At 39.5% G+C, this 57,671-nt stretch carries 46 protein-coding genes (1 of these 46 running past the window's edge); 15 read left to right on the forward strand and 31 right to left on the reverse strand.

What is annotated here, in order from left to right; translation table 11 throughout:
• Positions 1-74: 74 nt before the first annotated feature.
• From WA338_RS05075 to WA338_RS05100, 6 genes are all read right to left on the reverse strand, one after another.
• Positions 75-416 carry a cupin domain-containing protein gene (locus tag WA338_RS05075; protein WP_009779325.1) on the reverse strand — a complete coding sequence of 114 codons (342 nt, stop codon included), beginning with the start codon at positions 414-416 and terminating at the stop codon, positions 75-77.
• A 4-nt stretch (positions 417-420) separates the two neighbouring features.
• Positions 421-1,590, reverse strand: a complete 1,170-nt coding sequence (gene uxuA / locus WA338_RS05080; RefSeq protein ID WP_009779324.1) for a mannonate dehydratase — start codon at positions 1,588-1,590, stop codon at positions 421-423.
• Positions 1,591-1,605: 15 nt separating this feature from the next.
• On the reverse strand, positions 1,606-2,421 hold the full coding sequence (locus tag WA338_RS05085; RefSeq protein ID WP_009779323.1) for an SDR family oxidoreductase: 816 nt from the start codon (positions 2,419-2,421) through the stop codon (positions 1,606-1,608).
• A 23-nt stretch (positions 2,422-2,444) separates the two neighbouring features.
• Positions 2,445-3,230 (reverse strand): rhamnogalacturonan acetylesterase, encoded by a 786-nt coding sequence (locus tag WA338_RS05090; RefSeq protein ID WP_009779322.1) that lies wholly within the window; start codon positions 3,228-3,230, stop codon positions 2,445-2,447.
• A 92-nt stretch (positions 3,231-3,322) separates the two neighbouring features.
• The gene (locus tag WA338_RS05095; RefSeq protein ID WP_009779321.1) at positions 3,323-4,279 is read right to left on the reverse strand and encodes an alpha/beta hydrolase; all 957 of its coding nucleotides are present in this window, start codon (positions 4,277-4,279) and stop codon (positions 3,323-3,325) included.
• A gap of 103 nt (positions 4,280-4,382) precedes the next feature.
• Positions 4,383-5,834 (reverse strand): glycoside hydrolase family 28 protein, encoded by a 1,452-nt coding sequence (locus tag WA338_RS05100; RefSeq protein WP_009779320.1) that lies wholly within the window; start codon positions 5,832-5,834, stop codon positions 4,383-4,385.
• A 271-nt stretch (positions 5,835-6,105) separates the two neighbouring features.
• Between WA338_RS05100 and WA338_RS05105 the strand changes: the two genes are divergently transcribed.
• On the forward strand, positions 6,106-7,140 hold the full coding sequence (locus WA338_RS05105) for a LacI family DNA-binding transcriptional regulator (protein WP_009779319.1): 1,035 nt from the start codon (positions 6,106-6,108) through the stop codon (positions 7,138-7,140).
• Between the two features lie 42 nt (positions 7,141-7,182).
• Here the strand turns inward: WA338_RS05105 and WA338_RS05110 are convergent, their stop codons facing one another.
• The 12 genes from WA338_RS05110 to WA338_RS05165 form a co-directional block, all read right to left on the reverse strand.
• The gene (locus tag WA338_RS05110) at positions 7,183-8,799 is read right to left on the reverse strand and encodes a UxaA family hydrolase (protein ID WP_009779318.1); all 1,617 of its coding nucleotides are present in this window, start codon (positions 8,797-8,799) and stop codon (positions 7,183-7,185) included.
• Between the two features lie 23 nt (positions 8,800-8,822).
• On the reverse strand, positions 8,823-10,262 hold the full coding sequence (locus tag WA338_RS05115; protein ID WP_009779317.1) for a tagaturonate reductase: 1,440 nt from the start codon (positions 10,260-10,262) through the stop codon (positions 8,823-8,825).
• A gap of 29 nt (positions 10,263-10,291) precedes the next feature.
• On the reverse strand, positions 10,292-11,578 hold the full coding sequence (locus tag WA338_RS05120; protein WP_009779316.1) for a TRAP transporter large permease: 1,287 nt from the start codon (positions 11,576-11,578) through the stop codon (positions 10,292-10,294).
• Positions 11,578-12,045: a TRAP transporter small permease gene (locus tag WA338_RS05125; protein ID WP_009779315.1), complete on the reverse strand. Its 468-nt coding sequence runs from the start codon at positions 12,043-12,045 to the stop codon at positions 11,578-11,580. The genes WA338_RS05120 and WA338_RS05125 overlap by 1 nt, the downstream gene beginning before the upstream one ends.
• A 1-nt stretch (position 12,046) precedes the next feature.
• A complete protein-coding gene (locus WA338_RS05130) occupies positions 12,047-13,039 on the reverse strand; it encodes a TRAP transporter substrate-binding protein (RefSeq protein ID WP_009779314.1) in 993 nt (330 codons plus the stop codon).
• Positions 13,036-13,707 (reverse strand): bifunctional 4-hydroxy-2-oxoglutarate aldolase/2-dehydro-3-deoxy-phosphogluconate aldolase, encoded by a 672-nt coding sequence (locus WA338_RS05135; protein ID WP_009779313.1) that lies wholly within the window; start codon positions 13,705-13,707, stop codon positions 13,036-13,038. The genes WA338_RS05130 and WA338_RS05135 overlap by 4 nt, the downstream gene beginning before the upstream one ends.
• Positions 13,708-13,718: 11 nt before the next feature.
• A complete protein-coding gene (locus tag WA338_RS05140; protein WP_009779312.1) occupies positions 13,719-14,732 on the reverse strand; it encodes a sugar kinase in 1,014 nt (337 codons plus the stop codon).
• A gap of 6 nt (positions 14,733-14,738) precedes the next feature.
• The gene (gene uxaC, locus WA338_RS05145; protein WP_009779311.1) at positions 14,739-16,166 is read right to left on the reverse strand and encodes a glucuronate isomerase; all 1,428 of its coding nucleotides are present in this window, start codon (positions 16,164-16,166) and stop codon (positions 14,739-14,741) included.
• A gap of 21 nt (positions 16,167-16,187) precedes the next feature.
• Entirely contained in the window at positions 16,188-16,949 is a 762-nt protein-coding gene (locus tag WA338_RS05150) for an SDR family NAD(P)-dependent oxidoreductase (protein WP_009779310.1), read from the reverse strand.
• A gap of 7 nt (positions 16,950-16,956) precedes the next feature.
• Positions 16,957-17,790 (reverse strand): 5-dehydro-4-deoxy-D-glucuronate isomerase, encoded by an 834-nt coding sequence (gene kduI, locus WA338_RS05155; RefSeq protein WP_009779309.1) that lies wholly within the window; start codon positions 17,788-17,790, stop codon positions 16,957-16,959.
• A gap of 243 nt (positions 17,791-18,033) precedes the next feature.
• Positions 18,034-19,038 carry a DUF4861 family protein gene (locus WA338_RS05160; protein WP_009779308.1) on the reverse strand — a complete coding sequence of 335 codons (1,005 nt, stop codon included), beginning with the start codon at positions 19,036-19,038 and terminating at the stop codon, positions 18,034-18,036.
• Positions 19,039-19,059: 21 nt separating this feature from the next.
• Positions 19,060-20,286, reverse strand: coding sequence for a glycoside hydrolase family 88/105 protein (locus WA338_RS05165; protein WP_009779307.1), 1,227 nt, complete (start codon positions 20,284-20,286; stop codon positions 19,060-19,062).
• 482 nt (positions 20,287-20,768) lie between these two features.
• Here WA338_RS05165 and WA338_RS05170 point away from each other — a divergent pair, with 482 nt between their 5' ends.
• From WA338_RS05170 to rhaM, 10 genes are all read left to right on the forward strand, one after another.
• A complete protein-coding gene (locus WA338_RS05170; RefSeq protein WP_009779306.1) occupies positions 20,769-23,003 on the forward strand; it encodes a fasciclin domain-containing protein in 2,235 nt (744 codons plus the stop codon).
• Between the two features lies 1 nt (position 23,004).
• Complete coding sequence (locus tag WA338_RS05175) at positions 23,005-26,283, forward strand: SusC/RagA family TonB-linked outer membrane protein (protein ID WP_009779305.1); 3,279 nt, start codon at positions 23,005-23,007, stop codon at positions 26,281-26,283.
• Between the two features lie 17 nt (positions 26,284-26,300).
• Positions 26,301-27,794 carry a RagB/SusD family nutrient uptake outer membrane protein gene (locus WA338_RS05180; protein ID WP_009779304.1) on the forward strand — a complete coding sequence of 498 codons (1,494 nt, stop codon included), beginning with the start codon at positions 26,301-26,303 and terminating at the stop codon, positions 27,792-27,794.
• Positions 27,795-27,800: 6 nt separating this feature from the next.
• Complete coding sequence (locus WA338_RS05185; protein ID WP_009779303.1) at positions 27,801-29,489, forward strand: fasciclin domain-containing protein; 1,689 nt, start codon at positions 27,801-27,803, stop codon at positions 29,487-29,489.
• 36 nt (positions 29,490-29,525) lie between these two features.
• A complete protein-coding gene (locus tag WA338_RS05190) occupies positions 29,526-30,980 on the forward strand; it encodes a fasciclin domain-containing protein (RefSeq protein WP_273016647.1) in 1,455 nt (484 codons plus the stop codon).
• Between the two features lie 20 nt (positions 30,981-31,000).
• Positions 31,001-34,192, forward strand: a complete 3,192-nt coding sequence (locus WA338_RS05195; protein ID WP_272984648.1) for a SusC/RagA family TonB-linked outer membrane protein — start codon at positions 31,001-31,003, stop codon at positions 34,190-34,192.
• Positions 34,193-34,213: 21 nt separating this feature from the next.
• Positions 34,214-35,965 carry a RagB/SusD family nutrient uptake outer membrane protein gene (locus WA338_RS05200; protein ID WP_272984647.1) on the forward strand — a complete coding sequence of 584 codons (1,752 nt, stop codon included), beginning with the start codon at positions 34,214-34,216 and terminating at the stop codon, positions 35,963-35,965.
• A 213-nt stretch (positions 35,966-36,178) separates the two neighbouring features.
• A complete protein-coding gene (locus tag WA338_RS05205) occupies positions 36,179-37,564 on the forward strand; it encodes a sulfatase-like hydrolase/transferase (RefSeq protein ID WP_009779299.1) in 1,386 nt (461 codons plus the stop codon).
• A 41-nt stretch (positions 37,565-37,605) separates the two neighbouring features.
• Positions 37,606-38,898 (forward strand): DUF4861 family protein, encoded by a 1,293-nt coding sequence (locus WA338_RS05210; RefSeq protein WP_009779298.1) that lies wholly within the window; start codon positions 37,606-37,608, stop codon positions 38,896-38,898.
• 1 nt (position 38,899) lies between these two features.
• Complete coding sequence (gene rhaM, locus WA338_RS05215) at positions 38,900-39,223, forward strand: L-rhamnose mutarotase (protein ID WP_009779297.1); 324 nt, start codon at positions 38,900-38,902, stop codon at positions 39,221-39,223.
• A gap of 122 nt (positions 39,224-39,345) precedes the next feature.
• Here rhaM and WA338_RS05220 read toward each other — a convergent pair whose 3' ends face one another.
• From WA338_RS05220 to WA338_RS05270, 11 genes are all read right to left on the reverse strand, one after another.
• A complete protein-coding gene (locus WA338_RS05220) occupies positions 39,346-39,873 on the reverse strand; it encodes a hypothetical protein (RefSeq protein ID WP_009779296.1) in 528 nt (175 codons plus the stop codon).
• A 69-nt stretch (positions 39,874-39,942) separates the two neighbouring features.
• A complete protein-coding gene (locus WA338_RS05225; RefSeq protein ID WP_009779295.1) occupies positions 39,943-40,683 on the reverse strand; it encodes a hypothetical protein in 741 nt (246 codons plus the stop codon).
• Between the two features lie 85 nt (positions 40,684-40,768).
• Entirely contained in the window at positions 40,769-41,767 is a 999-nt protein-coding gene (locus WA338_RS05230) for a DUF3078 domain-containing protein (protein ID WP_336092428.1), read from the reverse strand.
• Positions 41,768-41,791: 24 nt separating this feature from the next.
• Entirely contained in the window at positions 41,792-42,970 is a 1,179-nt protein-coding gene (locus tag WA338_RS05235) for an AIR synthase related protein (RefSeq protein ID WP_336092431.1), read from the reverse strand.
• A 78-nt stretch (positions 42,971-43,048) separates the two neighbouring features.
• Entirely contained in the window at positions 43,049-44,542 is a 1,494-nt protein-coding gene (locus WA338_RS05240) for a carboxypeptidase-like regulatory domain-containing protein (protein ID WP_009779292.1), read from the reverse strand.
• 20 nt (positions 44,543-44,562) lie between these two features.
• Complete coding sequence (locus WA338_RS05245) at positions 44,563-45,975, reverse strand: CsgG/HfaB family protein (protein WP_009779291.1); 1,413 nt, start codon at positions 45,973-45,975, stop codon at positions 44,563-44,565.
• 7 nt (positions 45,976-45,982) lie between these two features.
• On the reverse strand, positions 45,983-46,384 hold the full coding sequence (locus WA338_RS05250; RefSeq protein ID WP_009779290.1) for a curli production assembly/transport component CsgF: 402 nt from the start codon (positions 46,382-46,384) through the stop codon (positions 45,983-45,985).
• A 4-nt stretch (positions 46,385-46,388) separates the two neighbouring features.
• Positions 46,389-47,162 carry a CsgE family curli-type amyloid fiber assembly protein gene (locus WA338_RS05255; RefSeq protein WP_336092437.1) on the reverse strand — a complete coding sequence of 258 codons (774 nt, stop codon included), beginning with the start codon at positions 47,160-47,162 and terminating at the stop codon, positions 46,389-46,391.
• A gap of 5 nt (positions 47,163-47,167) precedes the next feature.
• A complete protein-coding gene (locus tag WA338_RS05260) occupies positions 47,168-47,638 on the reverse strand; it encodes a hypothetical protein (protein ID WP_336092439.1) in 471 nt (156 codons plus the stop codon).
• Between the two features lie 85 nt (positions 47,639-47,723).
• Entirely contained in the window at positions 47,724-48,752 is a 1,029-nt protein-coding gene (locus WA338_RS05265; protein ID WP_009779287.1) for a hypothetical protein, read from the reverse strand.
• A gap of 400 nt (positions 48,753-49,152) precedes the next feature.
• A complete protein-coding gene (locus tag WA338_RS05270) occupies positions 49,153-51,336 on the reverse strand; it encodes a glutamine synthetase III family protein (RefSeq protein ID WP_009779286.1) in 2,184 nt (727 codons plus the stop codon).
• A gap of 201 nt (positions 51,337-51,537) precedes the next feature.
• Here WA338_RS05270 and WA338_RS05275 point away from each other — a divergent pair, with 201 nt between their 5' ends.
• A complete protein-coding gene (locus WA338_RS05275) occupies positions 51,538-52,554 on the forward strand; it encodes a glutamine synthetase beta-grasp domain-containing protein (RefSeq protein ID WP_009779285.1) in 1,017 nt (338 codons plus the stop codon).
• Positions 52,555-52,622: 68 nt separating this feature from the next.
• Here WA338_RS05275 and WA338_RS05280 read toward each other — a convergent pair whose 3' ends face one another.
• The gene (locus tag WA338_RS05280; RefSeq protein WP_272984646.1) at positions 52,623-53,573 is read right to left on the reverse strand and encodes a calcium/sodium antiporter; all 951 of its coding nucleotides are present in this window, start codon (positions 53,571-53,573) and stop codon (positions 52,623-52,625) included.
• Positions 53,574-53,626: 53 nt separating this feature from the next.
• Positions 53,627-54,463 carry a dihydropteroate synthase gene (gene folP, locus WA338_RS05285; RefSeq protein WP_009779283.1) on the reverse strand — a complete coding sequence of 279 codons (837 nt, stop codon included), beginning with the start codon at positions 54,461-54,463 and terminating at the stop codon, positions 53,627-53,629.
• Between the two features lie 137 nt (positions 54,464-54,600).
• Here folP and WA338_RS05290 point away from each other — a divergent pair, with 137 nt between their 5' ends.
• The 3 genes in view from WA338_RS05290 to WA338_RS05300 are tightly spaced (at most 2 nt apart) and all read left to right on the forward strand, a layout consistent with a single transcriptional unit that may run on beyond the window.
• Complete coding sequence (locus WA338_RS05290; protein WP_009779282.1) at positions 54,601-55,155, forward strand: DUF1599 domain-containing protein; 555 nt, start codon at positions 54,601-54,603, stop codon at positions 55,153-55,155.
• A gap of 2 nt (positions 55,156-55,157) precedes the next feature.
• A complete protein-coding gene (locus WA338_RS05295) occupies positions 55,158-56,870 on the forward strand; it encodes a BT_3928 family protein (RefSeq protein ID WP_336092448.1) in 1,713 nt (570 codons plus the stop codon).
• Positions 56,867-57,671: the 5' portion of an ABC transporter permease gene (locus tag WA338_RS05300; RefSeq protein ID WP_336092768.1), read on the forward strand. 272 nt of this gene lie beyond the right edge of the window; only the first 805 of its 1,077 coding nucleotides appear in the window; its start codon is at positions 56,867-56,869; its stop codon lies beyond the right edge, outside the window. Before WA338_RS05295 ends, WA338_RS05300 begins: the two co-directional genes overlap by 4 nt.

The raw sequence follows: 57,671 nt of genomic DNA on the forward strand, positions 1-57,671 counted from the left end.
CAAAAAATCCGGTGAAGCTAGCTTCACCGGATTGATTTAAACTTTTAAAAACTGTCAACCTATTTTAGGACGACTCAAAAATCTTCTCTAGCCGGATTAAACGAATCGATCAATATCCCTGCTTCCAGACATTTTGCTCCGTGAGGTGCGTTCGGCGGAACATAAAATCCGTCGCCTGCTTCTAGAATTTCACTTTTACCGTTAATTGTAATTTCAAACTTACCCGAAACCACATAGCTTCCTTGGGTATGTATATGATCGTGAACCGTACCTATAGCGCCTTTTTCAAACTTGACACTCACCACCATTAAATCACTATTGTGAGCGACGATCTGTCTTGTAATTCCCGTATCGGCCTGCTCCCACGCAGTTTCTTTCGTTTTAAAAAACACGTCGCTTTCCGTTTTTGTACTCATAGTTTTAGTTCTTGTCTTGCATAAATTCTATTCCGGCAATTACCCCACGCAATTCTGCCAGGCCTTTTAGGCGACCTATCGCAGTATAGCCGGGATGTGCCAAAGGTTTTTTAAGATCGTCAAGCATCTGGTGACCGTGATCAGGTCGCATAGGCAATTGCTTTCCTCTACTCTTTTCTACTTCTAATAGCGCGTGTACAACAGCCGGCATCGGCACATCGCCCTCGAGGTGATTGTCTTCAAAAAAGTTGCCTGTAGCATCTCTTTTGGTACTTCGTAAATGAATGAAATGAATATGGCTTCCGTAATCGTTGATCATTTGAACCAAATCATTATCTGCACGTGCTCCAAAAGAACCTGTACAAAACGTAACACCATTAAACGCACTCGCATTATCCTCTAATAATCGCTTTATATCTGAAGCTTTGCTCATAATACGCGGCAGTCCAAAAAATGGATGCGGCGGATCATCTGGATGAATGGCCATCGCAATTCCGGCGGTTTCTGCAACCGGTATTATTTCATTCAAAAATAATTTTAAATGCTCCTGCGCCTGAATCTCGTCTATTGCTGCATATTTATCTATAGCAGTTTGTAAGCCTTGAAGATCGTATCCTTCTTCTGCTCCGGGAAGACCGGCAATTATAGCATTTTCTAATTGCTGTTTTTCTTCGGTGGTAGCAGATTCAAAAAAATGTTTTGCTTCGGCTAAAATCGCTTCGCTGTACTCCTTTTCAGCGTCTTTTCGCTTGAGCATAAAACAATCAAAAGCTGCCAGGTGTGCCCAGTCAAAACGCAAAGCTGTAGCTCCGTTTTCTAAAGGATAGGCCAATTGGGTGCGCGTCCAGTCAAGCACCGGCATAAAGTTATAACAAACGACTTCAACACCTATTTTACCTAGATTAATTAAAGACTGTTTGTAATTATCAATATGCTTCTGAAAGTCGCCGCTACGGGTTTTTATGGGCTCTGTAACGGGTAAACTTTCTACAACTTTCCAATCTAAACCGGCTGCTTCAATCTCTTGTTTTCTTTGCTGTAAAGCTTCCAGAGACCAAACCTCACCATTGGTTATTTCGTGCATGGCGTGCACTACGCCTGTGGCTCCGGCCTGTCGAATATCTTGTAAGGTAACGAGGTCTTTATGCCCGTACCATCGCATTGTTTGAATCATCTTTCTTACTTAAAATTAAACTCCTGCAAAAGCTTTAAAACCGCCATCTACAGTAACTACTGTACCCGTCACAAAACTTGCTGCGTCACTGCACAACCAATGAATAGCACCGCTTAAATCTTGGGGATCACCAAATTTACCTAAAGGTGTATGCGCGATAATTTTCTCGCCTCGATCGGTAAGGCTTCCGTCACTGTTGGTAAGCAACTCGCGGTTTTGTTCGGTCAAGAAAAATCCAGGAGCCAGTGCATTCACACGAATAGGATTCTCCTGTTTTTGTGCAAATTCAATGGCTAAGAATTGTGTAAGGTTTTCTATTGCAGATTTTGCTGAAGCATAACCCATAACACGCGTAAGTGGTAAATGTGCTGCAACAGATGAAATATTTAAAACACTTCCTTTCTTTGACTTTTCGAGCAACGGAAGAAAAACCTGTGTAGGTAAAAAGCTTCCAATATAATTCAGGTCGATGACTTTGCGCATTTCTTCTACATCTGCATCTGCGAGTGTTTGCTCAGGGAGGATGAGCGCTCCTTTCATATTTCCGCCTGCGGCGTTTATGAGCACATCGATATATCCCAGATGATTGGCGATCTCGTCTTTAGCTTCGATCAAAGCTGCTTTACTCGTTACATCTGCAACGACTCCCGAAGCCTGATCTCCATCCTGCTTGATGCTATCTACCAGCGCATCTACTTTAGCCTGATTACGTCCCAGTATTACAACGTGAGCACCGGCTGCTGCTAGCGAACGCGTCATCGCTTCGCCTAAAACTCCTGTTGCGCCACTGATGACAATAATTTTATTTTCTACCGAAATCAAGGATTTCATAGTCCGTATTTTTTGGTTAATGATTAGTCTTTCAAAGTAACAATATCTGCTTTTAAAACCTCAAGTTTGATGTAGTTTTCTAAAGCTAAATCTTGTCGTGCAATTTCTTGCAATGCTAAGCTTGCAATAAGTTTTGCTCCTGAATACGACAAATGCGTATCATCGTGTTTTCCGTTTTTGTAATAGTCATTTTCGCCTGGCTCAAAATGCAAGTGAATCGACTTTGATTTTTCTGGACCATACTTTCGTTCTAAACGTTCTGTCAAGTATTGCATATCTATAAACGGAACCTCCAGATCTCTGGCCACCATACGCACGACCAGGGGATAATTTCCGTGAGTATCTTCGAGTGTGCCGTATTCATTGAATTTTCGTCTTACGATTGAAGACATAAGAATTGGTGTTGCTCCGGCTTCTCGGGTTTCCTTCACATAACGCTCCAAATTATATCGGTACTGCGTAAACGGATTGGTATAGCGCGTACTGTCTTTGTACTTCTGGTCGTTATGCCCAAACTGAATGAACACAAAATCGCCCGCTTTCAGCGTTTTTAAAACTGCTTCCCAACGCCCTTCGGTAATAAAACTTTTGCTGCTACGCCCGTTAACAGCGTGATTACTCACCTTTATAGTTTCGGTCAATAATTCCGGTAGCACTTGCCCCCAACCGTGTTCAGGATTCTGTTCCGGATTTTTCTTATCTGACATTGTTGAATCTCCAATTAAATAAAGCGTTGGATTTTCTTGTGCGCTCAAAGCAGAAGTTAGAACTACTGCAATAAGAAGCATTGTCATTTTTAAATTACTCATTACATGTATTTTAAATTGAAATTAAATCTTTTGGCTTCCAGTTATCGCTAGCGAAGCGTGGACAGTTTTTTAAGTAGTACTGCTTTTCCATTTCATTCCGTATTAAAAACACGACCTAAAAAAGACAAACAATACTGAAGCGTTGTATAGAACCAAGGCTGCATCAACCAAAATGAATGCGGAGTATCGGGCAACGTGTGTACTTCGTTATAAATATTATGCTGCTCTAAAATCTGCAACATATCATCACGACCGGCATGAAAACGCGGTTGGGCACTGTTTACAAAAAGTGTAGGAGGCGTCGTCTCACTTACGTGAGTTAAAGGCGAAGCTTCTTCCCAATTCTTGAGATTCTCTCTCCGTTTACCGTCGAGCCACTTTGCCGCGATCGCTCCTTCTTCTGATTCGGGATGCGTAAAAGAAACGATGCCATCGATGTTGAGAATCGCTTGCACTACATCTGAGGTTGTATTCTGCTCATCCTTATAAATTTCAGAATTTCCGGTAACACCGACTAGTGTGGCCAATTGTGCCCCTGCCGAATTACCTAAGATGGCTATCTTTTTTGAATCAATATGGAATTCTTCAGCGTGGTCTCGCATCCAACGGATTGCCGCCTTAAGATCTTTTACAGCCGCAGGATAGACCGCTTCAGTACTTAATCTATAATCAACAGTAACTGCAACGTAGCCATTGGCTGCAAAATGCTGTGCAAGAGGTTTTACGTTGGCTTTACTTCCACTGATCCAACCGCCGCCAAAAACCAATAAAATTGCCGGACGTTTTTCTGAAGTGTCTTTAGGTATAAAAACATCTGCCTTCAAATCACGACCTTCAATACTTGTGTAAATTAGATTCTCCATAGATATAAAAGGCCCCGACTTCAATGCTTCGATAGGTTTTATAAAAGGATAATCGTTTTTTAGCTTTTCATAAGTTGTCTGAATCGTATACGGTCTAACCTCTATCTTTTGCTCCTGCGCAAGCAAAGAATTTCCATTGAAAAAACAGAAGCAATAAACGATTAAGAGACCAAAATTTGTTTTCATTATCAAAGCCTTTATTTAAACAGAAAAAAGCTTAACCCGGTCGGGCAAGCCTTTTTCACGCTTAATTAAAATCAAAAGAATTGACGTTCACTACAAAATTGAATTAATAGCTTTTTTGATTTATCGTTGTATTGGTGTAGCTTATTGGTTCGCAATGCTCCACCTTTAACGGCGTGTCTGCATTTTTTATAGTTACGTTTTTAAAACTAATTCCTGTGACAGGCTTCTCTTCTCTACCTTGAATCAACAAACCATATTTCCCTCCATTTTCAACGGTAACATTTTCAAGATTTATGTTTTGAATCGTTGGTATAAATTCGCCCTCTTGCTTCCCGTAAATCCCATAATACGTGTTGATTTTGAGCACCGCCTCTTTTACCTGTCCTACTTCTATATCTTTTACGTAAACATTCTCTACAAAACCACCGCGCAAGGTATTGGTCTTGATTCTGATGGCGCGATCAAGATTAGGACTGTTCATCGTACAATTGCGTACAAAAACATTACGCACGCCGGCAGAAATCTCACTTCCCATAACTACTCCGCCGTGGCCGTCTTTCATATCGCAATTTTCGACCACAATATTTTCACTAGGGATATTAACACGTCGACCGTCACCGTTACGTCCTGATTTTATGGCGATACAATCATCACCGGTATTGAATTTACAGTTGGTAATATGTACATACTTTGAATATTCAGGATCACAACCATCATTATTAGGGCCGTGACTATTTACAGTCACACCGTCTACGGTCACATATTTTGATTTTAAAGGATGAATTACCCAAAACGGTGCATTGGTGAACGTCACTCCTTGAATCAATACATTCTCGCACTCCAGCGTCTCAAGAAATAAAGGACGCAATTGATGTCCTTCACCAAAAATGCGCTCTTCTACCGGAGTTCCATCCTCGATCATTGTAAAAAGCGCCGGAATATTATGATCATCTTTTTGTTTTGGTGCTCCCTCTTTGTGGCCGTAACGCTCGGCTCCACACCAAGGCCACCAGTTCTCTTTATCAGCCTGACCGTTGAACGTACCCTTTCCTGTAACCGCGATGTTCTTTTGCCCTTTGGCATAAATAAGCGGAGAATAATTCATAATCTCCATTCCCTCATAAGAAGTATGCACTACAGGAAGGTAAGCTGACTTATCTGTGGTAAATAACACCTCTGCGCCTTCTTCTAAATGAAGATTAACATTAGATTTTAAATGAATCGGCCCCGTAAGAAAACGCCCTGCCGGAATTAAAACTCTTCCACCACCTGCGGCATTACAAGCTTCAATGGCATCTGCAATTGCATCAGCATTTAAAACAGTACCTCCTTCTTGAGCTCCATAATCCAGAATATTGAACGTTGTATCAGCGAAACTAGGCTTTCCTATTTCCTGAATGATCGCATCCGCTTGAGCCCAAACGTCTTCCTTCAGCACTGCTTCATCCTGAGTTTTTTCTTTAGCATTCTTGCATGAAAATACCGTTACAAGCATAAATCCCAAAGCAAGCAGTAAGATATTACGATATCGATTTCTTATTAAACGTAACGACATAAATAGATTTTTAAATTTTAGAAGCTATTTGGATTGAAGACATTCTGTAAACAAAAATGCAATCGATTGCATAAAAATAAATATTAATTACGAGTATGCAAACAAAAAGCACTGAGATTTATTGAAAATTGATTTTAAACCTCAAAATAACAATCATTTCATAATGGATAAAGCCAATTATGATTATTGCTTAGAAGTGAAAAAAGTTGAGAATCTATTAAATGATTAAAAAAAACTCTAAATTGAAAACGATTACAATCCTCTAAAAGTTATGCGTCAAAAAGAAAAGGTAACCATCTATGATATTTCGAAAAAATTAAATATCAGTGCCGCAACGGTATCACGTGCGCTAAACGACAGCAACCGCGTGAGTTTAAAGACCAAAGAGCTGGTGCTGAAGACAGCCAAGGCGCTTAACTATCAACAAAATGCACTTGCACTTGCCTTGAAAAGTGGTAGAACATTTAACGTAGGTGTTGTGGTTCCGTACATCAATCACACCTTTTTTGCTTCGGTAATACGAGGTATTGAGGAAGAACTTGAGCCTAAAGGTTATCACGTTATTATTTGTCAATCTCACGAAGATGTAAACAATGAAGCCAAGCAGCTTAAGACTTTATTGAATACACATATTGATGGAATTTTCATTTCAGTATCTAAAACTACAGAAGATGTAAAGCATATTGAGGAAGTACGTGATGAAGGCATACCGCTTATCTTTTTTGATCGTAAAAAAGATATTTCGGGTGTGAGTTCGGTTACGATTAACGACTACGAAGGTGCTTACAATGCCACTACCCATCTAATTGAGCAAGGCTATAAAAAAATAGCGCATATAGGCGGTGATCATAAATTACAGATTTACAAGCATCGTTATGATGGTTATGTTGCTGCACTCAATGATCATAATATTGCTATTGATGAAAACTTAATTATGCAGGTAAGCAGTACTGTTGAAGCAGGTATTGAAGCCGTAAAATTATTGATGAAGCGCAAGATCGCTTTTGATGCCCTATTTTCTGCAAGTGATTATGTTGCTCTGGGAGGCATGCGTGAATTACGCGCTCATGGTTTTAAAATTCCTGAAGATATAGGGGTTGTAGGTTTTAGTAACGAACCCTTTACAAAATATCTAGAACGACCATTGACTACTGTGGGCCAAACACCGGTTCTTATGGGACAGATTGCTGCTCAAGTATTTTTAGAACAAATCTCTGATGTTAAGAAAAACGTTCAAGTTGAGAAAAAAGTGGTGTTAAGCCCGGAACTTTATACTCGGGATACCTCATCAAAAAAAGGAAGCTAAACAGCCTCCTTTTTTTCAATTTTCTTAATCTATAGGGTTGTCTTAAAGAGATACTCCACGTTTCCAGGGGATGAAATCATCTTGCCCTAGCGCATCAGCTTTTGATTGCACTTCGCCACTCGCAACCTGAATGACGTGTTCTAGAATTTCTTCTCCCATTTCCTCAATAGTTTTCTCTCCGCGTATAACCGCACCACTATCTATATCTATAATATCTGGCATTCTGCGCGCTAAGGTACTGTTTGAGGCCACTTTAAGCACAGGAGCGATAGGATTTCCTGTAGGCGTACCCAATCCTGTAGTAAACACCACAACACTGGCACCAGAACCCACCATAGCCGTGGTACTTTCTACATCATTTCCGGGAGTACAAAGTAAATTCAATCCCGGTTTGGTGACATATTCACCATAATCGAGAATTGCTTGAATAGGTGAAGTTCCTCCTTTTTTGGCTGCTCCGGCAGATTTCATCGCATCGGTGATCAAACCATCCTTGATATTTCCCGGAGATGGATTCATATCAAAGCCAGAACCGGCATCTACGGCCGATTTCTCATAAGCCTTCATCAAGTGCATAAAACGTTCTGCATCTTCATCAGAAACACAACGATTGACCAATTCTTGCTCTACACCGCATAATTCTGGAAATTCTGAAAGTATAGGTGAACCTCCTACTGCAGCTAGAATATCTGACGCATAACCCAAAGCGGGATTTGCAGAAATCCCTGAAAACCCATCAGAACCACCGCATTCTAAGCCCATTTTCAATTTAGAGATAGGCGCTGGTTGACGCTTGATCTGATTGGCTTTTTTGATTCCTTCAAAAGAGTCTTTAATGATTTTAGCTAGCATTTCATCTACCGTGCCTTCTTGTTGCTGCTCATAAATAAGCACAGGCTTTTTGATGGCTGCACTTTTCTCTGCAAGGGCATTTTTAAAAATATCTATTTGCAGGTTTTGACATCCAAGACTTAAAACGGTCGCACCGGCAACATTGGGATTATTTACATAACCCGCGAGCAGTTTTGATAAGGAAACCGAATCCTGACGAATGCCTCCACAGCCGCCCTGATGGGTGATAAATTTCACTTCAATATTATCAAAAATAGCCTGCTCCTCCTCTATTTCTGCTACAGCTGTATCTTCTGGAGCGCCATTGATTAAATTGCGCAAGAGTTGACGTTGCTTACTCGCTTTATGAAAAGAAAGTTCCTTCTCAAAAACGTCTTTAAGCAACTCAATGTTTCGGTTTTCACAAAACACCAGGGGAAAAAACAACCAAACATTTTGTGTACCCACTTGGCCATCTTCACGATGGTAGCCCATAAAAGTGCGGTCTTTCCATTTTGAAATATCTGGAGCCGTCCACGAGGTAGTCTCTGTTTTTTGAGATACCGAATTAGCCTCGTGCTTTACGTTCTCTGTAGTAAGCAAACCACCCACATCGATTGCACTTAAAGCTTTACCCACTAAAACGCCATACATAAAAATAGGATCATCAGCCTTTAAATTGACCAAGGCTATTTTATGTTTCGCTTTAGAATCGGTTAAAATTTTGAGGGATTGTCCTTCAAACTCTACAACATCTCCGGCAAATAAATCTACCAGAGCTACTGCTACATTATCATCAGGATGAACTTTTATCAGCTTACTCTTCATACTTTTAATCTTAATAACAGCTCTTAAACTGTATATTTTTTATAGGCTTCTTCTACTCCGTTTTCTTCAATTAAGGCAAGCGCTGTAGTGATGCGCTCTTCTAATCCTTCAATCTTGGTCAGGTCTTGATCCCAAAATGTCAAATTGCTTAACACAGCTTGAGAAACTGCCGCATAATTGTCTTCTTTCCACACCTCATCAAAAAATGCAACAACGGCTGCATCGTCTTTAATGGGCAATGCTTTACCCTTCCAAGTGCCTTTGTAAAACCGAATTAAACAAGCTAAAGCAAAGGTAAGATTTTCAGGTAATCGATTGTACGCTTGCTCAAAAGCTAAAAGACTAGGAAGCACACGCACTTTAAATTTTGATACCGTATTGAGTGCAATACTAGATAACAAATGCTTGATAAACGGATTTCTGAATCGATCAAAAACCGCAGCTGCAAACTCATTCAGTTCTTCTTCAGAAAGGTCAAGGGTTGGATTAATTTCGTTGAAAACTGCATCACGCACGAACTTACCGGTAAACTCATTGTCTACTGTTTCTTTTACGGTTTCATTTCCGTAGAGCAAAGAAAACGGTACCATTGTCGTATGCGCGCCATTAAGAATACGCACCTTACGCGTGCGATACGGCTGCATATCTTCAACTACCAAAACGTTATCGTCTATCTGATCAAACGGAATTTTAGCTTTTAAAGCCTCATCGCCTTCAATTACCCAAAGCAAAAAGGTTTCTGCTGAAACAATAAGGTTGTCTTTAAATTCTAACTGACTTTGATACGCATCAATATCATCTTTAGGATAACCCGGCACAATGCGGTCTACTAAAGTATTGTGAAAGCTATTACTGGTCTCTATCCATGATTTAAATGCATCCCCCAACTCCCACAAATCTGCATACTGTAAAATGATTTTTTTAAGCGTATCTGCATTATGGTTGATCAATTCACAAGGGATGATCGTAAGTCCTTTATCTGCTGCTCCATCAAAATGATTGAAGCGTTTATATAGAAGGGCAGTAACTTTTGCCGGAAAACTAGAATGCGGTGTACCCTCTAGCGTATCACTGTCGTCAAAACTAATTCCTGCTTCAGTAGTGTTTGAGATCAAAAACTCTAGATCTTCACCTTCGGCTAAGGCCAGATACCGCTCATAATCGTCGTAGGGGTTAATTCCGTCTTGAACGCAAGAAATGGTATGAATCTCTTCGGTCTCTTCCCCATTTTTAATACCTCTTAAAAACAAGTTGTAAAGTCCGTCCTGTTCATTCAACATCCCCACCATTCCGCCTGCAAGAGGTTGAATTACTGCAACTCCGGCGTTAAAGTTGGCTTCTTTATTCAGTTTATCTATAATGTAATCTACGAAGGCTCTCAAAAAATTACCCTCGCCATATTGAATGACTTTTATAGGTAGTTTTTCGGTATATCCCACGTTAGTTCTGTTTAAGTTTTCCATAGGTTAATCTAGGTTGAAATAGGTTAGTTTTATTCAAAGAGTGACGGTAACCAAAGGCTTATTGCCGGGATAAAAGTCACCATTAATAAGATAATCGCCATAACGGCATAAAGTGGCAGCAACGGCTTCATAATTTTCTGGATAGATGTTTTAGCGACTCCTACTCCAATAAAAAGTACTGCGCCCACCGGTGGTGTACAAAGTCCCACACACAGGTTCATCACCATCATAATTCCAAATTGTACAGGCTCTACACCCATGCTGGTTACTACCGGCAAAAATATAGGTGTAAAAATCAAGACTGCGGGAGTCATATCCATAAAAGTACCCACAAATAAAAGCAGGATGTTGATGATGATGAGTATTACAAATTTGTTTTCGCTAAGTGAAAGCAGAGCAGCACTTACATTTTGTGGAATATTTTCAAAAGACATCACCCAAGACATGCTCATAGAAGTAGCGATCAAAAGCATTACAATAGCTGTAGTACCCACAGAATTTAAGAAGATACTTTTTAGGCTAGATACTTTTAACTCGCGATAGGCAAAAGACAATACTAAGCAGTACAAAACTGCAATCCCTGAAGCTTCAGTTGCGGTAAAAATACCGGTTACAATACCTCCAATTACGACTACAAGTAACAAGAGGCTAGGTAAAGCGTCTAAAAAGGTCTTCAAAACAGCTCCTAGACTACTACGTTCTCCTGCCGGATATCCTTTCTTTTTGATCCAAAATGCAGCGACAAGCATCAGAGCGAGTCCCATTAAAATTCCAGGAATATAGCCTGCTAAAAAGAGTGACGCAATAGAAACGCCACCACTCGCTAGAGAATACACGATCAACACATTAGAGGGAGGAATGATCAATCCCGTAGTTGAAGCAGTAATATTAATCGCTGCCCCAAACTCTTTAGAATAATTTTCTTTTTCCATAAAAGGCCCTAGAATTCCACCAATTGCAGAAGTTGCAGCTACCGCAGATCCTGAGATCGCTCCAAAAAGCATCGCTGCAATGACGTTGACATAGATGAGTCCACCTGGCAAAGCTCCCATTAAGGCTTTTGCAAAATTGATGAGTCGCAGAGCGATACCTCCTTGATTCATGATTTGCCCCGCAAGTACAAAAAGCGGAATTGCCAAGAGTGAAAAACTGTCTAAACCGGTTGCCATACGCTGGGCTATCGTGGTAACACTAGCTAGCGAATCTATAGAAACCATAATGGTTAAGAGGCAAGAAATACCAATAGACCAAGCCACCGGAACCCCAATACCTAACAACACAAAAAATACCAATACAAGAATTAAAACTTCGATCATTAGGCTAAATATTTTTGAGGATTAGCCAATTCAATGGCTTTATACCAGATAATTAAAATTCCGCTGATAGGTAATACTGCATAAACAACTCCTAAGGGTAATCCCAAGGCTGCAGAGTATTGTCCTAATTCAAAATTGACGTAAACCAAATTTGCACCACCAACGATGAGTGCAAAAAATGCAAACAACATAATCAGGATATTGATCCCAATACGAAGTTTGATTCGGCTTTTTTCATCGAGCTTAGGCGGAAGAATATTAATCGCCAAATGGTCTTGTTGGCCCGCGGCATATGCTGCTCCCAGAATACCAATCCAGATCAATAAATACCGCGCGATTTCTTCGGTAAACGAACTCGCAGACTGAAGCACATAACGTGAAAACACTTGCCAAAGCACTGCGATAACGATTGAAGCCATTAGAAAAACTAAAATAGCTCCAAGGATTTTGTCTAACTTTTGTTTCATATTAATTGGTTTTAACCGCTTGAATTGCTTCAATGAGTTCTTTCATATCAGGATCTTCAGAAAATTGCTCATACATCGATTTCACACGATTGCGAAAGGGTTCTTTATCTGGAGTTATAACTTCAACTCCTGCCTTTTGAATTTCTGCAAGGGCTTCCATCTCTGCTTCGTGCCAAATTTTCTTTTCAAACTCGAGCGATTCGTCGGCTGCTTCCTTCACCCATTTTTGTTCTTCTTCAGACAAGTCATTCCAGATCAATGTACTTATTAAAAGTTCGTCAGGTAATGCCGTGTGCTCGTCTACCACAAAATATTTACACACTTCATAATGATGCGATAAGTAAAAGCTGGGCAGGTTATTTTCTGCACCATCTACAACACCTTGCTGCAAAGCGGTGTATAACTCACCCCAAGCAATAGGCGTAGGCGAACCTCCTAAGTTTTTCACCATATTCATAGCGGTTTGACTCTCCATCACACGAAGTTTTAAGCCTTCTAAATCTTCTGGAGTTTCAACGGGCTCTTTTGTATAAAAACTACGGCTTCCTGCATCATAAAAAGTAAGTCCTTTTAAACGCTGCGGGATACTTGAACTCAAAAGCTTTTCGCCGATCTCTCCCTCTAATACAGCAAAACGATGTTCTGCATCTCTAAACAAAAAGGGGAGACCAAAAACTTTAAGTTGTGGAGCAAAATTCTCAAGAACACCGGTAGATACTTTTGTCATTCCCAGACTACCTATTTGCAAAAGCTCCAGGCATTCACGCTCAGAACCTAACTGCTGACTGGGATAAATATCTAAACTCATTTTCCCAGCTGACTTTTCCTTCAGGCGTTCGCCCATAAAGACCATCGCTTTATGTACGGGATGTGTTACATCCAGCCCGTGAGCAAGTTTGATAACGCGGGTATCAGAAGCCTCTGTACAGCTGTAATTACTTAACAGCAATACGGTTGCCAGCGTAAAAACGAATACGTGTTTTAAACTTTTCATGAACGTAAGGTTTTAACCAGCTGAAGCGCTTCTTTAATTTTACTGCTAATGGCAGCGTAATCAAATGCGCCTTCAGCATTTTTAATGAAGAGTTTTGATCCTATTCCTACACAGTGTACACCGGCTGCAAACCATTCTTTAAGGTTTTCTTCGGTTGGGCTCACACCTCCGGTAGGCATAATGCTTGCCCAAGGTAATGGCCCTTTAACTCCTTTAACAAAAGCCGGACCTCCTACCTGCGCACCTGGGAATATCTTAACCACTTCTGCTCCCAATTCTTCGGCATACGAAATTTCAGAAACCGAACCACATCCCGGCATCCAGGCTACTTTTCGACGGTTACACGCTTTTGCCATTTCGGCATTAACCACCGGTGAAACAATAAAATCTGCTCCCAGCTGAATGTACAACGATGACGTGCCGGCATCTAAAACCGAACCCACTCCCATCATCATCCCGTCGAGTTCTGCCTTAGCAAATTTGTTGAGTTCGCCAAAAACTTCGTGCGCATAATCGCCACGATTGGTAAACTCAAAAGTGCGTAATCCTCCATCATAACAAGCCTTTAAAACCTGTTTACAAACCTCTAGATCTGCATTATAGAAAACCGGTACAATCCCATTTTCTTTCATCTGAAGCACTACTTCTATTCGAGTATATTTTGCCATTAAGTATTTTTTTATCTTTTAATTCTTCCTCCTGTATTGCCTTGCATAACTTCGGTTATTTCAGCTACAGAAACTAAGTTCACATCTCCCAAAATGGTATGCTTCAATGCACACGCGGCATTAGCAAAATTCAAGGCTTTTTCAGCATCATAATGAAGTAAACCATAAATCAAACCAGCTGCGTAAGCATCACCGGTACCAATGCGATCAACCACTTGTGTGATTTCAAGTTCATTGGTTTCTATATAGGTTTGATCAACCCAAGCTCGCCCATAAATCTTTTGCCAGGAAGCACTTAAACCGGTTCGTATTTTATCAAAAACCTGCTTGATATTGGGACATTCGGTCATCAACTTTTTGCTTGCGGCGATAAAGCCTTCCTGATTCAATTCAAAAGAAGTTCCCAGAATTTCATTGATCTCGTTTACGCCACCAATAAAAATGGTTGAAAGCCCTACGAGTTCTTTCAAAACCTCCTGACCGTTACGCCCATATTGCCACAGATTACTTCGATATGCAGGATCTGCAGTGATTTGTAATCCTTTCGCATTCGCGGAAATCAAAGCGGCTTTTAAAGCTTGGTAAGCAGCCTCAGAAATTGCCGGTGTAATACCCGTCCAATGAAAAAAAGCTGCATCTTCAAAAGTCTGATCCCAGTTTATAGTTTCAGGCTGAATATTGGCAAATGAACCATTCAAACGATTGTAAGCAATCTGACTGCTGCGCATTCCAGAACCTACTTCAAGTAAATATTGACCTATAGGATGTGCTACTTTTTGAACGGCTGAAACATCAAGCCCATATTGTCTCATACTCGCTAACGCAGCATCACCCACTATATCATCAGAAACTGCGGTAATGTGTGCCACATCTTCGCCTAAAACAGCTAAAGAAGCCCCTACATTCATCTCGGTACCTCCAAAGAAAAAATCTAGGGATTTTGCTTGTGATAGCTTTCGGTTTTCTGCGGGAGAAAGCCTAAGCAACACTTCACCAAAGGTGACTATTTTTTGAGTTGTACCCATCCTATTCTAGAAGTTGAAATATTCCTTAGCGTTATGATAGCTAATATTAGCAATAGTTTGCCCCACCAGATCCATATCATTAGGCAATTCACCAGAAGCGATTTCTTGACCAAAAAGATTGCATAAAACTCTTCTAAAATACTCGTGACGCGGAAAAGATAAAAAGCTACGGCTGTCTGTTAACATTCCAACAAAACAACTGATGAGCCCCATATTAGAAAGCGCGTTCATTTGTTTTTCCATCCCGTCTTTCTGATCTAAAAACCACCATCCGGAACCAAGTTGTACTTTACCTTTCACGCTTCCATCATTAAAATTTCCTATCATCGTCGCCATCACTTCATTGTCTGAAGGGTTCAAATTGTAAATGATGGTTTTGGTCAATTTGTCTTTGCTGTCTAAAGCGTTTAGAAAATTAGATAAAGCTTCTGCCTGTGAATAATCACCTATCGAATCCCATCCGGTATCCGGACCTAATTGAGCCAGCATTCGTTTATTATTATTGCGTAAAGCTCCCAAGTGAAACTGCTGAACCCAACCTAATTCGTGATAGGTTTCTCCTAAAAAGAGCAGAATAGCCGTTTTAAATTGCTCTACTTCTTGCGGTGCTAGATCTGCACCTCCCCGGCGCTTTTTAAAGATCTCTTTGATCTCTGCTTCTGAAGCTTCTGCCCAAGAAATCTGGTTTAAGCCGTGATCACAAAGTCTGCAGCCGTTCTCGTGAAAAAAGTCGATACGCTGACGTAAGGCATCCTGCAGATCTGTATACGTAGCAATACTTATTTTGGCTACATCCTCCAGCTCATTTAGATAAGCATTAAAACCTTCAGCTTCAATCAAAATTGCTTTATCAGGACGAAAAGCTGTGCTCATATTGAGTCCAGCCTTTTTACCATCATACTTACGATGTTGCTCTAGCGTATCAAGTGGATCTTCTGTAGTACAAACCGTCTCTACATTCATTTGCTTTAGCAAACCGCGACAGCTGTTTTCTTTAAGCTGTAACTGGCGATTCACTTCCTTATAGATCTCCGGACCAGACTGCTCATTAAGCAATTCATCAATATCAAAATAACGCTTCAACTCAAGATGCGTCCAATGATACAATGGATTACGCAACGTGTGGGGAACAGTCTTTGCCCAAGCTAAAAACTTTTCCTCATCACTAGCGTCACCAGTGATAAAACGCTCATTTACACCAAGCGTGCGCATGGCCCGCCATTTATAATGATCACCACTAAGCCACACCTGAGAAATCGTCTCAAATTGACGATCTGCCACAATCTCTGCCGGTGGCAGATGATTGTGGTAATCGATTATAGGTTGTGGTGCCGCATACTTGTGATAAAGTTCTTCTGCATATTTATTTTGCAAAAGAAAGTTATCTGTAATAAACGTGTTCTTCACACGGCTTGCTGTATCTGCTGTACTCATAATCTTGTTTTATTTTTGGTATTATCTACCCATCCAACCGCCATCAACGGTCATTACAGTCCCGCTCATATAATCACTTGCAGGTGATGCAAGGAAAATTATAGGGCCTTTAAAATCTTCTGGTTTTCCCCATCTACCTGCAGGAATACGTGCAAGAATGGAGGCACTGCGGTCTGGATCATCACGTAAAGCTTCGGTATTATCTGTAGCGATATATCCCGGAGCTATTGCATTTACCTGCACTCCTTTACCTGCCCACTCGTTAGACAAAGCCATCGTAAGCTGGCCTATAGCACCTTTAGAAGCAGCGTATCCGGGAACGGTAATTCCACCTTGAAAAGTGAGCAGAGAGGCTGTGAATATGATTTTACCACTCCCTCGTTTCACCATTTCTTTACCCAGTTCACGACTCAAAATAAACTGGGCATTTTGATTTACTTCGATCACTTTGTCCCAGTACTCATCGCTGTGCTCTGCGGCCGGTGCTCTTAAAATAGTCCCGGCATTATTTACGAGAATATCGATCTTACTGTTCTCTGACTTTACTTTTTCAATAAAAGCATAGAGCGATTTGCGATCTGAAAAATCACATTGATATCCTGTAAATTTTTTACCCGTGGCCAAAACAGCCTTTTCTATAGCAGAACCCGAAGTCTCTAAAGACGCAGATACGCCAAGGATATCTGCACCCGCTTCTGCTAAAGCTTCTGCCATTGCGAAGCCAATTCCACGTTTACAACCGGTTACTAAAGCTGTTTTTCCTTCTAAACTAAAAAAACTCATACTGTCTTTATTTTAATTCGTCTGGAGTTACTTTATCCATATCGCCATAATCCAGGTTCTCTCCTGCCATTCCCCAAATGAAGGTATAGTTAGAAGTTCCTGCACCTGCGTGAATTGACCACTCCGGAGAAATTACCGCCTGATGATTTTTCATAAAAATATGACGGGTCTCGTGTGGCTGCCCCATAAAATGGCTGATGGTTTGCCCTTCTTCTAAGTCGAAATAGAAATATACTTCCATTCTACGCTCGTGCGTGTGTGGCGGCATCGTATTCCATACATTTCCTTCTTGAAGCTCAGTCATTCCCATTTGCAACTGGCAAGTTTCTACCACACTATTTACAAGAAGCTTATTAATAACACGCTTATTTGAAGTCTTGGTGTCGCCCAACTCAACAACCTCGGCATCTGCTTTGGTTACCTTTTTTGTAGGGTATGCCTTATGCGCCGGAGCAGAATTGATATAGAAATACGGCTGCTCATCAGTCGCTTCAAAAATCACCTCTTTTACACCTCTACCTACGTAAACCGCCTCGCGATGTCCAATTTCATAAGCTTCACCATCAACAGTGATTTTACCTTTTCCACCTACATTGATCACCCCAAGCTCTCTTCGATCTAAGAAATGCTCAGCTTTCAACTCATCTATCGCTTCAAGTTTTAAGGCTTTATCCACCGGAAATGCACCTCCTGCAATGTATCTATCATACATTGTATAAGTAAGGTTGATCTCATCTTTTACAAATAATTCTGGGATCAAAAAATGATCTCTTAATTCTTGGGTTGTGTATCGCTTTGCATCTTCTGGATGGTGGGCGTATCTAAATTCTGATTTTGTCATTTTGTGTTTTTTCAGATTAAAATTTGATTCGTTTTTCAATGATCACCTTCAGAAACCGGCAATCTTTTATGAATAAAACAAGGTCATAAGCGTCTCATCGCGCCACTGACTTTTCTCAAATTTACAATTCTATTTTATAAATGTAAAATTTACATTTTATCTTAAGGTTACGATCGTAATGTTCGCAATGAGTCAAATATAAATATCACAAGAACGATGCTTATCCTGTACTGTATGGTACACCTATTCTAGCATACCATTTGCATCAAGTGTTGCTAATTTTTCGTTTAAATCCTGCTCAAAAGCTTCTTTAGACTTGATACCATCTTGTTCTTGATCCCAGGCACTTAAAATATAATAGGTTTGTGTTTCTGTTGAAGCATTGAACACGACTAAGTGGTCGTGCGGACCTTCTGTTGCTTTAGCCTGATCTGTTTTATAGAAGATCGCCATTCCTAATTGATCATTTTCACCGGCTAGGGTTTGCACACCATAGGTTGCAATGTATGCCCAAGCACCACTTTCACTGGTCGCTTCCATTACAGGAATATCATCAAATTTTACGATACCCGTAGCCAAACCTTCAAAGGAAGTATTAGGCGTAAGCTCTGCCTTAAGGAAACGATCTTCAGGAAAAATACTGATCACCGATTTTAAATCGGTAGTGACGTCTCCGGTTTTCCAACCTTCATAATCAATAGTTACACTAGAATGTGCCTCCTCATTAGCCACCTTAACGCTTGTTTTTGCTACTTCGTTAAAATGCGCGATCGTGTCACCGGTGAATCTTCCATAGCCGCCAATCCCCATAGATTTCCCGGCTTTAAGAATGTCTTGCCCCCAAGGTGCATTGTTATGATAGGAATCAAAACCATCTGTCCCTACGTATGGAAGCACCAGCGTATCTACTTTTTTACCAAAAATATCCATTGCATTTCTCCAGTCTAGATATAGGCGATAGGCGATTTGTTTATTCTCCCAACCCGGACCTTCATAACGTATATACCAAGAATGATCTGTATGCTCTTCAGGAACGACTAGTTCGTCAACATTTTCAAATGCTCCGCCATCATACTCCCGTGAGCCTTCCTTCCAAGACCCTCCTTTTTTAATTGAAATCTCTGCATAAGTTTCAGGAGTCACCTCCTCTATTTCTACGATTTCTTCTACAATATTCTTATCTTTTTTTTCTTTACAAGACACAAAAGCAGCGAGCAATGCCGCACCTAGAACAAGGTTTAATTTCATAATTTAATTAGATATAAATGGTTAGCGTCCTAATTGAAGCGCAGCCATAATAAAAGGGCCGGTTCCTTTAGGATCATTAGTTTGAATGCGTTCATTAACATAATACTCATAAGAACCATCGCGATACGGATCTCCCCCAAGACCGGCCACTGCACAAACTTGGGTAAGTGTAATGGTACCATCATCATTACGTTTGATCAGCTTTTGAGTTAACCCGTCAAAAGCTTTATTCGCGACCGTTTTAAAATAAGTGTCAAGATAACGTTTATTCACACCTTTTGCAATGGCATAAGCAAACATTGCTGATCCCGAAGCTTCTAAATAATTTCCTTCCTTATCACCCATTGTAGGCACTTGGTACCATAAACCGCTTTCATGCTGAAAAGGAATTAGCGCTTCTACGAGCTGATTCAAGTACGAAATTAACAGCGCTCTTTTAGGATGATCTTCGGGAAAGTAATCAAGAACATCAACTAAAGCCATCGCGTACCAACCTAAAGAACGCGACCAGAAATTGGGTGAAACCCCTGTCACGGGATTTGCCCATTTTTGTTCTTTACTTTCATCCCAACCGTGATATAAAAGTTTTGTTTCGGGATCAATTGCATGTTCCTGAATGAGTTCAAACTGTTTTGCAACATCAGCTAAATTCTCAGCATCACCATAAGTGACTGCATATTGCGCATAATAAGGCGCCCCCATATAAAGACCATCTAACCACATCTGACTTGGGTAACGCTTCTTATGCCAAAAACCACCTTGTGATGTACGCGGATGTTCTTCAAGTTGCTTTCTTAAAAGCTGCATCGCTTTAAGATACTTTTCTTCCCTAGTCTTTTCATAAAAGGTAAAAAGCAGTTTACCGGGATTGATCTTATCTATATTATAGTCTTCAAAAGGGTAGGTTTTTATTGAACCATCTGCATTGATGAGTTCGTCTAAATAGCCTTTTACATAATTATAATATGTTTCATCTCCCGTCTCTTTATACAGTTGTAAAAAAGCATTAAGCACAAGACCATGCGTATACCCCCATTTTGGAGTGTCTCGATCTTCGATCTGATAAGACTCTGGATGCCGAGTCATAATAGACTGCGCCATTTGCTCAGACCATTTTTGATTTACAGGTTCTGATTTCATTTTAACAGAAGCGGAGATATTTTCGGTTTGCCGACGCTCTTTACAGCCCATAAAAAACAAGAAAAGGACTAAAGGAATAAATGCTTGGTAAGGAATCTTTTGCTTCATATACAGCGATTTTTAAAATACGAAATCGATTTCTTTTGTAGTTTATAAAAATACAATCGATTACACAAATCTAATATTCTCTTTCAACTTATCAAAAGAATGATTGAAATTAGCCCTGTTATTGGTCTGATTTATCATTTTGCCCCTCAATTTTGACCAAAAAACCACTCCAAATACACTCTAAAATTGGCATTTTAATCATCATATAGTCTTGAACTCTAAAAAGTTGTTAATTTTTTTATTAATGTAAAATTTACACGTATCTCAACCAAACAAAGGCTTTAGCTAGGATTCAGGATTCAACAAATAACTATACTTAAAGGATTTAGTTAAGCATAAGCAGGTTAGAGCAGGATACTTAAAAAAGATCATCATTATAAATTTGAGTGTTAATTAATTTAACATCCTGATTAATAATATTGAATCAATTTAATTTTACGCTAAATTGTATTCATAGTATAACTACTATAATCAACAACTAAATGAATAGACCATTACTCTCGTACTTATCGTACCTATTTTGCGCAATCGTTATCGCGGGTTGTAGCTCTAAGGAATTTGATGAGTACTATGCAAGGCCTGATGATCTTGAAGATCCTATCTATCAACAACTTGAAGCGCAGGGCAATTTTACAAACCTTACGCGTCTGATCGAAAAAGCCAATTACAAAGATATTCTGGGTAAAGCCGGATATTGGACCATGATGGCGCCTAACGACGAGGCTTTTGAACGTTTCTTTCAAGAACAAGGAATTTCAGACGTTAATGAAATCGATTCCGTTATGGCAAATAAGATCGTGAGATACGCTCTTATTTATAACGCATTTAGAACAGAACGTCTTTCTGATTACCAATCAAACGTAGGCTGGGAAGAAGATAACGCCTTTAGAAGAAGAACTGCTTATTATGACGGTTTTGAAACTAAAACAGTAGATGGAAACGAAATCGTTGTCGCTTCTTCTAATAGGAATAATGCGCCGGGAGGTGATCCTTATATTCCGGGGGATAACAATAACAAGTATCTTACTTACTTTGTAGATGAATTCATGGCAACCAACAATTTAGGTGCTTATGACTATAATTTTTTCTTTCCTGAAGAAACCTACACCGGTTTTAATGTATTAGCAGCAGAAACTGTCGCAGCAGATATTATTGCTGAAAACGGAATAATTCACGAGGTAGATAAGGTTTCACTTCCTCTTGTTAATTTAGATCAGAAACTAGAACAATCTCCCAACTACAGTATTTTTAGAAGTCTTCTCGAAGACAATCTGGTAAATTATGTATTTGATCAGGATGCAACAACTACCTATCAAAATTTCACCAGAAATACTGATCAGGTTTATGTAAAGGTTTATGATCCTGCGTTATCATTTTCACCCAATAATGAAAACTTTATTAAAGAAGCAGACAATGATGGTCAAAGCGATGCGTATACGCTGTTTGTTCCTCAAAATGATGTTTTACAAGATTTTATTGATGAAGTTTTATTAAAAAATTACCCATCTCTAGATCAACTTCCAAAATATGTTTTTGAAGACTTTATAAATGCACATATGGTTCAAAATGCTGTATGGCCATCGATTGCAGAAGCCTATAGTAATGCTTTAGAAGAAGACATAAGAATTGACATCAATACAGAAGTTGAGGAGGCTGAAATACTGAGCAACGGATTTTTCTACGGAACCTCAAAAGTACAAGAGTCCAATTTATTTTTTAGCGTTTATACCTCTGCTTACTTGGATCCTGAATTCACTTTAGCGACACGTCTTTATAATGACGGATCAGGATATCGTGAGATCATAAGCAATATTAATAGTAGGTACACGCTTTTTCTTCCTTCTGACAACGTGTTGAGAGATTTAGGATACGATTACAATATCAACAGAGAAGAATGGGTGTTTACAGACCCGGCAACAGGAAATGTTGTTACTGGTACTATAGCTCGATCTCGCTTACTACGTATTCTTTATAATGGCATCGTACCTACACCTAATGACGAACTGAATGACCTTTCTGGTTCGGGTATTATACGATCAGGAGACTTTGATCTTCCTGGAGAATACATTAAATGGGAAAACAATACGGTTTACGCCGCAGGAAATGAAGTTATTGGAGATCGTGTAAACATCATTGGCTTTGAAGATCAACGCAACGGACGCACGTATTATATAGACAATCTTCTTCAGTTTAGTGAAGAGGCTCAAGGAATGGATATTATGCGTCTTGCTGAAGAGCCAGGATCTGAATATGCAAATTTCTACAATTATTTAAGAAACTCTCCTCTTTATGATCCAGCTGCAGGCACCATAACCGGAGTAGAACTAGGTACTTCATATACTTTTGTGATTCCTAATAATGCTGCAATTGAACAAGCTGTACGCGATGGCATATTGCCCGGCGATCCGGCTACAGGAACTCCTGAGTTTAATCCTCCACTTTCGGGCCAACAAGATCAAGTGGCAGACTTTATACGCTACCATATTCTTGCTACACGCACCGCTTCTGATGATGGATTATTAAGCGGCCAAATCGAAACCTTACGTCGTGATGGTATTGGAGAAAAGACTTACATAGGCTTAGTCACCAGTCCGGGAGAATTAAGTTTTGTCGATTCAGCAGGCCGTATCGTTAATTATATCCCAAGCGAAAGTAACAATCTCGCAGACCGAAGTTTAATCCACCTAGTAGACAACTACCTTTTATATACCGAATAAGATGAGACAACTTAACACAACTATATTTTATTGTTTCACCGTACTCCTTATAGTTTTTGCCGCTAATCCTTTCTATGGGCAAGACGCCAATATGGTAGTTCGGGGGACCATTTTAGATAGTTCAAATAACCAACCTATTCCCGGAGCAACGATTGCAGAGCAAGATGCGGAAAATCGTACCGTAACCGGGGTGATTGCAGATTTTGATGGAAACTTTGCAATTCGTATAAAAAACAGAAACAACAAACTGGTAATTTCAACCTTAGGGTATACCTCGCAAACGATACCGCTTACCGGTAAATCCAGCTATACCATCAACCTTACACCTTCTGTAGATGAGTTGGATGAAGTTATGATTAGCGTTGAAAAACCAACAGAAAGCGGTCTTTTAGACATTTCTGAACGGAACATGACGACCAGTACGGTTACCGTTAAAGCTGCCGATGTAGAAAACACACAAGCTGCATCTATTGATGAAGCACTTCAAGGGCGTGTACCCGGTGTAGATATTACAGCAAATTCAGGTGACCCTGGTGCAGGGATGCAAATACGTATACGTGGTACTTCATCGATTACAGGTTCTTCAGACCCTTTAGTTGTTGTAGATGGAATGCCCTACGAAACTTCAATCCCTGAGGATTTCAACTTTGGTTCGGCAGATGAACAAGGCTATGCTGCCTTATTGAATATTGCTCCATCTGATATTGAAAGTATTACTATTTTAAAAGATGCCGCTGCTACTGCAATGTGGGGAGCGCGTGCAGCAAGTGGTGTACTTGTGATCAACACGAAACGTGGTTCTATAGGGGCTCCTAAAATTGGATACACCTTTAGAGGTACTTATATGCAATTACCACAGACGATCCCTATGCTTAGCGGTGATCAATATTCGCAATTGATTCCGGAGGAATTTATGAATCGTAATGGTACTCCTTTGAATACGCTTACCGTTAAAGAATTTCAATACGACCCTCAAGAAGTGTATTTCTTTAAAAATTACGGAAACAACACCAATTGGGTAGATGCTATTTCTCAAACAGGTCTAACTGGAGAACACAACCTTTCATTACAAGGTGGTGGTGAGAAAGCAAGATATTATACTTCTGTAGGATATTATGATTCTAAAGGGGTTACTAAGGGAACCGCTTTTCAGCGTATCAACGGTCGTCTAAATTTAGACTATGTGGTTTCTGACCGTATTCGATTTAAAGCAGATATTGCCTATACGCATACGGTTACAGATCGTAACTACGTAAACGGAACCGGTAATGGAGATCGCTTAAGAAGTGTCGCTTATACAAAAATGCCAAACATGAGTATTTTTGAATATGACGATGTAGGAGACTTAACTCCTAACTACTTCTCCCCTGCTCAAAACATTCAAGGTGCTTACAGCAGAACCTATAACCCGGTGGCTATGGCAGAGTATGCCTCTAATGAGCAAACCGGTGAACGTATCGTGCCGCACTTTAACCTGAAAGTTGATTTGATCCCAAGTCGTTTGATCTCTACTTTCGACTTACAGTTTGACTTCAACAGTACAAAAGCCAAAGCCTTTTTACCGCAAAATGCAACCGGAAGACCTTTTACTGAAACGGTGGTGAACCAAGCTTCAGATGCAGATGTCGATATCGCGAGTGTGACTTCTAAAACCAATTTCATTTATACTCCAGATATAGGAAAAGACCATAGTTTACAAACGCTCCTTTCTATTCAAACTAATGATTTTAGATACGAGTCACACCAAGCATTGACTTCAAACACAGCGTCTTCATTGCTTACAGATCCTTCGGTTCCTTCAAGAACGCAAAATGCCGAATTGCAACTTTATAACAATAACAGTCAGTCGCGTAACGTAGCGGCATTAGTAAACGCGCAGTATAGCCTTCTAGACCGTTATATTCTTAACGTAGGTGTACGTGGCGACGGGAATTCAAAATTTGGCCCGGGTAACCGTTATGCCCTTTTCCCTTCTGCATCAGCGAGATGGAGAGTTTCTGGCGAGCCTTTTATGCAAGATTTTGATTTTGTTGATGACTTTAGTTTCAGAGCTAGTTACGGGCAGTCAGGTCGCGCACCAAGATATGATTACCGATATTTTAATATCTACGGAAACTTCAATTCTGAATATTTAGGAATGAGCGGAGTTTACCCTCAAAATATTGAATTAGAGAATCTGCGTTGGGAAACCTTAACAGGACAAAACATTGGTTTAAATCTACAGCTGTTCGACCGAAGAATAATGCTTGATGTAGACGTGTACAAAAACAGAACCGAAGATCTTTTATTCCAAAATGTTGATTTGACCACAGTATCAGGTTACAACAACTTGTCTGACCAAAACGTAGGTACGCTAGACAACCAAGGTTGGGAAGTAGGTTTATATACCACTCCGGTTAAAACCGACAAATGGAAAGTAGACTTCAATTTCAACATTGCACGTAACCAGAATATCATTCGTGAGATCTCTGAGTTCTATCCTAACGAGCGTGGTAACGTTGACCGTAATGGAGAATTCAAAAGATTCTTACAAACAGATAATCCATTTGGTTCTTTCTACGGATATCGCTTTAAAGGAGTTTACCCGGATCTTGAGTCTACACAGGCGCGTGATGCTAATGGCAATGTAATTACCGGTCCTAATGGTCAAACCGTTTATATGCGTTTTAACTATCCAAATACAGATTATGTATTTCAACCTGGGGATGCAATCTACGAAGACATCAACAAAGATGGAAACATCGACAGTCGTGACGTGGTTTATTTAGGAAACAGTAACCCTAAATTCACCGGTGGTTTTGGACCTTCGGTAACATTTAATGATCAGTTTAAGTTGTTATTGTTCTTTACTTATCGCCTTGATTACGATATCGTAAACGGTACCGATATGTTAACCACTAATATGTACACCTACGATAATCAAAGTACCGCTGTACTTTCAAGATGGAGAAACCCTGGTGATCAAACCGATATGCCGCGTGCGATTTATGGAGCTGGTTATAACTGGTTAGGATCTGACCGCTATGTAGAAGACGCTTCTTTTGTACGTTTTCGCTCTGCGACCTTCAGTTATAATTTCACAAAACCCTTCCTTAAAAAATGGAAACTTGACGACTTACGTGTATATGTAACAGCAGATAACCTGCTTACATTCACAAACTATCGCGGTCAGGATCCGGAAGTAAACATGCGCGGAGGTGATCCTTTTGGAATGGCTATCGATTATTCACGTACGCCTCCAACACGTCGATTTACTTTAGGAATACAAACAAGATTTTAATTAGAAAAAATTGATCTATGCACACTAGAATTACACATATACTCGCTATCCTTCTGGCAGCACTTAGTTTGTCTTGCGATAGCTATTTAGACCTTCGACCTGAGAATGGTACGGTACGCCAGGAGTTTTGGCAAACCAAAGAAGATGTTCAGGCTGCTGTAGTAGGTATTTATTCTGCTATGCTTAATACACCTCCGTCTGAAAACGATCTTACACTAGCCGAATACATTTTTATGTATGGTGAGCTTAGAGGAGGTATGGTTGCTCCTGGAGCGTTTACCTCAAATGACCAGAGTGATATCATTACTACAAATATTTTACCTTCTAACAGTATCACTACCTGGTCTCAGTTTTACCGAATCATAAACTATTGCAACACGGTAATCGACCTAGCACCGGGAGTGCTTGAAATTGATCCTACAATTGAGTCAAGTGAATTAAACAACTACATCTCTGAAGCATTAGCCATACGAGCGTATCTCTACTTTACTCTGGCAAGATCTTTTAAAGATGTTCCGTTAAAGCTAGATGCAACTTTGTCTGATGGTGATAATTTTCAACTTCCTGCGACACCACAGGATCAGATATTTGCTCAGGTTCTAACAGATTTAAATGAAGCCGAACGCTTAAGTGTCGAAGATTATGGTAACGTTCCTGAAAATAAAGGGCGTATAACAAAATATGCGATCAACGCGATGCAAGCCGATGTGCATTTATGGATGGAAAACTATCAGGAAGCGATTGTTGCTGCCGATAAAGTAATAAATTCTGGACAGTTTGAATTGATTGATGCGAGTCCGCAATGGTTCAACATTGTGTTTGCACAAGGAAATTCTACCGAAAGTATTTTTGAACTACAATACACGCCTGAAAACCGTAATCCGTTCTATCAAATATTCTTGCAACAGCCTCAGTATTTGGCTGCTCCACCAGTATTGGAAGAAGTTTTTGGTGTTGATTTTGATGACCCTGAAAACAAAGATGTACGTGGTGAGCGTGCTTCCCTTGTACCCGGAACTAATGAGATTTACAAATTTACCGGACTTAACGAAAACCAAAGAAAAGCCCTTCAGGAATCAGACACCCACTGGTTTGTATACCGTTATGCTGATGTCCTGTTAATGAAAGCTGAAGCGCTCAACGAATTAGGAAACGGCGAAGAAGCGATTGCTATTATTGAGAATCTTAGAGAAACTCGAGAAGCTATCGATCAAACACAGGAGTTTGTTACTCCAGAAGATCAAGACAACATTAGATTATACATCTTAGCAGAACGTGCTCGTGAGTTTGCCTTTGAAGGTAAACGCTGGTTTGATGTATTGCGCAATGCACGTAAGAACAATTACGAGAATCTAGACATTTTACTCGGTGTCGCTTTACGTAGTGCTCCTGCGAGTCAACAGCAAAGTATTCTTGCTAAATTGAGAGATCCCAACAGTCATTATTTACCTATAAATACATTTGAACTGTTTACCAATAAAGCCTTAACACAGAACCCATTTTATAACTAGAAAGCTATGAAAACACTATTCAGACCCTCGTTATACACACTTACACTACTGGTTGTTTTTACCGGTTTGGTTCTAAGTTGTACAGAAGAAAAATATAAAGAATCAACTGACGAAACGTTGAACATCACCGAGTTTCTAAGAGCTAATGAAGAAGAGTATTCTCTGTTCTTAGAAATTCTTGATGTAACAGATTACGCATCATTTATGAATACGTATGGCACCTACACGCTGTTCTTACCAACAAATGACGCAGTAAATCAATACCTAAGTGATCTAGGAGCTTCAAACGTTGCAGATGTCCCAATGGAAGACCTGCAAGAGTTAGCCAAATTGCATATTATCGATGAAGTGTTTACTACAGTTCAATTTAATGATGGTAAAATTGCCACACCTAGTTTACAAGGTCAGTTTTTGATCACCGGTGCTGTAAACCGTGACGGGCAGTCTAATATTACCGTTAATAAAGATGCGCGTATCATTTCTTCTAATGTTGAAGTGGGTAACGGTGTAATACACGTGATTGACAAAGCTTTGGAAGTAGCAGATCAAACTTTAGCCGAAACTATTGACGAAGACCCTTCTTTATCGCTGTTTGCCGAACTGATCAGAGAAACAGGCTGGTACGACACTTTAGATGAACCGTTAACTTACGATCAGGATAGTATTTCTAGCCATGTGAGTGTATTGGCTCAAACAAACGAGGTTTTTCAAGAAGCAGGTTTTAATACTTTAAATGATTTAAAAGAGCGCTATAGTCATCTTGATGACCCTACAAACCCGCTTGACAGTCTTAATCTTTATGTGGCTTATCGCATAATTCCAGAATTAGACTACTTGGCAGATCTTGCTGTAAAATCTGTGGTTCTTACTAAAGCACCTCTTGAAGTAATAAGCGTTAAACTTGCAAGCGATTCTTTACTACTTAACGAAGAAACTTTTAATGGCGTTTTTGAACCCGGTGTTCAAATCAACAGATCTCAAAGTGATGTAACTGCGTCAAACGGAGTGCTACATTATGTAAACGATAACTTCTTTATCAAAAAACGTTTTCCTGCTCCCGTATATTTCGATGTTGCAGATCAACCAGAATTTAGACAGTTGAGCTCGGTATTTAGAAAGCCGGGTAACTATGCAGATCTTTCCAGATCAGAGTTATCTGAAGTAACTTGGGAAGGAAACGCAGCATTTAGATTGGGTTACTTAGCTGCTGCCACAGGTGATGGGGCTCAACTTTCTCAGGCTTGGCACGGTGACGTTGTTGAACTTCTCAGACATAGAACCGGAGTTATAAATAATTTGGAATTCACAACCCCTGTACTTATCAAAGGGCGCTATAAAGTTTGGGTTTCCTATCGTCAAAATGGTCGTGCCTCAAGTTCTGTGCGCGCTTTATTTAATGGGGAAGCTTTACCTAGACTTATAAATTTCACAGAGTACGGAAACACAGATTTACCAGAACGCGTACTAGAATCACAGGGTTACAAACGCCACTTAAATATTACAACAAGCAGATTCAACTCGAGATTAGCAGGTATCATTGAAGTTCCAACTACAGGAAGACATACTATAACATTAGAATCATTGGCATACGCTGGTGGCCCATCTTGGATAGACGTTATAGAGTTCAGACCTGTTGATATGGATCAACTGTATCCAAAAATGGAAGCAGGTGGTGACGGACTAATCGATGAATAAATCAAAAACAACTAAACTAAATTAATCCAAACGAGGATGATAAGATTACAAACATATACTAAAGCTTTTGCAGCAGGACTTTTACTTCTTGCTACAGCAGCTTGCTCAGACCCTTGGGAAGATCACAGTAGCACTACAGATGATAATCTGGGGCAAAACTTAACGCAAAGGATCGTATCTGGCTCGCAAACTTCAGATTTTGGAGCACTTTTAGAAGAAACCGGTTATGACGCTATTCTGGCCGGTTCTAAAACCTACACGGTTTGGGCACCAACTAACGAAGCATTATCTAATGTTGCGAGTGAAGCTTTAGCGAGTGATGCTGCAAAAAGACTTTTTGTAGAAAACCACATAGCGCTTACCGCAGTTTCATCGGTAACCGAAGCAGATACAGTAACGGTTCAAATGCTTTCTAACAAGTACCTTGAGTTTAAAAACGGTACGGTGATGTCTGATGCTCAGGTAGTAACCGCAGATCAATATGCTTCCAATGGTCTTTTTCATATTGTTGATAAAGCCCTTGCGCCTAAGCAAAACATTTGGGAATACATCAACGCAACTGCCGATAATAAAATGAGTTCGTTCTTAATTGAACTTGATGAATTCAATTTATATCGCAGAGATAGTGTAGCCAAAGCAAATGCTGAAGATATGCCTGGGATGTTTGCTGATTCTCTTACAAACTCGTTTTTCACAAACGTTTATAACTTAAACAACGAGCAAAATAAATACACCTTTTTCTTATTACAAGATGATGCTTATGATGCTGAAGTAGAAAAGCTGGAGCCTTATCTTATTAAGAGTAATGAGGATTCTACAACTACATATGCCAGCTATTTTGCGGTAAGAGATATGGCTTTGCACAAAGCTATTGCACGTGAAAATTTACCCGACACGCTTACGTCAAAATTTGGAGTAAAAATCCCGATCAATACAGATAATATTGTTGAAGAAGTTCAGCTAAGTAATGGTATTGTGTATGTGATGAGCAGCCTAGATGTTCCTTTAGAAACACGCCTGCTTACAACGAGGATTGAAGGCGAAGAACCTTCCGGTTTCAGTCAGGGTGATAAGCGCGGAAACACGTATTATCGCGAAAAAGAAGATCCTACCGGAGAAATGTTCTATGACATTATGGTTCAGAATCACGGGGAACCCTTGTTTGCGATTTATTACAATGCCAATAACCTTTACAGCACAACCTATCAGGTTTACTGGCGCGCAATAAACGATATTCAAAACAACACCTTCTCACAACGCTTACGTTTCGGTGGTACTTTTCAAGAGGATGGTACGGTTGCAGATCCTATTGCGACCTTAGATTATACCGATGTTCCTCCAAACGATTATCAAGAGCGGTACATAGGTGAATTTACTTTAGACGAAGCAGGTATGCTGGATCTAATCTCACTTATTGCTGCCAACACCGGATCTGCAGGTGCAAATACACTAACCTTAGATTATTTAAAACTAGTACCTGTAATTAAGTAATGTCTTTTAAACCAATTGTTATGCTCAAAATATTACAACTAACCTGTATTCTAAGTGTACTGCTCTGCAGCGGAGTAACGCAGGGATTGTATGCTCAAGATACCAATGATTCTACCCCGGTAGATAGCACCTCTCAAAAAGGCATTGAGGTTACCGGTATCATAAAAAATGCCGCCACAAACACCGGTATCTCGGGAATCAATATTGCGGTAAAAAACTTCTCTGCAGCGATTAGTAACGAGGATGGAACATTTGCTATTAATGTACCTCACCTTAATGCACTACTCACCATCAGCGGACAAGAATTTCAGACCAAAGTATTCCCTTTAAACAATAAGTCTAGCAACCTGGAGATCGAACTCTTTGAAACAAGCTACTCGCAATTCTATCAAGAGTCTGAACTGCCGGGTGGTAAGCAGCTACAGTATACCAATCCTAAAGCTGCGACAACAGTAGATTTTTCTAAAGGCCAATGGGGGAATCCGGTAAACGAGTCGGTTGGCGATTTTCTACAAGGTCGTGTTGCCGGTTTACACAGTACCCGTAAATCTGGTGTTCCCGGTGCCGGAGCAAACCTTACATTAAGAGGTTTCAATTCGCTATATGCTACAAACAAACCCTTACTTATAGTAGATGGAATGATCTATGATGATGAAGACTATGGTTCTGGGATCATTCAGTATACCAGCTCTTCTCCACTATCAATGCTTGAGGTAAAAGATATTGAAGACGTAACGGTGTTAAAAGATGGTTCTTCTATCTATGGTACCAAAGGCGCTAATGGGGTTATTATTATTACCACTACCCGCCCGGTTGATCTAAGTACTAAAATAGATTTTACAATGTACGGCGGCATCAACCAGAAGCCAGACAATCTGCCTGTAATGCGTGCCGGAGATTATAGAACTTATTTATCTCAACTTATTGCAACCCGTGGTGATTCGCAACAACAAATTGCAAATATGCCTTGGATGATCGATGATAGACAGAACGAAGCCTATTATCAATACCACAATCAAACCAACTGGCAAGATCAGGTATTTAAAAGTAGCGCCAATCAAAACTATTTCTTAAAGATTAGAGGTGGTGATGACATCGCAAAATATGGCCTTTCTGTAGGCTATCTTAGAAGTGAAGGAATTATTAGAGAAACAGATCTGGAACGCTACAACACCCGACTTAATGCAGCTTTACGTCTTACTGAAAAGTTATCAGTAAATGCAAACCTATCGTTCATTCACAACACTGAAAACCTAAGAGATCAAGGGCTGGCTTACAAAACAAGCCCAATGTATTTAGCATTAACCAAAGCGCCTTTTACAGCGATCAATGCAATTAATGCCAGCGGTGAAGTATCTCCTAACCTTTCTGACGTAGATCTTTTCAATGTGGGTAACCCGGTCGCTATTCTTGATAATGGTATTGGGATCAACAAAAACTATCGTTTTTACGGAAACCTTGATTTTAACTATAAGATTTCTGATAATCTTGAAGCGAATATGCTTGCAGGTCTTACCTACAATAAAGAACGTGAATCTTTCTTTATACCAGACTTTGGTGTAGCCGATGTGATCTTACCTACTGCTATAGGAAATAACCGCAGTGGTAGTGAAGTTCAGCGTCTTTACACACTCTATACAGACACCTATTTAAATTATGGAAAGCGTTTTAATTACAAACATGGTCTTGACTTAAGATTAGGTTTACGCACCCAAAGCAACGAGTCTGAAAGTGATCTAGGTTTAGGCTTTAACTCTGCTACAGATGATTTTACAACTGTAGGTGCAGGTAGCAACTTGCTACGTGTAGTTGGGGGTTCTTTAGGAGAATGGAACTGGGTAAATGCTTATCTAAGTGCAGAATACGATTACCTTAACAAGTACTTTTTGACCTTTAACGGTTCTATCGACAGCTCAAGCCGTTTTGGCGACAATATTCAAAACGGAGGATTCAGCATTGGTGATTCGCAATTTGCAGCACTTGGTTCGGCTTCCGGAGCTTGGTTAATTTCGTCAGAAGAATTCTTAAAAGATGCTTCAGCGTTAGATTTATTGAAACTAAGAGCAAGTTTTGGTGTAAGCGGAAATGACGATATAGGCAACTTTACTGCACAACAACTTTACGTTTCTCAAAACTTGTTAGGAATTCAAGGTTTAGTACGTGGAAACATCGGAAACCCTGAACTAAAATGGGAAACCGTAAGCAAACTGAATCTTGGTCTTGATCTGGCACTATTCAATGAGCGCTTTAATGCTTCGGTTGATGTATACCAAAATAAGACTTCAGATATGATCACTTACGAGCCGGTAAATACTACAAGTGGTTTTGACTATGTGGTTTCAAACAGTGGTGATATGAAAACTCAGGGAATTGATTTAAGTCTTAACACACGACTCATTCATACGGCTGATATTAATCTTGATCTAGGGCTTAACCTGTCTCGATATGTAAATGAAGTTACAGGATTACCTGATGGACCTATAGTTACTGAATTTGGTGGAGCAACCTACATCACTCACGAAGGTCAGGATGCCAACTTATTCTACGGCTACGAGACCAACGGTGTTTATGCAACTACTGCCGAAGCTCAGGCTGCCGGTTTAAGCAGACGCCTAGACAATGGTGCTTTAGAAGCCTTTACAGGTGGTGATGTGATTTTCACAGACGTAAATAATGACGGGGTGATAGATAATGATGACCGCGTAGTTATAGGAAACCCCAATCCGGATCTTTTCGGAAGCTTTAGTGCCAATTTTAAATGGAAACGTTTAAGCATTTCTGGTTTATTCAACTTCTCAGTAGGAAACAATCTGTATAATGGAGTTCGCAATAATCTGGAAAAAATGAGCGGCTATGAAAACCAAAGTATCGCAGTTAGAAATCGTTGGGTTGCCGAAGGACAGCAGACTACAATTCCACGTGCGGTATGGGGAGATCCGCTAGGTAACGCTTCTTTTTCAGACCGCTGGATCGAAGATGGTTCCTTCTTACGTTTAAAAACTTTAGTAGTAGCGTATGATATTGCCTTAGATCTTGAGTATATCAAGTCGGTAAAACTCTATGCAAGTGCAAACAACCTATTTACCCTTACAGACTATTTAGGTTATGATCCTGAGTTTAGCGCAACCTCATCAATATTTGGTCAGGGAGCAGATTTAGGGCTAATGCCACAATTTACTACAATACAAATGGGACTAAGACTAGGACTATAATTAAGAGAAAAAATAATGACAATGATCAGAAATACAAAACATACATTAAGATTGGGCGCATTGGCTTTATTATTAAGCCTGGGATCCTGTTCAGAATATCTAGATGTTGAGCCCAAAGATCAACTCAATCAAGATCAGGTTTACCGCGACGTATTTGATGCAGATGCAGCAGTCGTAGGTATCTACGGCCAATTTATGGGACTTGCCGAAAAATATGTTATTCTTAACGAACTACGTGCAGACCTTACCAGCACAACCTTCAATTCTAGTCCGTTTTTACAGCAATTGAGTGAGCACCGTGTATCGCCAGAAAATCCTTATGCCAGCCCAAAGGATTTTTACGAAGTGATCAATAACTGTAACGATGTGCTTAAAAACTTTGATTTAATGCGTGCAGACAACCGTCTGGACAGCAATGAGTACAACGAGCGTTATTCAGATATTGGAACCTTAAGAAGTTGGTTATACCTTCAGTTAGGAATTCACTACGGGCGCGTTCCTTATATCACTGAGCCTGTTGAAAACCTAGACGATGTAAGAGATCTAAATCAATTTCCACGCATCTCATTTGAAGAGTTACTTGATGAACTTATAAACTTTACCGAAGCTTTACCGTATACCGATCTTTATAGTACTAACAGTACGCTTGTTATTGATGTTGATGGATACAATACCGGTAAATTCTTTATCAATAAAGAATGCTTATTAGGAGATTTGCAGTTATGGGAAGGTAATTATCAACAAGCTGCGGCTCATTACAAAGTAGTGATGGAAACTGCTACAGGCAGTGGTAGTGACACAGAGCGTTTTGACACGTATCGCGTTAAGTATGCAGACATTGCGAGCAACAACGACTTAGCTGTTGGTTATATTCGTTATCGTGAGCAAGATGCCCAAGCTTTAGTTAACAATAATAATCAAGGATGGCGCTCTATGTTTTCCAGAGAGCCAGACGCGCTTTGGAATACAGAATGGATCTGGTCTTTACCTTTTGACTCGAGTTTTGCTCCAGAGAATCCATTTATAGATCTGTTTTCAAATCGTGATGGTGAATATCTACTTAAACCTTCTCAGCATGTGATGAATTTATGGGAGGATCAAACGCAACGTAATGGTTTTCCTTACGATGCTCGAGGTTCAAAATTCTCCTATAATATTATCAATGAGCAACCGGTCATTATGAAGTATTTGTACAATTACCTTGATCCTGCAACACAGCTTCCTGTAGATGTATTTCAAAGAGACGGGCGCTGGCATCTGTACCGCGCTGCTAAACTTCACTTACGCTATGCTGAAGCTGCAAACAGAGACGGCCAACATCGTCTGGCAGATGCACTTTTAAATTTTGGTCTTCAAGGGGAATACACCGTACCGGGACAGGAAGATGTGACCGACATTGAACAAACCAATCTACCATTTCCGTACAACTTTGATGCGAGACAAGGTGATTTCCCATACTATCGCGGTGATTGGCATCGTAATGGTGGGGTACGTGGACGTGCTTATCTTGAACGCGCTCCGGTTTTAGGAGATAGCTTGATCAGTATTGAAAATAATCTAATTGAAGAAGCTGCTTTAGAACTGGCTTTTGAAGGAAACCGATGGGGAGATCTCGTACGCGTAGCGATTCACCGTAACGACCCTGCTTTCCTTGCAGACCGCGTTTATGCCAAGCTTAACGCCGACGGCAATGCTGAAGCTTCTGCCGTACGTACCAAATTGATGTCAAGAGAAAACTGGTATTTACCGTTTATATGGAACGATGAAGAATAAATATAACGACTTTGTTTGTGTTTAGATTTAATTCTAATTTTGAGAGGACAATGCTACGGTTTACATCGTAGCATTGTTGTTTTAATAAAGAATCAAGCCACGCTCCTTCTCTTTTACAATCAGGTTAGAACAGGACACTTTATACAGGCTGTACGGTTAACTTTGAGAGAGCACATTTTACTTCTATATAAATCAACAGTTTTAACTTTAAATATGATTCCATCCCGTTTTCATTTTCAACATCTTTTTATAGCTCTTTCTGCACTGGTATTGGCTTCAGCTTGTAAAAATGAAAACAAGGATAAAATTTTAGACGATAAAAAAACACCAAATTTCCTCGTCATCATTGCAGATGATGCAGGATGGAATGATTTTAGCTTTCATGGTTCTGAAATTCAAACGCCTAACCTGGATCAATTAGCAGGTAAAGGGCTCACCTTAGATCGGTTTTACACCTACCCTACCTGTTCGCCTGCTCGAGCTAGCTTACTCACGGGTAGACCTGCTAGCCGAATGGGTATTGTTGCTCCCATAAGTGGCCGAAGCGAACTCAATCTCCCCGACAGCATTACCACGCTTCCGCAGGCGCTTTCAAAACTCAATTATAAAACAGCCTTAATGGGTAAATGGCATTTAGGTTTAAAACCTGAAAGCGGCCCTGAGGTTTATGGTTTTGATTTTTCCTATGGTTTTCTCCATGGGCAGCTGGATCAATACGCACACACCTATAAAAATGGTGACAGCACGTGGTATCGCAATGGGAAATTCATTTCTGAAAAAGGTCACGTCACCGATCTCCTTACGCAAAGTGCGGTACATTATATAGACACCTTGCAAACTGACCAGAATTTTTACTTACAAGTAGCTTACAGTGCACCTCATATTCCACTGCAAGAACCACAAGAGTGGCTTGAAAAATACACGGGTATTAAAGATTCTTCACGCCGGGCTTATGCCGCAGCAATGACGCATATGGATGCCGGAATTGGGGAAATTCTACAAAAACTCAAGGACAAAGATTTAGAAAAAAATACGGTCGTTCTTTTTGTAAGCGACAATGGCGCTCAGGAAAAATGGGTTCCTAATACGCAATACGACGGTAAATATGGCCCTAACTATTCGTTAGGAAGCAATCTCCCGCTAAGGGACTTTAAAACTTCCAATTATGAAGGAGCCCTACGTGTTCCTGCGATTATCTCCTGGCCGGAAAATCTCAATTCGGGTACTTCTACAAACTATATCAATGTGACCGACTGGATGCCTACGTTTTTGAATTGGGCAAATGCAGAAGAGCTTCCGAGCACGGTTGAAGGAGTAAATGCACAGCACCTCCTAAAAACTGCTTCAGTTGCACGTGAAAAACCAATTTATACACGAGGACATTTACAAGAATCTATAATTCTGAAACCTTTTAAACTCATTCGCACGCGACACCTTAAAGATCCACCGGAATTTGAATTGTATAATATTGAAGTAGATCCTTCTGAAGAAAACAATATTGCTTCAGAAAATCAAGCTGAAGTTGCTGAACTTACAGCATACCTAAATCAAGAATTTAGTAAAGATACGCCTGAGGTCAACGTTGGCTTAAAAAACTAGGAAACCAAGATGTTCTCTACTTTTCATCAAAAACTTATGCTATGCCTAAAATCAAATGCACCTATTTTCTTTCCATCCTTACAATACTTCTTCTGTCAAGTTGTGACCAAAATGTAGAAGACAATATTCAAATTTCCCTTACTAATCCTGAGAACACTTCACTTTCTGATAAGGCCATTGCGATCGGGTTGACCAAATTGGATTATAAAGCTGATGCAGAAATGCATCCCCTACTCACTTTTGAAGGAGACACTATTGCTTCACAATTGGTTGACAGCAATGCTAACGGAAAAGTTGATCAGTTGTTTTTTGTTACTGATTTTGAGCCTTCAGAAACCAAAAAGATTCAGTTTAAGTGGATAGCTGAAGCGCCCCAGTATAAAGTTAAAACCAACATCCGCTTTGGTAAACGCGAGGCGCTAGAAGAGCCTGTCGCTCCTGCATTAGAAGAGACACTTTCAGCAACAGATATGCCCAAAGCGCTTGGCTTTCAAAAGTATCAAACAGACGGGCCAACTTGGGAAAATGATAAAGTGGCTTTTAGACATTATCTGGATGGTCGTAATGCTAAAGATGTTTACGGTAAAAAGAGTGCCGCGATCACTCCTGAGAATGTAGGTTTAGATGAATCGAAAGCGGTTGTTGACAATTACCACACAATGGAAGCTTGGGGACGTGATGTTTTTCCGGTAGGTAATTCGGCCGGCTTAGGCGGTTTTGGGGTAATCGCAAACGATACTATAAGACGTTTGGGAATTCTGGTAACCGACACCCTGAGCAATATTGAAAAAACACATTTCAAAATTGTTGAAAAAGGACCGGTTAAATCTACGATGCATATTGACTATTCTAATTGGAATACAGCCGGAAACACATATCAGGCAAAAGAAACAGTAACGATCTGGCCGGGAATGTATGCCTATCAAAATACTGTTTCAATTAGTGGATTGAAAGAAAATGACACGCTTGCCATTGGTCTTTCAAACATCAATAATCAAAATGGAGTTGAAGAAATCAAAACTGAAAAATGGGTTGCACTGGTGCAACACGATTCTTTAACTTACGATAGAAAATGGATTATGGGCACAGCACTAATACTCCCTGCTGATGCTTATAGCAGCTACACCGAAGCTCCCCAGACTGGACAATTCACACAGTCTTATCTGGCAAAAATGAATGTAGCAAACGAAGAGCCCGTTACGTATTATGGGGTTTCCGGTTGGGAACTTAGTCAGAACCCAAAGTTTAAAGATGCAGCTTATTTTAAAGCTTACGTAGAACAACTGGCCAACCAACTTTTCACACCAATTGACATTAATATAGAAAACAAATAAAATGCCTGTACACGCCTTTACTATGCAACTTAAACCCGGTTTTGAGGAGGAATATAAACGTCGTCACGACCTCATCTGGCCAGATCTTCAAGCGCTTTTAAACGATTCGGGAATTGAAGAATATCATATCTTTTTAGACGAAAAAAGCCTGAAGCTTTTTGCTTTTCAAAAACTAAAAGCAAATCATACCACTCAGGGGCTTCCACAAAACCCTATCGTAAAAAAATGGTGGGCTTATATGGCTGATATTATGGAAACCCACGAAGATCATTCGCCGGTGGAAATTCCGCTAAAGGAGGTTTTTGAGCTGCAAAAAAACGACTAATTTTCTGCTAAAGCAGTTCATAACCAATAAGCTCAAAGCAAGCTTAAGGTATTAATCACTTTGACGGTGTCAAACAAAAAATCCTGAATATGAATTCAGGATTTTTTGTTGTTATAAAGCTTTTACTTTCCTGCTCCTTTAAAATTCTGAGAGCTGTTTTTAAACAGTATATTAAAGGTGGTTAAACTCCCATAAATACGGGATATATACTGCTGAAGGTCTACTTTCTCCTGATCATCGAGATTTTTACTCGAGTTGATCTTTTGCTCCATCACTCGCACACGATCCCGCACCATCACGATTTTATGAAAAAACGTATCGATGGGAATTTCTTTACTCGTCAAATTGGAATCAGCGGGATTTAAGGTAATTGTTCCACCTTTAAATTTATCGGCTATTGGTACAATTTCAGAGATGTCGGAATATTTCTTTAGCAAGGTTCTAAGTGTGCTTTCTACTTCATAAAAGCTTACCGTATCAACCTCATCTTCGACAGCTTCGATCACTTCTATCTCTTCGTCCAGGTCAATAGTTTCCAGACCCTTATCAATAAAAGTAACCCAATAGTGCTTTGAGGTAACATTGGTAACCACGCCTAAGCCATACTCGTGATGTTTTAGTCTTGATCCTATTCCTAATAAACTCGCCATATAGTTCTTATTTATTCATTGATTTTGATGCTATCAATGTTCAGCAAAAAAGAAATTATGCGCAACTATTTAGAGCTTTTTATCAATCATTTCATATTGATAATACTCTTCTTTCACACTCTCGTAGTTGAGACCGTAATTCATAAAAAGCGCCATTGCGCCAAGAAAGAAAAAGCGATCAAGGAAGTAAAATGAACCAAATTCAAAGTAGTATGCAAATAAAGCCGCGATATCTGAAAAAATAAACCCGAATGCGAAGAAAATATACAACAACGATCTGTTGCTGTTGTATTTGTTATTATAAGCAATCGCCTGTACACCAAGAATCATCATTGCAGCGCCATAAACATATAATAGAATAGGTTCTAAACCGTCATGAAAGGTATAGGTAACCATACTCATATTCATAATCACATAGAGTGTATACGTGTTTGCTGCTACCAGAAAAAGTGTCACTAAAACTACACCCGGCTTAAAATTGATTTCTGAAATTTTTGGCAAACGTTCTAAAACAATAGTTAGATAGCAGAGAGTCCCCAAAATGAGATAGGTTTTATAGCCCCAAGCTTCTTCATAAAATTGAAAGAATACATCTCTACTTATAAAAAATACGAAGGCTACGACGGTCCAGAGGTTTATCTTCTCCTTTTTGAAAAGATAGTAGCAAAATAGAAGTACAATAGTTACCAGTCGTGTAAGTCTGCTGGATTCTAATTCCATGAAAGCTATAACCCCCAAATTAATAATGGCGGCTATTACAATTAAGATGATAAAAAGGTTGTTATCATCCAGCTTAAATTTAGACTTCATAGTTTTAGGTTCACTAGTGGAATTTGATTGAATAAAACATACGAAAAAAATGGAACTGAGGTTTTCTAAATAGTTGACTTTTTTTTTAAAAATCAACTATCACACCTATTCCTAACTGCTGTTTCCACTGTGTACGAGCGCCCATCGTGACCTCATCACCATCTACATTGGTCTCTGTGATCTTAATGTCGTTATCGTATTTAAGATGAGACCCGACCTTTGCCAGCACAAAACTGTTGACCTTAAAATTCAAATTAAGCTGCCAGTCAATATCAATATTACCGAAGCTGTTCAAATAGTCTGTATAGAGATTTACGAGATTGGTAAGATTTATATTATCCATTACCCTAGCCTTGAGCGAACTTTGGAGTAGAATACCGAGTTCACTATTGAAATTAGAGCCTTCTCTTATGATGTTTCCGTCTGCATCCCGTACGGCAGGCGTAACCCCAAAGGCACCATTATTTGCTAGATTTTGATCTAAAACAAATGTGGATTTGTAGGTTAAAGGAGATGCATAAATAGAAAGGTTATCTAAACGTTGACCATACTCACCTCCTACTCCGACAAAGACATAACCAGGAGCCATAAACTGCGAGATAGGCGTACTGGTGTCTGGATATTTATAACCGTTTGTAAATTGAGAAGCAAATCTAAATTTTGCCGAATAATACCAATTAGATAAAGTATCTCTACGATAACCAAAATCTGAAGTAAGCTCCAACATATCGTCAGTCTTACGAATCTCCTGCCCTTCCTGACTATTGACACCGTACCGCGTGACCAGTTTATTACGCCATTTTTTATTACTATCAGAATAATTTCGTTCAAGTACAACTTCAGCTAAACCGGAGATCGAATTACTACCACCGGCATTCCAGTTTACAAAAGCAACTTCACTTAAATCTACTCCTACACGGTTTAACTTTTTCCAATTGGTTTCAGGCTTTGGCGCCAATTGTTCAGTTAAACGCTTTACTAAATTCTTTTTTAAAGGAAGCGGAAAGGCCACGTGTTGTGCCTGTAGTCCTTCAAAACATAAAAGTATTGCGATTAAACTCGTGAAGAATAGTGCTTTTTTCAAATTAATAGCTTTACGGTTTCAGTATTAATAAGTAAACGTTCCGAAAGGTGATTTAATTGTCAACTCTTTTTGATCGGCGTTTTCAACCCGACCAATTACTTGCGCATCAATATTGAATGATTTTGAGATCGCAATAATTTCATCGGCAAGACTAGGATCTACATACAACTCCATTCTATGCCCCATATTAAAAACCTGATACATTTCTTTCCAGTCGGTACCACTTTCCTCTTGAATAAGTTTAAAAAGCGGTGGAATGTCAAACAGGTTATCTTTTATAATATGTAAGTTTTCTATGAAGTGTAAAATCTTGGTTTGTGCGCCGCCACTGCAATGCACCATCCCGTGAAGCAAGCTTCTATCTACAGAAGCTAAGATCTTTTTGATCACCGGAGCATACGTACGTGTTGGAGACAACACAAGTTTTCCGGCATCAAGAGGACTTTCTGAAACTGTATCTGTCAACTTTTTTGACCCACTGTAGACCAATTCATCCGGTACAGCTTTATCAAAGCTTTCAGGGTATTTTTCAGCTAAATACTTATTGAAAACATCGTGGCGCGCCGAAGTAAGTCCGTTACTTCCCATCCCGCCATTATATTCACTTTCATAAGTTGCCTGGCCAAAACTAGCCAACCCAACAATCACATCACCTGGTTTGATATTAGCGTTATCAACTACATCTTCCTTCTTCATTCTTGCTGTTACCGTAGAATCAACAATAATCGTGCGCACAAGATCGCCCACATCTGCCGTTTCTCCTCCGGTACTTTTAATGGAAACCCCGTGTTGCTCAAGGTCTGCTATTAATTCTTCAGTACCATTTATAATTGCAGAAATCACTTCTCCCGTAATCAGGTTCTTGTTTCGACCTATTGTTGAGGAAAGCAAAATATTATCTGTAGCGCCTACGCAAAGCAGGTCATCAATATTCATAATCAACGCATCCTGAGCGATCCCTTTCCAGACTGAAAGATCACCGGTTTCCTTCCAGTACATATATGCGAGTGAAGATTTTGTCCCGGCACCATCGGCATGCATGATTAAACAGTGGTCTTCACTCCCTGTTAAATAATCTGGCACTATCTTACAAAATGCCTTAGGAAACAAGCCTTTATCTACATTTTTAATGGCTTTATGCACTTCTTCTTTACCGGCGGAAACACCACGTTGTGCGTAGCGCTTAGAAATCTCTTGACTCATCGAATTGTTAATTATTTGGCAAAAGTAAGAAATAAAAACGTCCTGATATTTCAGGACGTTTTAAAAAGCTTTTTATTACTATTCCCAATCGGGCATAGATGCATTAGGAAAAAGCTGTATGTCACTCCCGCTGGTGGAAGAACTGTTTAAATCTATCATATAAACCGCCGGTTCAGCAGCACTATTATTTCCTTTACGGGTTAAAATAATTTCTCCTTCTGAAGGCGACCATCTTGCCTCAAGATCATTTTCTCCCTGATCAACATCTGTTTGAATTTGAGTTTCGGTGCTTGAATTTAGATCATATTTAAAAAGTCTACTTTGAAATATTCGGTAACTTGAATTTTCTGAACCGCTTATATCTCTTGTATAAATAACTTCATCTGCATTTGCTGACAAATCTATTCCTCCAGAAGCTCCATCTTCATTTTCTAAAATAATGGTCTCTTCTGTACCAGCGCTTAGACTTACTGTAAAAATTCGGGTGTCATAACCTAAAGTGTTGTTGGTTTTCAACACGATAATGTTGTCATTAAGATCGGTTGTTGCAACTTCACTTATTAAAGAGCCATTTGTGGTTTGGTATAATAGTTCACGACCAGATCCATCAGGATTTATGCTGTATAATTTGTCAAAATTAGGATAGTAGATCTTACTCCCGTTTTGTGCCCAAGCAAAATTGATTGCACTCAGTCTAAAACCATTTACAGGAATAGCAGCAGTAATCTGTCTGGTAGCTGTACCATCTAAATTCATTGTAAATATATGTGTATCTCCACCTACAGTTCTTAAAAAGGCAACTTTACCTGCTTGTGTATTCTTGCGAGGTCTAAAACTGTTATGAGAACTATGCGTTAACTGAACAACATCTGTCCCGTTTTGATCTGAAGAAAAAATCACAGAATTACCGTTTATTACCCGTGCAAAATGAAAAGCATTTGCAGGATTAGGAATGGTTGAGAACTGACTCACTTCACTCAAAACTTCTTGATTAATGTCATCTGTAACCGTTATTTGCCAGATGTATTGAGCGCCGCGCTGCAAGCTAGAAACGGTAAGTGTTGTGTCTATCAGGTTCTCAAAATACTCTGAAGTGTTTGCCGTAATATTCCGTAGTTCCAGAGTATATGTAAGTTCGTCTTCATCGTTACTGCCAGAGGTCCAAACAAAATCAACAGTTGTAGCCACATCTACACTAGTATCTTCTGGTGTCACGAGTACCGGCTTTAAGGGCGCTTTATTATTTGCCGTAGAAACCTCAAGTTCGAAGACGATATTATTTGTTCTATTTTCTTCTACACGTGCAGCCTCAAATGCAGTGATATACCCTTCCAAATCGGCTTGAACAGAATAGTCTCCTACCGGAGCTTCTTCAATTATAAATGCCCCATTAGCATCTGTAAAAACTGTGTTTGTAACAGGGTTGGTACTAATTTTCACATTGGCTAATGGCGTGTTTTCACCATCTAAAACAACGCTTCCTGAGATGGTGCCAAATCCGGTATCTTCTATTGGATCCTCACTGCAAGAAAATGCCAGTATAGCTAAAATTATAAGTAATGCTTTTTTCATTTTTCGATTTATATTAAATCTCACTCTATAGAAGTATTCTCCTTATCAGAACTATTACCAAAATTGAAATGATACTTGAGTCCTAGTCCTACGTTATAGTAATAGTCGTCGCGCTTGCCGCTTACTGCAGCTTCTAACTCATCGGTAAAGGTCAAATTGTGCTCTGCAAAAAGTCTCATACTAAACCTTGGTGCAAGTTGATAATCTACCGCAAAACCATATTGAACTTTTGCCGCTGTTAAATCTTCACTTCCATTTTCTCCTGATCCCTGAAGTCTCGTGACCAAGCCACCTCCACCATAGACCACCGGGGAAAGCTTATCGTTTTTAAGTATTCTGAATTCTAAATTGAGGTTGGCGCTTCCGTAGCTTTCAGAAAAATCGCTTCCCCCGTAAAGCTTGAAAAGGTTGGCATTGACATTTATAGCTAAAAACTCATTGAGACTGCTCGTATATCCTAATCCTCCCAATGGAGCAAATTGCTTATTACCATAATCTCCATCTAGTAATGCTCCGGCAAAACTGAGTGCTATAGATTGCTTAAATTCTTGTGTAAAAAATGCTCGCTCATAAAGACGCGTTGATTCTTCAAGCTCCTTTTCCTTTTCATAATTTTCAATCAAAGCCTCATTTACGGTCACACCTTCTTTTGAAGACCATAGGTTATCTTTAATACCTTCAATAATCAAAGATTCTACAGCTTTTTCTATGGCATCCTTCATGGCCAACTGAACCGGTTCATTTTTAGTATACCCTGTTTCTACCTCTAAAAGTCGCTGAAAATTCACATATCTAAACAAACTGGCATCTATAGCCTGTGAAAGAATCGTTTTAGAGACATATACCGTTTTAAGCACTCTTCCGCTTGAAGTCGAAACTGCTCTTAAATAAACTGTAAGACGATCCTGTCTATATTGCGTTGAACCGCCTACACCAAAATAACGCGCGCCCAAACCACCGGTGATTATATTAGAATCATAACTGATGATTCCACCTTCAAGCAAAACACCTGCGTACAGCAACGGAGGTAAATTAGGTTCATTTGGATTGTTATTCTTTCTGTATTCATCCCGTGTAGACCTGATTATATTCCGCTCATTCAGGAGGTTTCCCAGATTCTCACGTTCAATAGGTGTAAACCACTTAGAATCTTCTAGCGCTTTTATCAACATAGTGGTTGCTCCCTGAGAAACAGCCGTACTAAATGTACTTCCGTTTTCTACATTCTTATACTGCCCTGTCTGGTCTTTAAAGTTGTAAACCCCGGCAACCACCGGCTCAGCAGGTTCAGGAAATTGAGTTAAGGTTGTTGTATGACTGGTTACTTCTCCTAGTCGCGCATCCTGCTGGGATAAAGGTTGATTAAAATAGGATCCACAAGAGCTTAATGTAATAAGTAGAAGTAAGACGTATAAACTATGATGTTTTAACATTGTAATCTTATTGATTTGGGACAATAATCTGGGTCTGTTCACCCGTATTGGTGTCTAAAATATTGATCACCAATCCTTCATTTGAATCGTATATTTCTAGTGCTAAAGAGCCAAAATTGTAAGTCCCTGCCTCAAGCCCTTCCCCCAATTGCGCGGTGAATAGTCCTCTTGATATTTGACTTAATAATTGCCTATTAAGATTGCTCGCAAAACTTTCTAATTCTGATTGGTCTTTGGCTGCGTTTTCTTCAGGATCTTTAAAGGAATTCTGCGCATTTGCAGAACTTAAAAGCCATTGATAATTAAAAGTCTCACCTCCAAAATTTGGATTTTTAGGTTGATATGTTAGCTGCTGTGCAAACGTGGTGGAAGATGCTATTAAAAAAAGCAGAAAAAGTATGTACTTCATGGTTTCAATAGTGTTGAACAGTATTTTGATTTTTATTCATTAATTCTAATTGTTTTATTACCCGTAGAATGGCGTAATTTTTCATTTCTCGTAAATAAGCCATTGAAGGTCTTACTATAAATTCAAGAACTTTAGTGTTGACAACTAGCACCTCTATTTTTGTATTTCGGCCTATGGCCAAAACTTCCTTAATGGTTACGATAAACTTGCCATTTATATTTTTTGACAAATAGTCGGAGTAGAATTCTTTATAGAAATCACTTCCCGGCTTTGTTTTAGTGTCTTCTACCACAATTCCTGTAAGGCTTATACCATCTGCTTTAGAGGCTTGAACATCTAAGTTATTTTGCCGTTGTATTACATTTACTTTTGTGTCATCTTCTACAAGTTCGCCTCCTTCAAACACTAATCTTGCTTTACCTACGATGTTATCTTCAGTATCATAGATTAGAAATAGAATAATTTTTTTTTCATCGACTTCCTTATCAAGTGTGATTGATAAGACTTCAATTTTTTCATTGGGGTTAATAACTAAGCGACCTTCGGTAACTTCTTTTTTTAACGTATCGCTTTTACTATTGGGATAAATGATTGAAAACACATAACGCACACTAGAACTAACTTCAGTTTTATTGGTGGCAAAAGCATCTAATTGAATCAATCCATTTATTTCTTGCGCATTAAGATTTGCCTGAATTTCTTTATTGTAATATTGAGAGTATACACACATTGAACTCAGACAACATATAAACCGTAAAAAATGCTTACTCTTAAACATTTAGACTAGTTGAAGTTTCTTATTACAATACTTTGGCCTAAACCCTGCATCTCTACTTTCATATTTTTAGAGAGTTCGTTTGAACCGAAAATATCTAGATTTTGATGTTCTCCATTTTGAATAAGGACTGCACTGAACTCCTTCAATGCGTACAAGCCGTATTTGGAGACTTGATTATTAGTTCCATTTTGAAGCACCGTTAACTTTAAATTTTCAGAATTGTCTGACACATTAATAACATTGCCTGCACCTATTTGACTTAGGTTAATAGAGGTCTCAGAACTACTTAGAATTGTTTGCACAGTATTTCTTTCTCCTATCTGTTCAATGAATATATCGCCAGCACTTTGATTTGCTCTTTGCGAACTCAGTAGATCTAATTGATTTAAAACTTTAGGACCTACTTCTTGAGCTTTACCAATGATGGAAAACATCAGAAAAAAAACAATGCATATGGTTTTAAAAAAGCAACTCATAGTCTATTCTTTTGATTTACTGAAAGAAAGATGAAGGAAATAAGATATCCCTATTCCCTTCATCCTCATTTGAATGATTACTCTTTTAGTTTATCTGCACTACAGAAGAAACATTAGAGTTACCCAATTGCGTAACAGTACTCATATGGGTCATTCCGGTTTGAGATACATAGCTAGAGTTCATATCTCCAGTTTGAGTCACAATACTCATATGACCAGAACCTAATTGATAAACTTCACTCCAGTTTGCGTCACCAGTTTGCATTACTTCAGAATCAGAGTTATCCCCGTTTTGCTGAGTATAAGCAAGGTTTGCATCACCGGTTTGGGTTATAACAGAGTTATGGCTATCTCCATCTTGCCATACGAGAGCCTGATTTGCATCACCTAATTGAGCTACCATAGACATGCTACCATCTGTTCCTAATGTGCCATATTGATCTACGTGGCTATAGTTGTCGTCTCCAACTTGTGATACTTGACTTAAATTATCGTTACTTGTAAAACCAAATCCACCTTGGTGTGCATAAGAAAAGTTACCATCACCGTTTTGATAAACTGTTCCTTCGTTACCATCACCATTTTGAATAACATCTGAGAAATTAACATCCCCTAACTGCGCAACAGAGCTGCTATTTAAATCTCCTATTTGAACAACATAAGAATCATTAAATTCACTTGGGTCTGAAGCCAGATCTTGTTGTGCAACATAAGATGAGTTGCGGAAACCTGTTTGAGTAACTTCACTATAGTTATCGTTACCTACGCGTGAAATTGTTCCTCCACTATTCACAAAACCTTGAAGTACTCTTGAACCGTTTTGCTGTCCTGTTTGAGTCACATAACTTTCATTATTGTTATGTACCTGTTGAACCTGCGATGAGTTGAGTCTTCCTGTAGAGCTAACGCTGCTATAGTTGTCTGCACCTAATTGGTTTACCGAAGAGCGGTTAATTGTACCTGACTGCATTACATCTGAGTCATTCATAGTACCCGTCTGTGTAACATCTGAAGTATTGTCTGCTCCCGATTGCACGACATCACTTACGTTGGATTGCGCAAAAGCAACAGCCCCAAACATTAGCGCACTCGCGCATAAAACTACTTTTTTCATAATAGAAAAGTTTTAAATTAATAATATATAGAATGGTTAATAAAATGCTATTTCAGTCTCTCGGCTTCTAAGAGTGAGGGGACTCAATCCGAAAGAAATTTTATAAGGGGAGTTGAGACTGCTTTATAAATCCTGTCTCAATGCGATGCTAATTTATAAAAAACTAAACCTCAGATTTTAAGAAGAATATAACTTTTCGATGAAATTAAGCTTGAAGCGAAAACGTTATAGTATCCAAAGCCATATCCTATGCGCCCTAAGCGGCTAAAAGGGAAAAATACCCTTTCTCTAATGAAGAATTGAATTGAAATACTTTTCCTACAAGAATTGTAAGAGGTTAAACTTTAAATGAATTTAAATTAACATTTTAATAAGATTCTTAATTAAAAAATCTATCGTTTTAATTCAAATTAAGTAATTCCCGATTCTTAGCGAGTGGCCAAAGTTTATCCTCTACCACCAATTCCAACTTGTCTGAAGCATACCGAATGGAATCAAAAAATGGAAGCACTTTTGTTCTGTATAAATCTGCTCGATCTTTGGTTTCAAGCGCGTTGGCTTCCTTTCTTGCTTCAATCATATAATTGATTTCGCGATTAATAGTACTTATATACCCCGAAATCTTTTCTACAAGCTCTATTTGCTCTTCAGCAAAATCCTTATAGTTTGAGTCATAAATCGACTTTAGTCCTTTAACATTCTTTATTAAAAGATTCTGGTATCTAATCGCTGTAGGAATTATATGATTTCCGGCGATTGCGCCTAAAACACGGCTTTCAATTTGAATGCGTTTGATATACTCTTCAAGTTCGATATCGTAGCGTGCTTTGAGCTCGATGGCATTCATCACCTCCATTTCTTCAAACAGTTTTATCACTCGTTTACCTATTTGAACATTTAGTGCCTCGGGAGTAGTTCTATTGTTACTCAGCTTTCGCTTTTTTGCTTCCTTTTCCCAATCTGCACTGTAACCATCTCCTTCAAATCTGATTTTCTTAGAAGACTTGATATACTCACGCAGCACATTAAATATGGCATCATCCTTTTTCATGCTTTCTTTGTCAATAAGCTTATCTACTTCAGTCTTAAAATCTTTAAGCTGTTTGGCTACTATAGTATTTAAAACAACCATGGGCCGCGCACAGTTTGTAGTACTACCTACTGCCCTAAACTCAAACTTATTTCCGGTAAATGCAAAAGGTGATGTTCTGTTTCTATCGGTATTATCCAGTAATATTTCAGGGATTTTACCAACTACATTGAGCTTTAGATCTGTTTTCTCTTGTGGAGATAATTTACCATCGGTTACTTTCTCGAGTTCATCAAGAACAGCAGTAAGCTGTTTTCCTATAAAAACCGACATAATTGCGGGTGGCGCTTCGTTAGCTCCCAATCTGTGATCGTTGGAGGCTGAAGCGACGGAAGCTCTAAGCAATTCTTCGTTTTCCTGAACCGCTTTAATTGTATTGATGAAGAAGGTAAGAAACTGCAAATTCTTCATCGGTGTGGTTCCCGGACTCAACAAGTTTACACCGGTATCGGTTGCAAGCGACCAATTATTGTGTTTCCCGCTACCGTTTATTCCGGCAAATGGTTTCTCGTGAAATAACACCTTCAGATTGTGACGACCAGCAACGCGATCCATCAAATCCATAATGAGTGAATTGTGATCAACAGCAAGATTTGCTTCTTCAAAAACAGGTGCCAATTCAAACTGATTAGGAGCCACTTCATTGTGCCTTGTTTTCACCGGAATTCCCAACAACATACATTCCTGCTCCAATTCTTTCATAAAATTAAGTGCACGCTCAGGAATTGAACCAAAATAATGATCATCTAATTGTTGGCCCTTCGCCGGCGCGTGCCCCAACATAGCTCTACCGGTTTGCATAATATCAGGCCGAGACGCTGCAAGTGCAGAATCGATCAAGAAATACTCCTGTTCCCAACCTAAAGTAGCCGTTACTTTGGTCACACTCTTATTAAAATATTTTGCTACTTCAGTGGCGTTTTGATCAATTGCATTTAACGCCCTTAATAACGGAGTTTTATTATCAAGCGCTTCCCCGGTATAGGAAACAAAAACTGTAGGAATACAGAGTGTCGTATCTAAAATAAAAGCCGGAGATGTAGGATCCCAGGCGGTATATCCTCGAGCTTCAAAAGTATTTCTTATTCCGCCGTGGGGAAAAGAAGATGCATCGGGTTCCTGCTGAACCAACTTTGCTCCCTCAAACTTTTCTATAGCGCGCCCATCTGAAGTTCGTTCAAAAAAAGCATCATGCTTTTCAGCTGTTGCTCCTGTTAAGGGTTGAAACCAATGCGTATAATGTGTTGCTCCCAATTCAAGCGCCCATTGTTTCATACCTGCAGCGATACTATCAGCCATCAGTCGGTCTATTTTAGCTCCTGTATTTATGGCATCTTCCACAGCTTCAAAGGCGTCTTGCGACAGTACCTGGCGCATCGCATCTTTTCCAAAAACGTGCTTTCCATATAACTCAGAACGCTTTTGAGTTTCTAACACAAGCTTTGGCTTTCTATTTAGGCTTTCCTTAAGGGCAAAAAATCGCAAAGTCTCCATTTTTCAGCTAATTTTTATGAAATTCAGAATTGAACCGTACAAAAATATATGATTTCACAATACACCCCTACTTTTTAGGGGGCTTATTAAATTTATTCCGTTAATAAGTAGGCTCACCCCCATATTTTTCAAGATGCAGATATTAAAGAAATGTTATATTTGTTATTAGTTTAATTCAAAAAAAATTTAAATCAATTTATTATGGGCAAATCAAAATTAGAGTATCTCTGGTTGGACGGTTATACACCAACTGCCAATCTAAGAAGTAAAACCAAAGTAGAAGAAGATTTTAGCGGGAAGTTAGAAGACTGTCCTGTTTGGTCGTTTGATGGTTCTTCAACTAAACAAGCCGAAGGAGGCTCTTCTGATTGCTTATTGAAGCCCGTTGCAATATATCCAGATCCAGCTCGTAGAGATGGATACTTGGTAATGACTGAGGTTCTTAATGCAGACGGTACTCCACACGAGTCTAACGCAAGAGCAACAATCGATGATGAAGATGATGATTTCTGGTTCGGTTTTGAGCAAGAATATTTCATTATGGACAAAGCGACTCAGCTACCATTAGGTTTCCCAGTAGGTGGTTATCCTGGTCCTCAAGGTATGTACTATTGCTCTGTAGGTGGTAAAAACACACACGGTAGAGCTTTTGTTGAAGAGCACGCAGATCTTTGTATCGATGCTGGTCTTAACTTTGAAGGTATTAACCAAGAGGTTGCTAGTGGTCAGTGGGAATTCCAACTTTTTGCAAAAGGAGCTAAAAAAGCAGGTGATGAAATCTGGGTAGCTCGTTATTTATTACAAAGACTTACTGAAGAGTATGGTTACTACATCGAATATCACCCAAAACCAATCAAAGGAGACTGGAACGGTTCTGGTATGCACGCCAACTTCTCAAATACAACTTTAAGAACTGCTGGTTCTAAAGAAGTTTACGACACGATTTGTGAAGCTTTCCGCCCTGTAACTGCTGAGCATATTGCAGTATACGGTGAGTTTAACGATCAGCGTTTAACTGGTCAGCACGAGACTGCTTCTATTCACGACTTCTCTTACGGAATTTCTGACCGTGGAGCTTCAATCCGTATCCCAATTATCACTGTTGAAAAAGGATACAAAGGATGGTTAGAAGATCGTCGTCCTGCATCTAACGCAGACCCATACAAAGTAGCGGGTCGTATCGTTAAGACGGTAAAAGGAGCTGAAGAAAAAATCTAATTTTTTCTAATGTAAATTAGTAAAGCCCGCAATAGCGGGCTTTTTTATTGAATGTTATTTTTCAATTTTTAACTAAATGCCAGACCTATAAACACACAATAGGCTGCAAAAAGAATAAAGCCTTTCCAGCGATTCAATTCTAATTTTAATGGAAGATATCCTAGCGGAAGTAATACAACTGCAAAGCCAAGTAACCAAAACATATTGTTTAAGATACTATCATCAAGCACTTGGATCGGCGTGATCATTGAAGTCAATCCTAAAACCGAAGCAATATTGAAAATGTTAGACCCTATAAGATTTCCCAGAGAAATAGCTTTCTCTTTCTTTAAAGCTGCAATAACCGATGCTGCCAACTCCGGAACACTCGTCCCGATTGCAATTACAGTTACCGAAATCGCATAATCGCTTACTCCAACAGATTTTGCCAAGTCTTTAGCGCCAACAACTAACCACTCTGAACCAAAATAAAGCGCAAAAGCCCCTATGAGCAGCCAGATCACGATCTTGAAATATGAGGTTGTAGCTAAATTTGCATCTACCTCGCCATTCTGCGCTTCTTGAGTAACTCGGGAATGTTTAGCTCTGCGAATAAGCAAAACAAGATAGGCCACGAGCGAAAAGAATAAAATAAAGCCTTCTAACTTGGAGATCATTGCATCATTGACCAAAGCCAAATAGAGACCAAGTGAAAACAAAACCATCACCGGCCAGTTGAATTTGAAAAAATCGCTGTCAATTCCTAAAGTTGAAATAATTGCGGTGAGCCCTAAAACCAAAGCAATATTGGCAATATTACTGCCAATCACATTTCCTAAAGCGATATCTGGCGAACCATCTAAAGCTGCTTGTAGACTTACTAAAAGTTCTGGTGCTGAAGTTGCAAAGGAAACCACCGTAAGACCAATGACCATTTTAGAAAGATTCAATTTGAAAGAAAGTCCCACCGAAGCTCTAACCAAAAACTCCCCACCTACAACCAGCAGCATCAAGCCTAACAAAACAAATACAATACTCATCGATTCTTTTTTGTGGCTGCGAATATAAACAACCTATTAGAAAAAGGCTGTTGTTACAAGGACTCGGCTTTTAAGGCTTGATACAAGCTAACTGTTTCTACAGCTTCTTTTACATCATGCACACGCAATATTGAAGCTCCTTTCTGTAAAGCAACCATATTTAATGCCGTGGTACCGTTTAAGGCTGACGCTGCATCAATGCCCAAGGTTTTTGTGATCATTGATTTACGTGAAAGCCCAATTAAAATAGGCAAATCAAGAATCTGTAATTTTTCGGTAGCATTGAGTAACTCATAATTTTGCGTAATGGTTTTAGCAAATCCCAAGCCGGGATCTACGATAATATCATTCAATCCCAAAGCACGTGCAGCCGCCACACGTTCACTTAAATAAAAAAGCACCTCTTTTACCAAATCATCATAATCAGTAAGACCTTTCATTGTTTGTGGCGTTCCGCGCATATGCATCAAAATGTACGGGACTTGCAGTTTTGCAACAGTGGGTAGCATTTCGGGATCAAGCAAACCGGCACTAATATCATTTATCAAAGCTGCTCCGGCGGTTACTGCTTCCTGAGCAACTTTAGATCTGAAGGTGTCTATTGATAATAATACTTCTGGGAAATTCTTCAGCAACAGTTCTACAACGGGAATGAGTCGGTTGCACTCTTCTTCCACACGTATATCCTCGGCATCAGGTCTAGAACTATACGCGCCAACATCTATAAACGTAGCTCCATCATTCAGCATTTTTTCTGCTTGCGCAAGAATATCTTTTTCGTTTTTATAGGATCCCCCATCATAAAAAGAATCTGGAGTTACGTTTAAAATCCCCATCACTTTTGGGGAATCAAAATCTATAAGGGTCCCTTTACAGTTAATGCTTACCATGAATTAAGCCTATGTTTTTCTAGATTGCTTATTTTAGGCGAAATTTACAGAAATTAGACGACCTCGAAGCATCAAAGCATAGGTTTGGGATTAGATCTTTTTTCTTTTCAGAAATAAATTGCATTATTTACGAGTTAATGGAGAAAACTTCAGCACAATACGACGCGGTAATAAAAACCTGCCGTGATTTATTTTCAAAAAAAATGAGTGATTACGGGAGCGCTTGGCGTATTCTAAGACTGCCATCGCTCACCGATCAAATTTTTATCAAAGCGCAACGCATACGCGGATTACAGGAAAATGCGGTACATAAAGTTGATGAAGGAGAAGCTTCAGAGTTTATTGGCATCATCAATTACTCGATAATGGCATTGGTTCAGCTTGAAAAAGGTGTTGTAGAACAACCGGATCTCAATCTTGAAGAATCATTAGAAGCCTATGATAAACACATCAAGATCACCAAAGATCTGATGATGAATAAAAATCATGATTATGGTGAAGCATGGCGCGATATGCGCATCAGTTCGCTTACCGATCTTATTTTACAAAAGCTTTTGCGCGTAAAACAGATTGAAGACAACAAAGGAAAAACCTTAGTTTCTGAAGGCATAGACGCTAATTATCAAGATATGATCAATTATGCTGTTTTTGCCTTGATATTATTAGAAGAAATCAACTCAAAAAACTCTTGATCTTGAAAAAACTCATCGGCTTTGTACGCGTTTTTGTAGGCGTATTGTTTATCATCTCAGGCTTTGTCAAACTCAATGACCCTGTTGGTTTTTCGTTTAAACTTCAAGAGTATTTTGCTCCAGATGTCCTGAATATTGAATTTTTAAGTCCGTTTGCATTGGGACTCGCGATCATTCTCGTTATCGTCGAACTCGTTCTTGGTGTAGCGCTGATTATTGGGTACTACAAGCGCCTAACGATGTGGCTGCTTTTGTTAATGATCATTTTCTTTACGTTTCTCACCTTTTATTCGGCCTATTTCAATAAAGTGACAGATTGTGGTTGTTTTGGTGATGCGCTGCCGCTTACTCCGTGGCAATCCTTCACAAAAGATGTTATTTTATTGATTATGATCGTTTTTCTTTTCATCAATATCAAACACATCAAACCATTCTTTTCAAACTTCAGCAGATCTATTATCATTTTTGCGACGTTTATCGCCTGCCTAAGCTTTGGATATTACGTTTTAATGCACTTACCGGCAATTGATTTTAGAGCTTATAAAGAAGGGGTAAACATCAGCGAAGGAATGACGATCCCAGAAGGTGCGCCAGAAGCAGTATTTGATTACAACTGGAAATTCAATATCAACGGAGAGGAAAAAATAATCACAACGCAGGGAGAATATCCTTCTAGCGAAGGCGAATTTATAGGCGTAGAAACCGAAGTGGTAGAAGAAGGCTACGTCCCTCCTATTCACGATTTCACAATTGAAAAAGACGGGGAGAATTTCACTGAAAAATTCTTAAATACGCCCAATCTTATTGTGATCATCGCTTATGATCTCAACAAAACTGAATGGAATGGTTGGCCGGTGATCAAAGAGCTAACGAATGATGCCCTGAAAAAAGGATATTCGGTTATTGGGTTAACGGCTTCTGGAGATGCTTCAGTGAATGATCTAAAAGAAAAGCAAAACATCAATTTTGATTTTTACTTCACTGATGCTACTACGTTAAAAACGATAGTACGCAGCAATCCGGGGATAGTAAAACTGCATAACGGAACCATTATTCAAAAAAGACACTGGAATGACGCCGATGAGATTGAACTCGAAATGCTTCCTTCGGCAAATACCTCACTTGATCTTAAACTGAAACATCGTCTTGACAGTATCGCGCGTTACGATGAACTCTACCGTCCTATTTTACAGGAAACCGATGAGCAAAAACGTAAAGCACTTGCTGAAGAACTAGGCCTAAAACCTGAAGATTACTCCGGCGACCTGTGGAAAAAACAGCGTATGCTAGACACCAGTAATCTGAAAATCGTAAAACGAATTCTTGATACGCAAGGCTATCCCGGCAAATCAGTCGTAGGCGAGCCTTCAAACCTTATTGCGCTCGAGGTTATTGAGCACAATCCTATTCAAATTGAGCAATATATTGATTTGTTTAAAAAAGCAGCTGCAGCCGGTGAAATTCCCAAAACCCGCGTGGCTGTTCTTGAAGACAAATATTTGATGATGCAAGATAAAGAGCAACTCTACGGAAGTCAGGCGCAGATCACAGCAGCCAATGGCTTTTTTATCTGGCCCATCAAAGATGTTGCGATGGTCAATGAACGTAGAAAAGCAGCAGGTTTTGAACGCAGTATCGAAGAATATGTCGCCGACTTGATGGGTGAAGACGCCACGTTTAAAGGGCTTAAACTTTCTGAAATTAAGAGACTCTGATTTTTTATATACTCAATAAATTAGGATACGCAGTACTCACCCTCTTCGGGGTGATCACCGTTGTGTTTTTATTGTTCACGGTTTTACCGGGTGACCCTGCACGAATGATGCTCGATCAAAATGAGGATCCCGAGCAACTCGCCATCATCAAACATAAATACGGTTTTGACCAACCGGTACTCACGCAATACGGATATTACCTGAACGATCTCTCGCCGATTTCTATTCATCAAAACACCGGAGATGGATATACTAGCTTAGCTTCAGAAAAATACACGTATACAAAGCTTATAGATTTTGGTATGCGTTCTTTGGTTTTAAAATATCCCTACCTCAGAGAATCGTTTCAGAAAACCGGTAAAACAGTTGTAGAAGTCATTTCAGAAACCTTGCCCAATACCATAGTACTTGCGGTGAGCGCTATTTTTATCGCGATCAGTTTAGGCATTCTGCTTGGTATCATTTCCGCAAATATGCGAGACACCTGGCTCGACAAAACCATTCAAGTGATTAGTACTTTTGGGATGAGTGTCCCCAGTTTTTTCAGTGCGATCCTGTTTGCCTGGTTATTCGGCTTTGTATTGAATAAATATACCAACTTGAATATGACCGGAAGCCTTTATGAGATGGACGATTTTGGCGAAGGCATTCATATTCAACTTAAAAACATCATTTTACCGGCGATCGTTTTGGGAATACGACCGCTAGCCGTGGTTATTCAATTGATGCGAAATTCCTTACTCGAAGTTTACAATCAAGAGTACATACGCACCGCACAAGCCAAAGGTTTAAGCCAAACGC

The sequence above is a fragment of the Leeuwenhoekiella sp. CH_XMU1409-2 genome (assembly GCF_037029365.1).
Classification (GTDB): Bacteria; Bacteroidota; Bacteroidia; order Flavobacteriales; family Flavobacteriaceae; genus Leeuwenhoekiella; species Leeuwenhoekiella blandensis.

Excerpts from the sequence above, each read along its gene's own strand:
- WA338_RS05275 (WP_009779285.1), top strand. The coding sequence starts at position 51,538 with ATGGGCAAATCAAAATTAGAGTATCTCTGGTTGGACGGTTATACACCA.
- WA338_RS05110 (WP_009779318.1), bottom strand. The coding sequence starts at position 8,799 with ATGAAGAGTAAGCTGATAAAAGTTCATCCTGATGATAATGTAGCAGTA.
- WA338_RS05290 (WP_009779282.1), top strand. The coding sequence starts at position 54,601 with ATGGAGAAAACTTCAGCACAATACGACGCGGTAATAAAAACCTGCCGT.
- folP (WP_009779283.1), bottom strand. The coding sequence starts at position 54,463 with ATGGTAAGCATTAACTGTAAAGGGACCCTTATAGATTTTGATTCCCCA.
- WA338_RS05190 (WP_273016647.1), top strand. The coding sequence starts at position 29,526 with ATGATAAGATTACAAACATATACTAAAGCTTTTGCAGCAGGACTTTTA.
- rhaM (WP_009779297.1), top strand. The coding sequence starts at position 38,900 with ATGCCTGTACACGCCTTTACTATGCAACTTAAACCCGGTTTTGAGGAG.
- WA338_RS05140 (WP_009779312.1), bottom strand. The coding sequence starts at position 14,732 with ATGGGTACAACTCAAAAAATAGTCACCTTTGGTGAAGTGTTGCTTAGG.
- WA338_RS05105 (WP_009779319.1), top strand. The coding sequence starts at position 6,106 with ATGCGTCAAAAAGAAAAGGTAACCATCTATGATATTTCGAAAAAATTA.
- WA338_RS05220 (WP_009779296.1), bottom strand. The coding sequence starts at position 39,873 with ATGGCGAGTTTATTAGGAATAGGATCAAGACTAAAACATCACGAGTAT.
- WA338_RS05165 (WP_009779307.1), bottom strand. The coding sequence starts at position 20,286 with ATGAAGCAAAAGATTCCTTACCAAGCATTTATTCCTTTAGTCCTTTTC.
- WA338_RS05205 (WP_009779299.1), top strand. The coding sequence starts at position 36,179 with ATGATTCCATCCCGTTTTCATTTTCAACATCTTTTTATAGCTCTTTCT.
- WA338_RS05185 (WP_009779303.1), top strand. The coding sequence starts at position 27,801 with ATGAAAACACTATTCAGACCCTCGTTATACACACTTACACTACTGGTT.
- WA338_RS05100 (WP_009779320.1), bottom strand. The coding sequence starts at position 5,834 with ATGTCGTTACGTTTAATAAGAAATCGATATCGTAATATCTTACTGCTT.
- WA338_RS05240 (WP_009779292.1), bottom strand. The coding sequence starts at position 44,542 with ATGAAAAAAGCATTACTTATAATTTTAGCTATACTGGCATTTTCTTGC.
- WA338_RS05200 (WP_272984647.1), top strand. The coding sequence starts at position 34,214 with ATGATCAGAAATACAAAACATACATTAAGATTGGGCGCATTGGCTTTA.
- WA338_RS05095 (WP_009779321.1), bottom strand. The coding sequence starts at position 4,279 with ATGAAAACAAATTTTGGTCTCTTAATCGTTTATTGCTTCTGTTTTTTC.
- WA338_RS05235 (WP_336092431.1), bottom strand. The coding sequence starts at position 42,970 with ATGAGTCAAGAGATTTCTAAGCGCTACGCACAACGTGGTGTTTCCGCC.
- uxaC (WP_009779311.1), bottom strand. The coding sequence starts at position 16,166 with ATGAGTACAGCAGATACAGCAAGCCGTGTGAAGAACACGTTTATTACA.
- WA338_RS05280 (WP_272984646.1), bottom strand. The coding sequence starts at position 53,573 with ATGAGTATTGTATTTGTTTTGTTAGGCTTGATGCTGCTGGTTGTAGGT.
- WA338_RS05130 (WP_009779314.1), bottom strand. The coding sequence starts at position 13,039 with ATGAAAAGTTTAAAACACGTATTCGTTTTTACGCTGGCAACCGTATTG.
- WA338_RS05210 (WP_009779298.1), top strand. The coding sequence starts at position 37,606 with ATGCCTAAAATCAAATGCACCTATTTTCTTTCCATCCTTACAATACTT.
- WA338_RS05195 (WP_272984648.1), top strand. The coding sequence starts at position 31,001 with ATGCTCAAAATATTACAACTAACCTGTATTCTAAGTGTACTGCTCTGC.
- WA338_RS05085 (WP_009779323.1), bottom strand. The coding sequence starts at position 2,421 with ATGAAATCCTTGATTTCGGTAGAAAATAAAATTATTGTCATCAGTGGC.
- WA338_RS05250 (WP_009779290.1), bottom strand. The coding sequence starts at position 46,384 with ATGAAGTACATACTTTTTCTGCTTTTTTTAATAGCATCTTCCACCACG.
- uxuA (WP_009779324.1), bottom strand. The coding sequence starts at position 1,590 with ATGATTCAAACAATGCGATGGTACGGGCATAAAGACCTCGTTACCTTA.
- WA338_RS05125 (WP_009779315.1), bottom strand. The coding sequence starts at position 12,045 with ATGAAACAAAAGTTAGACAAAATCCTTGGAGCTATTTTAGTTTTTCTA.
- WA338_RS05260 (WP_336092439.1), bottom strand. The coding sequence starts at position 47,638 with ATGAGTTGCTTTTTTAAAACCATATGCATTGTTTTTTTTCTGATGTTT.
- WA338_RS05170 (WP_009779306.1), top strand. The coding sequence starts at position 20,769 with ATGAATAGACCATTACTCTCGTACTTATCGTACCTATTTTGCGCAATC.
- WA338_RS05175 (WP_009779305.1), top strand. The coding sequence starts at position 23,005 with ATGAGACAACTTAACACAACTATATTTTATTGTTTCACCGTACTCCTT.
- WA338_RS05225 (WP_009779295.1), bottom strand. The coding sequence starts at position 40,683 with ATGAAGTCTAAATTTAAGCTGGATGATAACAACCTTTTTATCATCTTA.
- WA338_RS05245 (WP_009779291.1), bottom strand. The coding sequence starts at position 45,975 with ATGTTAAAACATCATAGTTTATACGTCTTACTTCTACTTATTACATTA.
- kduI (WP_009779309.1), bottom strand. The coding sequence starts at position 17,790 with ATGACAAAATCAGAATTTAGATACGCCCACCATCCAGAAGATGCAAAG.
- WA338_RS05270 (WP_009779286.1), bottom strand. The coding sequence starts at position 51,336 with ATGGAGACTTTGCGATTTTTTGCCCTTAAGGAAAGCCTAAATAGAAAG.
- WA338_RS05160 (WP_009779308.1), bottom strand. The coding sequence starts at position 19,038 with ATGAAATTAAACCTTGTTCTAGGTGCGGCATTGCTCGCTGCTTTTGTG.
- WA338_RS05150 (WP_009779310.1), bottom strand. The coding sequence starts at position 16,949 with ATGAGTTTTTTTAGTTTAGAAGGAAAAACAGCTTTAGTAACCGGTTGT.
- WA338_RS05090 (WP_009779322.1), bottom strand. The coding sequence starts at position 3,230 with ATGAGTAATTTAAAAATGACAATGCTTCTTATTGCAGTAGTTCTAACT.
- WA338_RS05180 (WP_009779304.1), top strand. The coding sequence starts at position 26,301 with ATGCACACTAGAATTACACATATACTCGCTATCCTTCTGGCAGCACTT.
- WA338_RS05265 (WP_009779287.1), bottom strand. The coding sequence starts at position 48,752 with ATGAAAAAAGTAGTTTTATGCGCGAGTGCGCTAATGTTTGGGGCTGTT.
- WA338_RS05255 (WP_336092437.1), bottom strand. The coding sequence starts at position 47,162 with ATGTTTAAGAGTAAGCATTTTTTACGGTTTATATGTTGTCTGAGTTCA.
- WA338_RS05120 (WP_009779316.1), bottom strand. The coding sequence starts at position 11,578 with ATGATCGAAGTTTTAATTCTTGTATTGGTATTTTTTGTGTTGTTAGGT.
- WA338_RS05075 (WP_009779325.1), bottom strand. The coding sequence starts at position 416 with ATGAGTACAAAAACGGAAAGCGACGTGTTTTTTAAAACGAAAGAAACT.
- WA338_RS05115 (WP_009779317.1), bottom strand. The coding sequence starts at position 10,262 with ATGGAAAACTTAAACAGAACTAACGTGGGATATACCGAAAAACTACCT.
- WA338_RS05135 (WP_009779313.1), bottom strand. The coding sequence starts at position 13,707 with ATGGCAAAATATACTCGAATAGAAGTAGTGCTTCAGATGAAAGAAAAT.